Genomic DNA, 56818 nt, shown 5'->3' with positions numbered 1-56818 from the left:
TCTCGTGCTGGGTGCCACCGGAACCGTCGGCACCCATGTTGTCCGGAAGTTGTTGTCGCGCAACGAGACCGTGCGTGTCCTCAGTCGCGGGGAAACGGCGCGGCAGTCCTTCCCGGATGCGGTGGAATTCGCCGTGGGTGACCTGCTGGACCCAGCCGCGGCGGCAAGGGCATTCGACGGCGCACATGCGGTATTCCTGCTGAATGCCGTGAGCCCCACCGAGTCCCACGAAGCACTCGCTGCGCTGAACCACGCTCGCGACGCGGGCGTGAGCCGCATCGTGTACCTGTCGGTCCACAAGGTCGACAACGCACCGACCATCCCGCACTGGGGTGCCAAGGTCGGCGTCGAGGCAGCATTGGCACGCTCGCGAATCCCGTTCACGGTCCTGCGGGCGAACCATTTCTTCCAGAACGACCTCTGGGCCGAACAAGCGATGCTGACCCACGGTATCTACAACCAGCCGATCGGCGGTGTCGGACTGTCCCGCGTCGATGCGCACGATATCGCCGAGGCAGCGGCGATCACCCTCACCACCCCCGGACACGAGGGCAAGTTCTACGACCTCGTCGGTCCCGAAGTCCTCACCGGCGACTCGACCGCGGCGATCTGGAGCCGGGCATTCGGCCGGCCGATCCGCTACGCAGGCGATGACCTCATCGCCTGGCAGCGCGCCAACGCCGGCCACCTCCCACCATGGATGGTTTTCGACCTGGTCAAGATGCACGAATACTTCCAGCGCGACGGTCTCATCGCGTCCCCCGAGGCCATCGCCACCCTCACCCGGCTACTCGGCCGCCCACCCCGGTCACTGGCACAGTTCGCCGCCGAAACCACACGCGCACGGCAACCCTGACCCCACTCCGATCGGGCCGGTGCATCGAGAAAACTTCGCGGCGGTGATCTCACGTTCGGTCGCGTCCCGGCGTCTACGGGGTGTCACTGCGCCGGAAGGCGGACCGGTGGCATTCGATGAGAGAAGGACGAGAACATGTCGCTCGAGAAAAACAAGGAGATCGTCGGTCGCTGGTTCACCGAGTTCTGGGGCAATCCGTTCCATCCGGAGGTCATCGACGAGCTCGCCGCACCCGACATCCGGTTCGAGTATTCGCTGCACCAGCCGATGCGCGGGCGCGACGAGGTGCGCGCGTTCGCGACCCGGTTCCGTACCGCGTTCCCGGACCTGAATTTCTGGGGCACCGCGGATCTCATCGCCGAGGGTGACTATGTGGTGGGCCAGTGGGAGGGCGGTGGCACCCACACCGGCCCGATCGTGTTCGACGATCTGCCGATCGGCTCGGTTCCCGCGGCGTCGGGCAAGACGATGCGCTTCACCGGTACGACGGTGCTCGAGGTGGTCGACGGTCTGATCGTCGCGGAGATCGGGCTCGACGACGGCGTGAAGGTGCTGCAGCAGCTCGGGATCATCCCGGCCGCCTGACCGATCCCCGGAACCAGCCCATGATCGTCGGGGACCGGCCGGTCCCCGACGATTCGGGATCGGGATCTCACGTTCGGTGCCCGGCGGGCGTCTACCTGGTTGGAACGAGAGAGAGGGGAAGCAGATGAATACTCGGCACACCGTGATCGATACCGCGACACTCGGCCCCGTCACGATCGTGGCGACCGACGCAGCGGTCACCGGACTGTATTTCCGGCAGCACATCCGGCGACCGGCCCAGGAGCTGTTCGGGCCGTCGGTGTCGTTCGTCGGCGACACCGTCCTGGGAGAAGCCGTCGGCCAGTTGCTCGAGTATCTGCTCGGCCAGCGTCGCGACTTCGACCTGCCGTTGAACCCGGCCGGTGACGACTTCCGGCAACAGGTGTGGAGGGAGGTCGGTGCCGTCCCGTTCGGCGAGACCACCACCTACGGGCGGATCGCACAGCGGCTCGGTGACCGTTCCGCCGCCTATTCGGTCGGCCGGGCCATGGGAGCCAACCCGCTGTGTATCTTCATCCCGTGCCACCGGGTGATCGGCGCGAACGGATCACTGACCGGATACGCGGGCGGCCTGAAGCGCGAGCGCGTGCTGCTCGAACTCGAGGAGCCGGCCGCGGTCAGCGTGGGAAGGCTGTTCTGACCGTGAAACCACCCTTCGAGACGATCGTGGCCGAGCACGGGCCCACCGTGCTGCGGGTCTGTAGGGTCGTCCTCGGCGGCCACGACGCCGAGGACGCCTGGTCGGAGACATTCTTGGCCGCGATGCGCGCCTACCCGGAGCTACCGGAGACCGCGAATGTGGAGGCGTGGCTGGTGACCATCGCCCACCGCAAGGCCATCGACGTGGTCCGCGCTGCCGAACGCAATCCACTGCCCGTGCAGGATATGCCTGAGAAGTCCGCCGGCACCGGTGTCGTCGGCTCCGACGACACCGGTGTCTGGGCGGCCGTCGCGGCCCTGCCGGACAAACAGCGCCGATCCGTCGCGTACCACTATGTGGCCGGCCTGTCCTACGCCGAGATCGCGCAGATCCTCGGCGGCACCACCGACGCAGCGCGCCGCGCCGCCGCGGATGGTGTGAAGAATCTGCGCAGAACCTACTCGGGCGCGACACCGGAAGGAGCAACACGATGAACGAGATGCACCGCGACGATGATGTGATCGCCGCCCTGTCGGCGCCCGTGGACGAGACGACTCTGGCTCGGCTGCACCGAGTGCTGGAACGCAAGGCCGAACAGGCCGACCTGATCGACGTCGCCTACACCACCATGGACACCCCCGTCGGACGGCTGCTGCTGGCCGCCACGCCGAAGGGCCTGGTGCGGGTGGCCTACGCCCGCGAGGATCACGACCAGGTCCTCGTGACTCTGGCCGACAAGGTGAGTCCCCGGATCCTGCGGGCACCGCGCCGCCTCGACGAGGTGATGCGCGAGCTCGACGAGTACTTCGCTCGCCGGCGCACGTCCTTCGACCTACCGCTGGATCTGTCGCTGTCGCACGGCTTCCGGCAGATCGTGCAGCAACACCTGCCCGAGATCGGTTATGGGCAGACCCGGAGCTACGCCCAGGTCGCCGCACTGGTCGGAAACCCGAAGGCGGTGCGAGCGGTCGGTACCGCGTGTGCGACCAACCCGCTGCCGGTGATCGTGCCGTGCCACCGGGTGCTGCGCGCGGACGGCAGCCTCGGCGGATACGTCGGCGGCGCCGATGCCAAGCACGTGCTGCTGGACCTCGAGGCCGCCGCATGAGCACCGCCACGCACTCGGATCGCTGGTCCGAGCGCGCCGGCCGGGTGGATTGGGCGGCGGTCGGCGCCGATATCGACGCAGACGGCGGCGCACCCCTGCCCGGCCTGCTCACCAGCGAAGAAGCCGCCACGATCGCGGACCTCTACGACCGGCCGAAGCTGTTCCGCAGCACCGTCGACATGAACCGGCACCGATTCGGCTCCGGCGAATATCGCTACTTCGCCACCCCCTACCCCGAACCGATCGAACGGCTGAAGCAGGCGCTCTACCCACGGCTACTGCCGATCGCGCGCGACTGGTCTGCTCGATTGGGGCGGCCCGCGCCGTGGCCGGACACCCTCGACGAGTGGCTGGCCGTGTGTCACGCTGCCGGTCAGACGAAGTCGACGGCGATCCTGCTGCGCTACGGCCCGGGGGATTGGAACGCGCTCCATCGAGACCTGTACGGGGAGTTGGTGTTTCCGCTGCAGGTCGTGATCGGGCTCGACCGGCCGGGCATCGACCACACCGGTGGGGAGTTCCTGCTCGTCGAGCAACGCGCCCGAGCCCAATCACGCGGCACCGCAACCCAACTCGAGCAGGGCGACGGTTTCGTGTTCACCACCCGGGATCGGCCGGTCCGGACCGCGCGGGGCTGGTCGGCGGCCCCGGTCCGCCACGGCGTGTCCACGGTCCGCTCCGGCCACCGGCGCACCCTGGCACTGGTGTTCCACGATGCCGCCTGAGCACTCGGCCCGCACCTACCTGCTGCTCGACGCCGCGGGGCACCCGTACCGATCCGCGACCGCCGGTCGGTGGGGCGGGCACCGGCGCAGCAGGATCTACGGCCGCCTGGACTGCCGCTCGGCGCTGCGCGCGATCGAGGCCGGCCACTACGTGAAGTACCGGGTGTTCTTCGCCGACGAAGCCACCGCGGTCGCGGCCGGCTACCGCCCCTGCGCGGTCTGCTGCCCCGACCGCTATCACGCCTGGACGGAGTCCACCCGATGACCGCGTCGCCCGAAACCCCACTCCTGCACGACATATCGCGCTCCGGCGACGTTCCCGCTGCCACCGATGCCGAGATCGCCGGGATCGTCGCGGTGGCGCGCGCGAGGGGCGTCCGCGCCCTGACGCTGGGCTCCGGCCGTACCCCGGCCGCGATCGCTACCGTGGATGCGGTCGCGGTCGAGTGGGAACGCGGCGGCGGCCGGATCGCCGATCACGTCACCTGGCCCGAGACCGCGGCGTCGTGGCTGCGCCAGGCCCGCCGGTTCACCACCACCACACCGGATTTGTGGGTCATGACCGGGCCACGACCGGGCTGGGCCCAGATGACCCGGCGCCTGCTGTGGTCGACCCCGTGGTCGGCCGCCGACACGATCGTCACCTCGGTGATCGCCGATCCAGCCGCTCTCGCGCTGGTCGGGACGGCATATCTGGAAGGATTGACCGGTGTCGATGCCGAGGGATCGGCGTGGACCGTCACCGACGGCTTGCTCCGGCCCGGACAGCGGTCCCGTCTCGCTGCGGAGTAGCGAGTCGCAGCCGTATCCCGCTGTGTAACTGCCGATTCCGGACCCGCACGCGATCGGCGTCGCTGCACCGACATTCCGGCCGGTCTCCTCTGCCTCGCCGCGTCGGTGCTGGCCCCGTCGATCCGCGCTGGGGGTCGGCTGGACTCCCGGGAATTCGGCAGGCATTCTGTGATGTCGGGTACTGTCCAGGCAGCCGGCCGAAGGGCGTTTGCCGGGAGTCTCCGGGAGGAGCGCTGACCGCCACGGTCGCGACTCGGGACGGTATGGAGTGTAGTGGTGAGAGGGCGACGTCGGTGCCGGAGAAAAGCCTCGAGCTCGGGATTCGACATCGCTTGGCACGTATTATGCGACACCTGCGTGAGCGGGCCGGTCTGACTCGTCAGCAATTGGCGGCACTGCTGTGGATCAGTGAAAAATCCGTCGAAGCTCTCGAACGCGGGGATCGCGGGATCAAGATCGAAACGGTGTGGAAATACTTCGATACGCCCGAACTGGTCATGTCCGAACCGATGCTCGATCATGTGATCGAGGTGCTGACGGGGCGTGCGCGGCTGGTCGACAATTTGGAGAAGCCCACGGACCGTGAAATATCCTTCTGTGATCGGCAGCCCGGGCCGGCGATGATGTTTGCGCAGGGATCCTTCGATCTGGGATATTGCAACGAGCAATCCCGCCAATGGCTCGACGGCGTCGACGAATACAAGAATCTGATCATGTGGATGATGCTGGATGGTCGCGCCAAGGACGTATTCGGGGAACGAGGCTGGGAACCGTTCGCCTATCTGCTGATTCTGGCGCTGGAGCACCTGTCGATCGAACTGGTCGGCGAACCTCGCAGACGGGCGCTGATCGGGTCGGTCAGCCGGGCCGAGGAATACGAGGAACTGTCGCGCCGGCGAATACACTACGACGTCGCGGTACCGGAGATATTCACTCTGCGCAACCTCGGTACCGGTGAGACGGCAGACTTCTATTTCGGGTCCTGGCGATCGTTTTTTCCACAGAAACGGCCGGACTGGCAGCATATGATCTTCTGGCGCGTATAGCGCGCGCCGGTGCCTCCCGGCCGTGCTCCGCGCACGGCTCCGTGATGTCGGCCGAGTGCGCCGGTCCCCGGTCCTCGCTGTCAGCGAATTGAGCTCGGCTACAACCTGATCCGGTACCGCGCGTCCGAGCCGGGGGCACCGGCTCGGACGGCGTTCGGCCCCCGGCCACGAGCCCGGCCGATTGCCTCCGGAACGGCAGGATCGCCTGCGGTTTCCGGGGAATCGGTGAGCAAGTGGCCGAGATCCCCTCCTTGCCGGACCGGATTCGATTCATCCGATTCATTCTCCGGGAAAGTCCGGTCGGGAAATCGATGACTTCCCGGACATGTTCGAAATTTGTGTCGGTGAAACCTGCCTTTCGTTCGATACGTCCCGGCACCCCCCGGCGCCGAAACGTGTCACATATCAATGGATCGCACGCCGATCGGGCATGGTGCCGACGGCGTGTATCTCCGAGCGTATCGTGCGGCCACCGGACTCGCATCACCGCAGGTGCCTACATGTTGTAGGAATTCGAGCCCGGACTCCTACAAATCCGGGGTGCGCGGCCTTCGATGCCTACGAATCATAGGAGTTCGCGTGCGTACTCCTACAAAAAATGGGGCCGGAAAGGATTGCGTCGCAGTGAGATTTTCGCGATGCTTGGGATATTCACCCCGGCCGGTCACCTCGGGTATCGCCGCCTCCGTCACCACGCGAAAGAGGGCATGTGATGGTCATATCGTCCTTGTTGAATGCATTTCGGCGAGAGAAATATCGGGGTTTTGCCGAGGAAGTGCCCGAGATGGTCGGTGACCACGAGTGTGGTGTGGCGAGCGACGAATCGGAAGAGATATGGGGACATCGCATGGCCGGTCTGCTGCACGGATGGTTGCAGGTGCGCGCGAAGATCGAACAGACCGGTACGGGCGAACGGAGCGCATGATGACGCCGAACCTGTCGCACTTGCCGGACGATCGCCTTCTGCCGCCGGTGCCGGAGCCTCCGGAACAGAGACTCGCACGGTTGCTCGCCGAAGCGCTACGGACCCAGGCTGATTCGCGTCGTGACGCGACCTACGTCGGCCCGGACCTGCCCGACGAAATCCTGCTGCAGGGAGGGTTCGATCTCGAACAGGCCGTGCGGATCCTGGCGACCGCCTGGCCTCGCCCCCTGCCTTGGAGACGCCGGCAGATGCTCCTGCCACTACTCATGGAAGCGCTGAGAAGACAGGTCGAGTCGCGCGACAGCGGAGCATTCCTCGGCGCCTACCCAGACGGCGTCCTCCTCGACGGGTGGTGGGACCTGGAGGCGGCGTTGAGCTACGTCCTGGCCGCCATGCCACCCGATGCCGCCCCTCGTCGGACCGGCCTGAGGTTTCTGACCGGTTCACCGCGCCACACAGCCGGATGAGCGGGCGGTGTCGACGGGGGTGCCGCGCGGCGTGGGTGGCCAGCATGGACCCGTTGCCCGGCGGTGATTGGTCCGGTGAACTGGTGACGGTCATCGGGACCGCGCCGTCGTGCACGCGGCGAGCGCGGCCTCGGCGGCCGGACCCATGCCGCCGGTGGCCTGCATGTGCTCGATGCCGTTGCGAATGATGTTGTGCCACTGGTCATCAGCTGCCGGGCGACGGTCGCGGCGGCCGGGTGGTGGTCGACCGGTTGCCCGACGTTATCGGGCAATCTCTGTCGCACGCCGGTACCAGAGTTCGGCCTCGGCTGAATTACCTTGCTGCTGAAGCAGATCCGCGAGGTTGCGCATCGCGTACATGTCGCCGGCCTCGGAAGCCTGCCGGTACCAGGATTCCGCGGCCGACGCATCGCCTTGTCTCTTGATGAGGTGTCCGAGGTTGCGCATCGCGCTCGTGTTACCGGCCTTCGCGGCACGCCGGTACCAGGTGATGGCGTCGGCTGTGTCGCCCTTCCGTTTGAACAGGTGTCCCAGGGCGTAGGCCGCCTCGTTGCTGCCGGCCTCCGCGGCACGCCGGTACCAGTGTTCGGCTTCGGCCGGGTTTTTCCCACTGAATCCGACACCCAGGCTGTACATCGCGGCAGCGTTGCCGGCGTCGGCGGCGTGCCGCCACCAGGTTTCGGCTTCGGCGATGTTGCCCTGCCGCACCAGCCCTTCCGCCTTGGCGAGCATCGCGTTGCCGACGTCGGCCGCACGTCCACGCCAGATTTCGGCGTCGGCGGTTCTCCCTCGTCGGCCGAGCAGATCGCCGAGGCTGCGCATGGCGTTCAAATCCCCCGCTCGGGCAGCACGTTCCAAGCTTTCGATCTCGGCGTCCTCGTCGAGATCCTCGGTCACCGCGAGTACCGGGTCGCGCGGACGTCCGAACAGGCGCAGCTCGCCGGCGATATCGATACCACGGCGGTGCGGGCGGGGATGCCCGTCCCGGTGCAGGCACCGGTCGGTTTCCCGGTACAGCTCGTCGAGGGTGCCACCGGTGGTGGCAGCGGCGAGCAGCGCGGCGGTGAACGCGGTGTTGCGCCGACCGGCCGGAGCGAACGACGGTTCGTTCGCCGAGCACGACGCGATCGTGTAGGTCCCGCGGATATCGGTCTGCCCGGCGACCAGGCTGGGCAGGTCGGCCATGGCTTCGAAGGCGCGGCCGGCGAAGCAGCAGTCCAGGATCAGGATCCGGGCGCGGGCGCCGCTGTCGAGGATCTCCTCGCGCAGAACCTCGAACGGCACCGTGGTCCACCGGATCCGATCAGGGTCACTGCTGGTCACGGTGAGGTGCAGGCGCCCTCGGCGGTCGAGCAGCCCGTGACCGGTGTAGTACACCAACAGCACCTCGACCGCCTCCCGCGCGGCCCGACCGACGACATCGCCGACATCGACGGCCCGACCGGAATCGACCACCGTCGCGCACTGTTCGGTGGTGAATGCCGCTCCCGGCCTGGTGAGGATCTCGGCGAGGTCGGCGACGTTCGCCGCGGCGCCGGGGATCGAAGCCAGGCGGTGGTGGTCGTAGCGTGCGGTACCGATCAACACCGCACGAGAATCGCCCGGGCCCTCGGATCCGGTCATTGCGCGGCGCCGCCCGGTGGTTCGAGGAGGCTCCGCAATTCACGCAGCACCTCCTCGGGATCGACGCGGGCACCGTCGAACTCGACGGTGGTATCACCACGGGTGAAGGTGAGTTTCACGTCGGAGCGACGATGGGTCACCCAGGCCGTCAACGACCTCACCAGCGCCGACGCGACCCCGCCCGCGCCGAGCGCCACCCCGATCGCCTCGTACACACCGCCGGACATCTGCCCCGCCCCGGCTCCCGCAGCCACCGGCCGTACCCGGCCGCGCAGGACGTCATCGTGACCGAACCAGTCCAGCAGTGCGAGCACTTCGTCCGGGCCACCCTCGACCCCGATCGTCAACTCTGAATTCCCCTCCGACACAAGGGACATCCTGCCTCAGTGCCGCGCTCGGTTCACCTCGACGTCGGATACCAGCGGTTCTCGGGCGGCAGCGAGCATCGAGCCCCGGCGGATCGATGCCGCAGGCGGACACAGGGACTCCGCGTCAACCGGGAGCCCCGCGGCCGGCTTCGATGTCGTCGAGCAGCCGTTGCAGGAAGCGCCGGGGCGGCACGCCGGGGTCTTCGGGTGCGCTGTGGAGGGTTTCGGCGATGGCGGCGAGGGCCGGGCCGGCGCTGTCGACGGCGAATCGGACCAGTCCGGTGTCGGCGCAGCGGGCCAGCGCGGGGGTGAGTTGGGCCAGGGCGGCCACGGTCGCGCCGGCGGCGGCCAGGCAGCCTCCGTAGAGCAGTTGCGCCTGCAATATCGCGCGGGGGCGGTGTTGTTCGCTGATCTTGTGGAACAGGTTTTCGGCGGCGTCGACGGCCTGCTCGGTGGCGGTCGGTGATCGTTGTGCGAGCAGGATGCGGATCGCGGAGTCGTGATCGAGTTCGGCGGTGGTGGCGCGGATGTGGTCGGGCTGGCGCTGGTAGGGACCGAGACGGTCGAGGCGGCGGCGCTCGTCCTGGGTGACGGGCAGGCCCAGCCGGATGCGCTCGTTGAGCATGCGAGCGGACAGCCGTGGCAGTGCCAGCCGGTGCGCGACGCGATGACCCCTGTCCAGGCATTGCTGCGCGGCCGGCATGTCACCACGCAGGCCGGCGAGCCGGGCGGAGGTTCCGTACGCGGCCAGCATCACTTCGACGTTGGCGGCCTCGATGTCCTCACCGGCCGGGATCAGTTCGTCGGCTTCGGCGAATTGTCCTGTGTGATACAGCAGTTCGGCCAGGTGCGCGGCCGGCAGGATCCGGATCGGCCGGGCGCGGGGCCCGGCTTCGAAGGTCAGCGTCATCGAGTGCCGCAGAATCGCTTCGGCGGTTTCGATGTCGAGTTGCTCGAACGCGGCCATGGCGGCCATCGTGTCCATGACGTTGTCGAGTACCACGAGAAACGACCGGCTCTCGCCGCGGTGCGGGGCCGCCCATTCGTACCATCGGCGGGTCTCGTCGAAGTCGAAGCGGAAGAACGCCGTGGTGGCCGCCGCACGAGCCCCGATCTGTGCCAGGTACGAGTCGGCCGGTCGCACCAGCCGTTGCCGGGCCGCCGGCGACAGCTCGTCGAAGTGATCGGATTGGAGCATGTGGGCGAGTTTCAGGATCTCGGCTTCGAACGCCAGATCGTCGCTGCCCTCATCGGCCGGTCGCGCGGCGATGATCGCTTCGGCCCGGCCGCGGGCAGCACGGGCGGCGTCGAGGTGGAACAGCGACATCTGCGCCCACGCGAGGTCGATCTGCAGTCGTGCGTCGGCCTCGGCGAGGGATCGGGGCAGTTTGTCGGCCAGGGCGAGCAGCATCGCCATGCGTCCCTGGGCCAGCAGGTCGTCGGCGTGATCGGCCACCAGGGCCACAGCGCGCTCGGGTTCGCCGGCGGCGAGAGCGTGGTCGACGGCCTCGGCCGCCATCGCATGATCGGCGAACCAGGACGAGGCGACGGCATGCAGGCGTTGCGGCAGGTCCGGGTCAACCCTGGCCAGCCGTTGCCGGAGGAACCCGGCGAACAGGTTGTGGTAGCGGAACCACCGCCGTTCGTCGTCGATGCTGCGCAGGAACAGATCACGCTGGACGATCTGCTCGAGCACGTCCTGCGCCGGCGATGTCGCGGTGAGCGCCTCGGCGAGATCCGCGCAGACCTTGTCGGTGACGGCGGTACTCATCATGAATCCGAGCAGGTCCGGTTCGAGATGGTCGATGACGCTCTCCATCAGATACTCGCCGATGGTGTGATGGCCGGCGATACGGTCGATGTGCACGGCGGGGTCCCGTTGCGCGCGCAGCGACAGCGACGCCAGTTGCAGCGCCGCGGCCCAGCCCTCGGTCACCGCGCGCAGCTGATCCACCTGTGCCCGGGCCAGCGGCAGGCCGCCGATGTCGAGCAGCAGGCATTCCGCCTCGGAATTGTCGAAACGCAGTGCGTTCTCGTCGATTTCGACCAGTTCGTCGCGAACTCGCATATGGGCCAGCGGAAGTCCGGTCGATGAGCGACTCAGGACGATCAGGCGCAGGTGCGGGCAGGCGTTGTCGAGCAGGAATCGCATCGCCTCGCGTATCGCGCCACTGTGTATGCGATGCCAGCCGTCGAGGACGACCGCGACGGTCCGGCCACCCTCGTGGACTTCGTTGATGAGCCTGGTGAGGACCCGGTCGGCGCTGTCGTCGATCCCCTCATCCAGCGCCTGCGTGAGTTCACCGCTCAGATCGGGCCTGACCTGGACTACAGCCTCCACCAAGCGGGTGAGGAACCAGGCCGGACTGTTGTCGTCGGCCACCAGGGTCAACCAGGCCACCGGGATACCGTCGCCGGCCAATTCGGCGGCCCATTGGGCGGCCAGGGTGCTCTTGCCGTACCCGGGTGGAGCGTGGATCAACACCAGCCGCCGGGGCTGACCGTCACGCAGCATCCGCAACAGCCGCGGGCGGTCGACCAGCCGACCGGACGCGACCGGAGGCAGGAAACGCGTTATCGGCGTCACCGGTGGACGGAGTCGGCGGCGCACCACCGGCTCCGTGGCCCCGGCCGGCACGGTCGCCTCCACCGGATCGACCGGAAGTCCCAGGCAGAACTGGACGTTGTGCAGTCGCGCGACGAATTCGCGGGCGGTGGCGGGCCGATCCTCGGGCCGGTACTCGATCGCCGCTTCGACCACCGAGCACAGCGGCGCCGGCACACCGATGGCACGGAGATCCGGAACCGGTTCGATACCGACGCGGGTGAATTGCCCGACCAATGACCGCCCCTGTTTGCGGGTGCAGGCGGCATGCCCGGTGAGCGCGGTGAACAGGGTCGAACCGAGCCCGTAGACGTCCGAGACCGCAGTCGCCGAGCTGCCCTGAAGAACCTCCGGCGAGATATGCGCGGGCGGACCGGTGATGATGCCGTCCGGGGCCGTCAGACCGGCATACATCTCGCCCAGGCCGAAATGCGCCAATTGCGGCTCACCGAAGTCACTGATGAGGGTGGTGGTCGGATTGACATCACCGTGGACGACCCCCGTGGCATGCCCGGCAGCCAGGGCACCGGCGAGTTTGACCCCTATCGACAGCACGTCCGGCCACGGCAGCGCACCGTCGCGATGAATCCACTGCTCCAGCGAGCCTCGGCGATAGAACGGTGTGACCAGGAACGGAAACCCGGACTCCGTGACACCGACCCGCAGAACCGGCGCGATATTGGGATGCGTCGACAGCGTCGTCGTCATCCGCTGGTTCCGTAGGAAACGTCCTCGCCGCTGGTCATCGAGGGCCGCGACGATCACCTTGACCGCCACCGATCGGCGCAGCGGCTGTTCCAGGCACCGGTACACCGGCCCGAACCCATCGCGCCTGATCTGCTCAGGATCCTCGAATCCAGCAGCCAGCAACTCCGAGGCGATGCCGTCGCCGGATATCGGCCGAGGTCTCATGACGCGCTCCGATGGGCAACGTAATCGAGTCACACGGATTTGATCGGACGCACTTCGACGCACACTGCTGCCGACCGGCAGCAACGAACCCAACCAGTCTAACCAGCAAAATTTGCACCTGCCATCCGCGGCGAACGCATGCACCCAACTGCTCGACCCCGACCCGGATCCGCGGAGATCTGTTCACCGGCCGCACCTGGCGCAAGGCCCTGCTCACCATCGGCGACGATGCCGGCATCTCCGCGGTCGCGCTGGCGGACCACGCCGGGCACACCGAGGCCTCGATGACCCAGAACACCTACATGGGACGCAAGCGTGTCCGCTACCGAGTAGCAGCCGCCATCGACGCTGCCTACGCAGGTAGGGAAGCTGGTTCGATCCTCGGGGAGTCGCTGGAGATAGCGGTCCCTTTCCGACAACCTTGCCATGAAAACGGCTCAGGCCAGAAGGTTGATCAACCTTCTGGCCTGAGCCGGTAGTAGGGGTAACCGGACGGTACTTGAAACAGTGGGAACCGGACTGGCTGGCCAAGGTGATCAGCAAGATCGAGGCTACGACCACCCGCCGGCCTTCGCCGGTAGACAGCAGCACAGTCCAACCACGACGGCTGGATCGGCGGTTGTCACCTGCGACGATCGCTGAAGTAGCCGCAGCCTACGGAGCTGGAGATCGCGGCTTGAGCCCGTGTCCACCGAAACGGGGACACTCCAGGCCGCCGAAGGACTCGACGGATTACGGTCGTGACTGCGGCGGACAATCGGCTTCATGGCACGGTATTTGGTTGCATGGCTGCAGGGTTGTGGTGCCTGTGGCCGCGAGTTCCGCGAGGCTGAAGTCAAGATTCGAGTGCACAGCGACAGAGACGAGGCAGCAGCCGTCAACGCCGCCGGCGAGGCTCTTCGTGCTATGGCGGACGCTGAGGGTTGGTTCTTACCGACGAATATCGACCTGAGCGACGAAACTGAAACGCGGTGCCCTGACTGCAATCGCGCGCGACGGGCCAGCGAGCCGACTACGGTGTACCTGATGCAGTCGGAACGTCGTTGGGCGCTCAAAGTTGGTATCGCCGGCACGACGTCGACGCGACTGCAGTCCCACCGTCGCCGCGGGTGGCGATTGGCCGAAGTGAACGGCAGGCGCTGCCTCTGGGTGTTGCGGCGAACCGATGCTCGCGTCGTCGAGCGCGCCATCATCGAGCGCTGGCGGAGGGCAGGTGTGCCGATGGCCAATGCATGCATCGTCTCAGCCGAGAACGGGTACACGGAGACAGCAAGCCTCACCGTCGACGCGGATTTACTCAAGACCACAGTCGGATGGCTCGATGAACTCGCTCAAGGACGGCTGCTGGATCAGGCTTGACCGAGTGTGAAGCCTCGGTAGGTTTGCTCCCCGCACGTGCGGGGATGAGCCGAACTTCCGGAACGGCCAGGCGATCACGTAACTGTGTCCCCGCCCGCGTGGTGATGAGCCCGGAGAAATACGGCGTATTTGCGGTGTGGGTCCGGAGGGTGTTCCTCGTGTATGCGTGGATGTGTCTCGCGGGCCGGTACCCAGTGCGGTCAAGGTCGTACTCCCACAGCCATTCTCGCAGGGTCAGTACGTCACGGCAGCTGCGGTGGCCGAGATGAGGAGCATTGCGATGGCGAGCAGCAGAAGCCATGTGGCTGTCCGGAATCGGCGGTAGCGGTAGGAATGGAGCTGGGAGACACGCCACAACTCGTCGAGTGCTCCACGGAGTTGCTGTTCAGGGGAGAGATCCACCACTGCCGTCCGGAAGTCCTCGAAGGTCGTCCAGGTCCGGCTGATCCGGGACAGGCTGTAGACGGTCGAGGCTGGCGTGCGTGGCTGGGTGAACCGGCGTTCGGTGCTCCGCAGCATGACCAGCGCCTGCGCGGCGTAGACGACCGATCCGCCGACCAGGACGAGCGCGCCGATTGCAGGCAGGAACACCCAGAGGCTCAGTGGCTCCGTCTTTTTCAGGGAGAAAGCCAGTGCGGTCCCGGCGACGACGAGTGTGTTGGCGCTGAGCACCGTGCCGGCGCGGACGGAGATCGCAGTCCGCTGCGCGTCCTCTCGCATCAGGTGCCAGTGCACGATGTCCAGGCTCGGGCCGGGGCGCCGGGCTTCGTCTCTGCCTGTGGTCACGACTACGACTGTCACCGAACTCCGCGGATCCCTCGATGGTGTCGGCAAAACCAGCAGCGCCGGTCTGGTCCGCGGGTCGAGCGATCCCGACGAGTGTTCATGACGTGATGCTCGTTCACGGTTCGCCGACGATCTCGTCCAGTGCATCGCGAGCAGTGCTGACGAACTTTTTTTGGGTGGTCATGAAGGACTGGCCGGTCATGTCAACTGTATTGCTGTCCTCGGCCAGATCGGCAATGGCGGCCGATTGAGCCTCTGCGTACTGCCGGACCGCGGCGACCAAGGCGCCGAAGTGCTCAATCAGGTGCTGTGCGACCTCGGCGACATCGGCCGGGCCTTCGAGGGCGACCATGTAGAGGATCTGCTCGCAGTCCTTGAACAGGCGGCGGATCTCGGTCAGACGAGCGTCGTCCACTGGCATCGGCGGCGCGCCGGCGCGCAGTTCGCGGAAATACTGTTGGTTGGCTCGGTCCGCGGCACTCAGTGCGGTGAGTAGCTCGAGGTAGGCAGCCTGACGGCGTTCTCGGCGCCACCTCAGGTGTTCCAGCCGTAACTCGCGCAGCTGGGCATCCTTCTGCATGAGTTCCTGTCGCACCTGCTGACGCTCCAACACACCCTGACGGCGTCCTTCGGATCTGGCCGCGAAGAACGCCGACAGCGCAGCACCAAGGGCTGTTCCTAATACGCCCACAGCGGCGACGAAGACGCTGATCATTCCGCACATCCCCCGTTCGAGCGGTTCTCACATCGTAGGTTGGATGGTGCTACTTCGGATGCGAATCATGTTGTCGGCAAGAGGGATCCGAAGGGCGTGCATCGGCGAATTCTCAAGCATGGACACCTTGCCAGGATCGACGTGGCCGTCGAGCACCCCCGGGAACAATGTGCCGATGTAGGCACGGGCGGGGGCGATCCCGCCGGTGAGGGTGATGTTGCGGGTGAACAGACTGGCGAATCCGGCCGGTGCGTTCTCCTACTGCGGCGCGCCGACACGGCTGATCACCCCGCCGGTGCGGACCACGCCGACGGCCTGCTCGTAGGCGGGCTTGTGACCGTCGGCCTCCAGCACCACCGGGGTAGCGTCCCCGCCGGTCAGCTCGGTGCTGCGGCGATCCCTTCCTCGCCGCGTTCGGCGACCACCTCGGTGGCGCCGAACTCGCGGCCCAGATCGGTGCGGTCCTTGTGGCGGCCCATCACGATGATCCGCTCGGCGCCGAGCTGTGCAGCGGACAGCACCGCCAGCAGGCCCACCGCACCGTCACCGCCGTGCCCGCGGTCACACCGCCAGTCACCGCGGCGTGGTAGCCGGTGGCGTACACATCCGACAGGGTGAGCAGCGACGGCAGCAGGGAGAGTCTTCGGTGACCGGGACGGGGACCAGGGTGCCGTCGGCCTGCGGAACCCGCATCGCCTCGGCCTGGCCACCGCCGACACCGTCGGCGTCCCACATCCCGCCGTGCCGGCACGAGGTCTGCAATCCTTCGCGGCAGAAATCGCAGGTACCGTCCGACCAGACGAACGGCGCGATCACCACGTCACCCTTCTTCACGGTGGTCACCGCGGTGCTGATGTCCTCCACCACCCCGAGGAACTCGTGCCTCATCGACTTTCCGGCCTCGGTCGGCGCCATGGAGTGGTAGGGGTGCAGGTCCGAGCCGCAGATGCAGCCGGCGGCCACTCGCACCAGGGCATCGGCCGGTTGACGGATCACCGGGTCGGGAACGTCGATGACGCGGACATCTCCGGGTCCGTACATATAGGTCGCGCGCATGGAAAGTCCTTCCTGAACGAGGTCGGGTGGAATCGCATCGAGCCCCCTTCACATCACCGACCGTTTGCTGTCGCGGTGTCGAGTTCGAATACAGCGCGGATTCGGCGGCGGTGGGAGTGGTGGACGTTCCGAGTAATCGCGGTACCTCCCTGCCCTGCCGCGATCCAGCCTACGGTGGAGGACATGGATGACCAGCGTGCCCAGGTGCGGGAATTCCTCACCTCGGGGCAAGCCCGGCTTACCCTCGGACGCGCCGGACTTCCCGCCTACAGCGGTAACCGGCGTGTGAAAGGGCTCCGCCGGGAGGAAGTTGCCCTTCCCGCAGGGGTGAGATGTCGGTTACACACTCTTCGGAGGCTCCTCATGGTACGCGCACAAAGACGCCACCCTTGCCCTACATCTACCCCGAACTATGCGTTGTCTGTGACTTCGGTTCCGGCGTGGAGAGGTCTTCACGGAAACACTTCGCTGTACGATATTCATGCAGTCACAGCAATCTAAAAGTCAATTCAACACTGATCCGCGCATAGCAAAGGATCGTCCGACGAAGTAGGTATAGCATTGTTCGAAAAGGCTCTCGGCGCGAGTGAAATTCGATGTGCGCTCCAGCGATTGAACCTGAATTCGGCTGAACTATTCGGCGTTATGGAGCGCATCGAGAGTCGTACTTTAGGCTTGGTCCTTTATGGAAGTCGCGCTCGGCGCGACTACTTACCTTCGTCGGACTTCGACCTTCTTCGATACACCAACTCCTGCAGTTCACCGACCTTCAAGATTGGTCGTGCATCTGTTAGTCATATACTCGCCAACAGCTGGAAAGCGCCACTGCAACACTATTCGGCACTCACCTCCGGCGCGACGGTAAAGTGCTGGCCGAGCGCGATAACAATCTCACCAGAATACTGGAGGCATTGGAGCCCGCCGATCCAGATCAATTACTCGATCGCGTCAAAGGGTATTCAACAATACTCTCCCAGTCTACCGCTGAAAAAGAGTTGCATTGCTCGGGAATGGTGCGATTGGCGAGATACCTGCTCCGAACGGCCATCTATGCTCTGTCTATGAAGAGCGGTGATTCGTGCTTTTCTGTGCGTCAGCTTGCCGACCGTTTTAATGATCCACGATTGGCGACGCTACTGGCATCAGATCCCGTTGTAACCGGCAACCCGACAATGGATCTTCTTGCCGAGCTAATCGGCAGGATAGAGGCAATCTTTGGCCCACTTTCCGTACCTGAATATCCATCGCTAGAAGCGCTCTCGATCGCACGCTGGGAAGATGATCGAAATCTCGCAGCTCTTGCGATACGCGCCTCACAGGATGAGGATAGCGAGGACGAAAACATAGCCTACTCCGAACTGCCGAAGGTGCTACTGTGACTGAACGATTTGCGGTAATAGGTGACATTCACGGAAATAGCGCCGCACTGCGCGGAGTGCTGCGATTGTTAGAGGACTGGAGCGGCACTATTGTTTTTACTGGCGACTACGTGAACCGCGGGCCAGACAGTTCTGGAGTTATCGAGATGCTGATTTCGCTATCGCGTAATCGTCCGGATGCAATTTTTTTGGCTGGCAACCATGATACTGTGCTTCGGAGCGCTATTCAGTCAGGCTCTATATCGCAACTGTTGAACATTGGTGGTGCTCCAACGATTAAATCCTACGTCAAAGTCCCTGGGGCAGATGTTGCAGGCCAACTCCAAGAATCTGTTCCATTCGAGCATTTGGCCTTCTTGAACTCGCTTCGGCCGTGGTATGTGAGTGCTGATGGGCTTGCAGTAACTCATAGCCCTGGCGATAACTTGCCAGATCAAATCAATGTCCGATACCGAATCTTTGGCCATGTACCGAACAAGAACTTGTTGCCTAGAGTCGAAGTCGATTGGGCGGGGATCGACACAGGCTGCGGCACTATGGAGTCGGGCCGATTGACTTGCCTTTTTTGGCCATCGCTGAAAGTGACTCAGGTTGATGGATCTGGAAATCAAGTCATATCGCAAACTTCTGCTGTTCCTCGATTTTGGCCAGTAGAGTAGAATTCTCAATTGCCGTCGCAAGCTCCTTGGCTCTTCTGAGGCTGTCTCGTGCCTCATCTCTACGACCGGACTTTATCAAGGACTCGGCGAGGCTGATTCTCGCCCACGCTTCTGCGGTTACGTGTCCCGACGTGTTGCACTCTTCAGCACATTCAGTCAGAATCTCGATCGCTTGTTCAAAATCGCCACTCGCGGACACAATGCGCGCGATCAACTGTCGCGAACGGTTCTTTCCTTCGATATTCGACGCTGCGGTATTGTTCTCCAAAGATTGCTGGGCAAGAAGTCGAGCTTCGAACAGACTTCCCCGCTCCAGTACTACTCCTGCGAGTTGATGCTGTGCTAGCGCGATATTTGTCGGGCGACCCGTACTAAGATTGACTTCCAGTGCGTTCCGAAAACTCGCTTCAGCACTGCCCATATCTCGCATGGCTAACTGAATCTCTCCCAATGCGGAAAATACTGCCGCTGACTCAGAGCGATCTTCCGGAGTCAGCAACGTCCGAGCTTCGTTACACTTTTCAAGTGCCGAATTCAGATCACCCAGACGGGTTTCTAGCCGCGCGATGTTCAGAAGCGAATGCACTCGCTCAAGTCGGCTACCGACCTGCTCTCGGATACGAAAAGCGGCCTGGAACCGTTTTTTTGCGCCGTCGATATCACCAAGGCGATCAATAGTGTGCGCCAAGTTATCGAGCGCATATGCTCGCGCTTTGAGTTGCCCCTCTGAATCGCCACTGGCGGCCTCTACCGCTTCCCTCAAGGCGTAGCTGGAGTCACGGAACTTCCCCATCTTCCGCTGCGTGATTCCGATACTGGACATTACTCGAGATCGAGTGATTGCGTATTTGTCACAATCATCTCGATCTGCCAATAATTCTATTATCCGGTAGCCCACTTCTATTGATGCACTGGAATCGCCAATTCTCCTTAGGAATTTTGCATAGCTCTCCAGGGCGGCAATGTCGTTTGTAACGATTGCACTTTGAAAGGTGGCTTTAGCTTGAGCTATTAATCCTTGCGCCAGGTATCGTTCCGCCCGTTCCGTAAGATCGCTAACGTCGATGCTACGGTTAGAATCGGCATCTTCCGCCTGATTCTCGCGCCGGCTAGAGTTCGGGTCAACTGATGTGGGTGGCTTACAGCGTGCTTCGACGAGGTGTCGCCTCAGTGCTTTATAAACGTCATCTTGGCTAGAAGTCGGTTTTATGATAGAGAAATGATCACCAGGCAAGATGCCGGTATTTTCCGGTGGGAAGCCGTCGCGCGCAGATGAAGTGGAAACTATGCCGCCGCTAGCGCCAGCATACAGAAATATTGGGATGTGCAAAGATTTAGGATCACTCGAGTCGGCATAGATAATATTTCTTTGCACGATTGTACGTGCTTCTATAACTTCCCGGTTCAATGGGCGAAGTGAACGCTCATGCGGTTGTCTCCAGAATCTGGCCGACTTTCTAAAGGTGATGAAGAATTCCGAGCCAGCGTTCGGGCAGGCGAACATAATAATAGTCGCGATATTTTCGAGCTCGTGCCTCAGACCTCTCTGAATGCTTCTAGACAAGAATCTTTGCGTAATCAGCCCTCCTTGGCTATGGCAGACAATCGCGATCCTCGATGGCGACGAGACCTGATTCTTAATGAACGTTGCAAGCCCGTCGGCTGCATCATCGAAGGTGGGCACCGATCGAAATGGATTTATCGACACCTTGGGAGTCGGGTACTCGTAGCGAAGAACATCGATGTCGCGCATGCTTTCGTCCTCGTTGACCAACCGGACAAGGCTGTCCCATGTTGCGCCTGACGAGAACAGGCCATGTACAAAGATGACTGCGAGTCGAACACTCATTTGATGATCATAGATCCCACCTAACCGGGGCGTATCCGACCCCTTTGCTGAGACCGTTTCTCACATCGTGGATCTGGCTTGATCGACTTCTTGAAGCATCTGAGTGCTCCCGTGAGGCTCAAGAAGCCGTGGGCTCAAGCTGGGCGACCTCGTTGTTCGATGGCAAGTCCTGAAGGGGCGCGGCAGTCCGTGTGCCAACGGTATCGAATGCTTGGCTACCGATTCCTTGCCTGCTGGTGTCGGGTTGGTTCAGTAGGCTTCCTGACCGGTCTATGGGCCTGGCCTGACACGGCAGGCTGGGGGTTATCGGTCGCGGGAGTCCTCGACCCAGCTCGGAGTGAGCATCGACTACTACGTGCGCCTGGAACGCGGCAACCTCGCGGGCGTCTCCGAATCAGTACTGGACAACCTCGCCCGAGCCTTGCAACTCGACGATGCCGAACGGGTGCACCTGTCTCGAATACTGGCTCGCCCGCTCGGTCACAACGAGCCGAGGGGTGACCGTGCCTGGCTGGCCGAGGCACTTGCGTTGAGTTCACCCACAGCCTGACGGTGACATGCGGAAGAAAACCGTCGAGCGGGGCGGTTCGATTTGAAGACTGAATCCCGCGGCTCTGCTCAGCGTCGAAGCACGCTCGGCCACTCGGACACGGTCCTGTGCACATCCGCCGAGCACTCCGAACATCTGATGCCGGCAACTCGCAGTCGGTGGAGAAACCGGGCAGTCTGATGGTGCTGTACGAATCGACTTAGTTCTCGAAGAACCAGCCTCGATTGTTCCGCTCTTCGTAGTAGTTGTTGTCCTCGTCCTCTCGTGAACGCTGACGTCGCACTCGATCGGCTTCCAGACTTCCGCGGTTTGCTTCTGCGAAAGTGGAAATCGCTTCCAGGCGAGAATCGGAGCGAATCTCGTGGATCGCGGCCTCGATTTTGAGCTCTAGGTCTTTTACTGCGGCTTTGTATGCGGCGAGGATCAGTTCTTCGTCTTCGACGGTTACTGACAGCAACTGGTTCTGGGCGTCGATGGTCACCCGGACTCCTCTGACCATGCCTACACCGCGGGCTTGTTCGAGCGCGTATTGAGCGCGTTGTACCTTGAGACCGAGTTCCTCTGAATCGTTTCGTTGCGGAAACATCTCTGGTCCTTCCCTGGCCTGATGTGGATCGCGGTCAGGCTGGGCGTTGAATCTCGGTAGGCTGCGGTGCCGTCGTGCCCTTGGCGGATTCCGGGAAACAGGGCGACCCCGCCGACAGGCTCAATGAGCCGTCGCCCTTTCCTGCGTCCTGCACGGCCAGGCTGTATCCGTCAGGAGTGACGGTGGAGGCCCGCCTCGCATCCGATTGCGGGGCGAGGCGGTATCCCTTGCCGGTCCACGTATCGCGGATCAATCCGAAGTAACGGGAGGTCTGCCCGTTCGGGACACCGACAACCCAGTACGCGATTTGAGCTTGCACCGGTCCGCTGGTATCGCCACTTCTGTCGTTGCACGGGACGGTAATGCTGGGATCGAGAGCGGTCAGATCGGTGTTGGCCGGTGTCAATGACAATCGCACGCCGGCCGGCAGGGCTTGCAGCGTCTCCGTGAAGTAGGCGATGATCTGGTCCCTGGCGACGGCCTCGGTCAGCGCTGTGGTCACATGTTCTCCCTTGCTGTCGCTGCATCCGATCAGCGGGCCGAGCACTGCCGTCGCGATACCCATGGCGACGAGTACCGATCGGGTGCGTGATCCGATCATGTTCATCTACTGCCTCTCACCGCTTGGTCGTCGTGTCCGGCGATGAGCTCGCCGATGGCGATCAGTGACTTGCTGTCATGATCCCAGTACTGACTGTGTGCCTTACCGTCGTAGCCCAACTCGTACCAGCGGGAGCTTCCCGGATCCGACTGGAACACACGCGCACCGAAGTCGGGGCCGGTGGGATCCTGGTTGAAATCACCCATGCCCGGCACGTATCGAGCGACCTGGCTGTCGGGGTACAGTGCCGGGATCGGATCGTTGGCGGCCTTCGTCGCGAAGATGTGTTTCGCCACCTGGTCGTGCGGCACACCAGTCAGATTGGCGTCATCCGCGCCGTCCAGGGTCGTACCCGGACTCGCCACGAGAACCATGGAGTCGGCATTCAGACTGTGCCCGTGCCCAGCCGCGTCACCGACCACGGTGGTGCCGTAGCTGTGCCCGAGAACAATGTTGTGTGAGGCCGGGCCATCGTGGGTGACTCGCAGCCCGTCCTGGAAGCGATCCAGTGCGGGCGCCGCGGTGTCGGCGTAGTGCTGCTGAGTGGCGTTGGGGAGGCTCTCGGGAGCGTCGTAGCCGTACCACGCGATGACCGAGGGGTCCTTCGCCCCGCTCTGGCGCGCCTGTCGTCGCATCGCGTCGACCCGGCCCATGTCGCCGCCCATTTGTGAGGGCCGGGAACCGGTTCCCGGAACATAGGTGGTGACCGAACCGGCGGTGTCGGGGTTACCCGCAGCGATAATGACATGTGGCCGCGCTCCGCTTTGCGTGTCGAGTTGCAGCAGATACCGATCGGAACCCTGCAGCGCTGCGCTCACCGTGGCCAGGTCTCCATCTTTGCCTTGCAGAGTGGGGTCGGCTCGGAGGGCTCGGTCGGCTTCGTCGTAGAGCTTGAGCCGGTTGTAGTGGTCGCGATCCACTGCCGGGATACCGTCCCGGTTTCCGAGATATTGGTCGTGCTGCCACAGTGCGTCCTTTTCCGCAGGTGTCAGCGTGTTCCAGAAGTCGTGCAGTTGTTGCGGATCGGTCGGCAACGCAGTCTTACCGTCGAGAATTACCTGGATCTCCGGGCGGGCTGCCGGTGCGTCCGGGGTCTTCTGATAGGTGTCGAGCTCCTGTAAGACGATGTTGATCGCCTGTACCGCCTTACCTTCGATATCGCTGAACTGTGCAAGAAGGCCCTTGATACGTGCCTGGAAGCTCGCCGCTTGAGCATCGAGAATCTGCTGGGCCAGCGGAGCGACGGCCGGCGTGTTCTGGCCGCTGACCTGGATCGGTACCCTGGGCGCGGTCACGTTGCCATCATCGTCGACGGTCATGCCTGCCGCCGGAACATCGGTATCCACAATGGCGGTGAGCGCGCTGCGGCACCCCGCCAGCTGACTCCCATACGTATCGAAAGCATCGGCCAAATCCACAACAGTGGAGCTGAGGTGATTACTGGCCAGTTCGTGAGAAAGGGATCGAGCTGCTGCGGCGGTCGCCGCCTCTCCCTTCCATTTGTCCATGCTGGAATCCACGAAATGATTCATATTCTGAACCAGATTCGAAACGCGATTGGTTTTCGTCGTCAGATCGCCGGCGAAGGTGGTCATGGAGTGAGGGTCGCAGCCGCGAACATAGCTGATTGTTGTCACTGAAGCATATCCCCGTGAACATATCTGCGGAATTGGTCGGCGAGAGCTTGCTCGACTCCGTCGTAAGTCTTGGCCGCGGTCTTCGTAGCGTCACTCATCTGCCGATACTTGCCACCGATGAATGCGAACGCCTTCGTCACCGCATCGCTAGCTGTCGCTGATATCGCTTGTATCGGTGAATTGGGCATCACAACTGCGGCGGTGATTTTCGTCTCCATCACTCCACTCGACTCTTGATCGAGTATCCCTGCAAGTTGTTGCAAGACTTCGAGATCCGCCTTGAGTATGTCGCCCATGAACTTCCCCTTTGGCGAATGTGGCTGGTGCACATCCACTTTTCGTGACTCTAGCATGAATGTGCACTGCACCGCCCCGTGGCCGAGTGCCTGCGACGGGACCAAAGATCCACCCGCGCAACGAGACTCGGGCGATGAACTGATGATGCCTCGACGGACGAGTCGGCGGCGCCGACGTGGCCTTCCCTCTCGAACGAGCTGGCGATTGCCTGTTGCGCCGCAGTCTCCTGGCCCTGATCGTCGAATGGACGAGGGCATCAGGGGACGCAGCCTTGGTGGTCGGCATGGGGTGCCGGTGGTGGGCTGGCGTCACGCTACGCCGGTGGCGGGGGTGGTCAAGCCGCGAAGAGCGTGCGGCTTGACCACCCTGTCCGCTCGCCGGCGTTGCCGCGGTGACGCCCGCCACCGGCCACCCCGCTGCCGTACCCACTGGCAGCGGTCACTGTCCCTGACTTCCCGGGGCCGGGTCTGGTGTGGGTGTTCTGTTCCTGCGCAGCAGGTTTCGAAGCAGCGTGGCGCGGTTCGTTCCTGAACCCGGCTGGCTGTGTCTTTCAGTTCTCGTCGATCAGCCCGTCTCGTCCGAGGCGGGCTTTGTCGTTCCGTGAAGGACGTTCGGATGTCTGATTCCGGTGAGGACCGTTCGGCGTGGGTCAGGTTTCGGGGCGCGATGCAGGCGTTTCCGGAGGCCCGGTTGGCCCATGCTCGCGCGGAGGGTTATGGGCGGGCGTGGCAGGACGTTCTCGGTGCGCCCGACGACGCACAGGTGCGGAAATTCGCGCGTGCTTACGCGATCGAGGTTGCGGAATTCTATTCCAGCGCAGTCGATGTCATGCCGGAGGTGCCCGACGCATGGCATCGGTGGCGGGCGCAGGGCGCCATCGACTCTCCGGGCCCGGACGCCGGCTCGGTCGGGCCCGTGCCGGGGGACCGGCAATTGTCCAAGCCGGGGACGTGGGCGTATGCGTCGTGTCTCGAGGCGATCGGGTACGCGCGCGGCTGGTGCGATGCGGCGGGTGTGGGTTCCGGGGATGCGGTCGCGTTCGGCGAGCGTTATCGCGGGCTGGTCGCGGCGGGTGGTTCGCGGCCGGCGATCCACGACGCGTGGGAGCGGTGGTGCGCCGACCGCGCGGCCGGGATCTGTTCTCGGGCTTCAGTTTCCGATGCGGGGGAGGAGGTAGGTCGTGGCTGAACACTCGGTGGGTTTGCGGGGTTCGGCGGCGTTGCTGGCGGCGATTCCGGCGTTGCTGGGCTTTTATCCGGCGGACTCGATAGTGGTGGTGATGCTGGACCAGGAGGGTGACAGCATGACTGTTGGTGCAGTGGCTCGATGTGATCTGCCTGCCGATGCGGATCGGACCGAGGCGCTGTATGCCGCGATCGCCGCGATGTGCCGCCGGAAACGAGTCCGTGCCGTGGTTCTGGTCCTCATCGACAGCGCGGCGCAGCCGCCGACGATGCCCGCTGCCGGTGCCACTGGACGGCAGCATCGCCAGCTGGCGTCCGGGCTCGAGCGCGCGCTGGGCTCGGACGGTCCGGAAGTGTTGAATGTGTTCGTCATCAACGCGATCCGGCATCTGTCGCCGTGGTGGAGTCTGTCCGATCCTCGGCAGCGCGGGCTGCTCGACGATCCGGCTGCTGCGGAGATGACGGCGGTGCGTGTCTACACCGGCGAGCAGATATTCCTGTGTCGAGACCACGTCGCCACTCTGCTGATACCGGACCCTGCCCGGAGCGAGGAGATCCGGAATCTGTTGCCCGCCATCGAAACCGGTGTGCATGAGAAGTGGATTGCCGGCGGCGGGCCCGAGGATCCCACGGTCTACCGGCGGGCTGCGATTCGTGAGATCCTCGCGGCGATCGACACGCTGAACACCGGCAGGGAGATCACCTCACGGCAGATCGCGCGGGGCGCGATATTTCTGCGGGACAGGGCGATTCGGGATTGCCTGTTCACCTTCGGTGGTGGGGTGCGGGCGGAGGCGGCGCGCCGGTGGTGGATTCTTCTGACCCGGACCGTGCCGGGGGCGGATCGGGCCGAGGTTGCGGTGTAATTGGCCTACAGTACCTACCTCGCCGGCAACGGACCGCTCGTCGGCGAAGCGCTGCGCGCGGCCCTGTCCGCGGCCCCGGACCATGAGATGGTCGTTTGCTGGATACAGCACCGCGGTGCCGCCGAGCGATCTGCGTCGGCTCTGCGACAACGGCGCCCGCATTCTGCTGGCGCTCGACCTCGGCGAAGACCTCGACTAGCGCACCAGCCACAGCCGATTCGGCGGCTGTCCGGATCGCCCGTTCGATCGGGGCACCTGCAACCAATCCTGTTTTCGAGAAACGAGTTTCACCCATTCGAAGGAGATTTCTCATGTCCGTGTCCACGGCTGTCCGGCATGCCGATCTGCAGGATCTGGTGGGTCTGCTGCAGCGGCAGCAGACAGCGAAAGTCGATGTGGTGCTGCCCGCGACCGCGGTCACCGCGCACGACAGCCTGCTCACCGTGTCGGGTGCCCTGCCGATCCTCGGCGAGGGCGGGGTTACTGACGTCGACGGTGCCTACCGGTTGACCGGGCCGGCGGAGTCTCAGCTGGCGGCCCGGCTGGAGATCCCGGGTCGCTATCTGCGCCGGCTGCGGTCCGATGATCGTCTCGACCTGTGGGACACCAACGTCAACGGCCTGCTGCACGGCCGCCCCGGCGCTCGTATTGCGGTGGGGGAGCAGCAGTTGCTGCTGTTGCGGTTGTTCACCTCGCCGGAGCCCGGCTGGCCGGGGATCGTGCGGGCGGTGCTGTCGCAGCGGTACGGGATCATCAATCACCTCGACGTTCTGACCGCGCATCCAGTGAAAAAGACGATCAAGATCACAGGCAAGGTCATCCGGGTCAAGGGCCAGGGCATGGTTCGCATCACCGTCGAGAACACCAAGAATGTCCATCGTGAGATCGCGTTGCCGGATGTGCTCGCGGCCAGGCTGATACGTCGGCAGCAGACTCGGCCCGGCAACGAGTTGGGCCTGATCTTCCCGTCGGAGGCCGGAACGATCATGGATCCGACCAATTTCAACGACCAGTGGCGACGGGTTCGTAAGGCCCTCGGATTCGACTTCGAGTTCGACATCACCAGCCACACCTGGCGCAAGACCCTGCTCACCATCGGCGACGACGCCGGCATCTCCGCGGTCGCGCTGGCCGACCATGCCGGGCACACCGAGGCCTCGATGACCCAGAACACCTACATGGGACGCAAGCGCGTCCGCTACCAGGTAGCAGCCGCCATCGACGCTGCCTACGCGACCACCGGGCCCGATTCGGCGGCGTCGGACGTCTCCTGACATAGCGGCGACTTTCCGGCCACTTGGCCACAAAAATGGCCCAGGCCAGAAGGTCGATCAACCTTCCGGCCTGGGCCGATAGTAGCGGGGACAGGATTTGAACCTGCGACCTCTGGGTTATGAGCCCAGCGAGCTACCGAGCTGCTCCACCCCGCGTTGGGTGAACACAACATTACACACGTCTTATCCGGGGATCCAAATCGCCAGATCAGGGATGGTTTTCGGGGAGTCGGCGACGATCTTGGCGGGGGTCAGGGGTGGGCCTGGAAGGCGGTGGCGACCGTGGCTGCGACCTCGTCCATATCGGCTCGCCCGGCCTCGCGGAGGACCGAGGTCATGTCGACCTCGGGGAGGCCGCAGGCGACGGCCCACTGCCAGGGTTCCAGGTCGCCGTCGACGTTGAGGGCGAAGCCGTGGCTGGTGACGTTGCGGCTCGCGCGCATGCCGATGGAGACGATCTTGCGGGCCGTGGTGGTGGTCCAGACGCCGGTCAGGAGTTCGGCGCCGGGTGGGGTGTCGCGGCGTTCGGCGGGGACGCCGAGGTGGCCGAGGGCGTCGATCAGGCGGTGTTCGACCTCACGGATGTAGTCGACCACGCCTTCGCCGGGGGCCAATCGCACGATCAGGTAGCCGACGAGCTGGCCCGGGCCGTGGTAGGTGAGTTGGCCGCCGCGGGTGGTTTCCAGGACCGGGATGCCGTGGGTGGGGTCGGGGAGGTGTTCGGCGGGGGTGCGGCGGCCGATCGTGTACACCTGCGGGTGGCTGAGCAGCCAGAGGGTGTCGGGGCGGGTGCCTTCCTGCCGCTCGGTCACCATGTCGGCCATTCGCTCCATCGCCTTGTCGTAGTCGACGAGTTCGTCGCGGAGCAGGGTCAACGGCCTGGACTTCATGAGTCGAGCGTACTCAGCGGGGTGTCGGCGCGAGCCGAGCGTCGATCGTGGGTCGGGGGCGGAAGCAGGAAGCCCAGGATCACGGCGGCGACGGGGATGAGGCACAGCACCGTCAGGACCGATTGCGGGCCTCGATGATCGGCGAGGACGCCCAGGACCGGTACGAACAGGCCGCCCGCGCTGACCGCCAGGCCCAGGGTGACGCCGGAGGCGGTGCCGGGACGGCCGGGCAGGTAGTCCTGGCCGAGTTTGACCAGCACGGCGAACGGGATGTTCACCGCGAGACCCGCCAGGACGGCCGCGGCCAGCGCCAGATGCTGTTCGGGGACCGCGCGCAGCAGGATCAGGGCCGGTACCGCGGCGATGCTGCCGATCTGGATCGTGCGCAGCATGCCCGCGCGGTCGGCGATGCGGCCGCCGAGCAGGGTGCCGAGGACGCCACCGACCAGGAACGCGGTCAGCGCGACCCCGCCGAATCCGCGGGACGCGCCCAGATGGCCGATCCAGTACAGGGCGATGAACGTGTTCATGCCGAACGCGATCACCGAACGCACCACCGCGATCGCGGTGAGCAGCAGGAACGGGGCCCAGCGGTCGCGGCCGCCGGTCTGCGCGGCCGGGCGGTGGGTCGCCGCGCGGCGTTGCTGGTAGCGCCACAGCACCGCGCCCATCAGGACCGCGGGCGGTATGAAACACGCGGTCGCGCCGACGCCGAGAGTGACCAGTGCGGGGGTCGCGAGGGCCGGCGCCAGGAAGAAGCCGAGGTTGCCGCCCACAGCGAACAGGCTCATGGCAGTGGCGCTGTCGCCGGCGTCGCGGCGGGCGTCGCGGCCCGCGGCCGGATGGAACGCGGCCACGCCGATGCCGGAGAGCAGCAACAGGATCCACGCCGCGGCGTAGCCGGGGGCCGGCCCCGCGAGTCCGGCGCCGACGCCGGCGGCGGTCAGCCCGGCGGGGGCCAGCCACAGGAGTGGGCGGCGGTCGGCGAGCAGACCCAGAATCGGTTGCGGCAGTGCGCTTCCCAGTGTCGCGGCGAGGGCGAGGCCGGAGGCGGCGGTATAGCTGTAGTGCCGTTCCAGCACGAAGAACGGGATGGCCGCGGGGACCAGGCCCTGGTAGAAATCGTCCACCGCATGGGCGAACACCCAGTACCGCATCCGGTGCCAGGCCGAATCTGCTTGTGCCGCACTGTGTTCGTCGATCACGCTCATCGCCGCGCTCCGCTCCGCTCGAATGGTCCGCTCCGAGCGTAGGGGGATCGAGGGTGGGCGGGCTTCCGATAATCTGTCAAGATATGTCGATGACCCGCCACAGTTCGCCGACGCCGACGGTGACCTACGAGCTGGCCGGGGGCGCGCAGATCGATCGGCATCGGCATCCGGGACCGCAGCTGGTCTATTCCAGTTCCGGCGCGGTCGAGGTGCGCACCGACGCGGGCGACTGGATCGCTCCCGCCGATCGGGCCATCTGGATCCCGGCCGGCTGCCGGCACGAGCACCGGTTCTACGGGCCAACCCGATTCCATTGTGTCGCTTTCGATTCCGGTCTCACGCCGGACCGGGACACGCCGGTGGTGCTGACGGTGACGCCGTTGATCCGGGAGCTGATCGTCGCCTGTTCGGCGGCGGACGAGTTGCCCGCGGCCGAGGCCGGACGGTTGCGGCGGGTGCTGCTCGATCGGTTGCGCCGTAGTCCGGAGCAGCTGCTGCGGTTACCGGCCGCGCGGGATTCGCGGCTGCGCCGGGCGTGCGCGCTGGTCGAGGACGATCTGACCGTGGCGTGGACGCTGGTCGAGCTGGGGCATCGGGTCGGCGCGGCCGAGCGCACGCTCAGCAGGCTGTTCCGCACCGAGCTGGCCCTGAGCTATCCGCAGTGGCGCACCCGGCTGCGGCTGCATCGCGCGACCCAGCTGCTGGCCGAGGGGGTGCCGGTCACCGTGGTCGCGCATCGGTGCGGGTGGGCGTCGGCCAGCGCGTTCATCGATGTGTATCGGCGCGTCCTCGGGCACACGCCGGGGACGTATCGTGCCGGACCGATGTGAGGACGATCCGCGAGGGTGCACAATCGGGTCGGGTAAGGAGTTGCACATGGAAACGATCGTCTCCGTCACCGGCGGCAAGATTCGCGGCGTCACCGACCGCGGGGTGAGCGCATTCCTCGGTGTCCCGTACGCGGCCGCGCCGGTGGGACCGGCCAGATTCGACCTGCCGCGCCCGGTCACCGAATGGTCCGGGGTGCGCGACGCCGTCACCTTCGGTCCCGGCTGCCTGCAATCGCGGTATCCGGCGCCGATCGAGGCGCTGATCGGCCACGACCCGATCCTCGGCGACGAATATCTGAACGTGAACGTGTGGACCCCGGAGCCGGGCGGGTCGGGCCTGCCGGTGCTGGTCTGGATCCACGGCGGCGCGTACGTGCGGGGCTCGAACGCGCTGCCGATCTACGACGGCGGCACCTTCGCCCGCGACGGCGTGGTCACGGTCGCCGTCAACTACCGGCTCGGCCTGTCCGGTTTCGCCGCGCTACCGGGCGCGCCGCTGAACCGGGGTATCCACGACCAGATCGCGGCGCTGCGCTGGGTGCAGGAGAACATCGCCGCATTCGGCGGAGATCCCGGCAATGTCACCGTATTCGGTGAGTCGGCCGGCGGGATGAGCGTGGTGAACCTGATCGCCGCGCCGGCCGCGCGCGGACTGTTCCGGCGCGCGATCGTGCAGAGCGCCAACGGATCCGCCGTCGCCGCGGCCGACGATGCCCGCCTGGTGGCGCTGCGCCTCGCCGAGAAGCTCGACATCGAGCCCACCGCAACGGCTTTCGGTGAGGTGACCCCGGAACGGTTGCAGGCGGCCCAGGACGGCATCGCGCTCGACCTGATGGTGAAACCCGACCCGGCACGCTGGGGCGCCACCGTGGTCGCGGGTGGCCTGGGCATCATGAGCTTCTTCCCCGTGATCGATGGGGACCTGCTGACCGGCCGCCCGCTCGATCTGGTCACGTCCCGACCGGATCGGGCGCTCCCGCTGTTGATCGGCTGGAACCGCGACGAATTCCGTTTCTTCACCTTCCCGGCGGGCCTCGACGCCGGAATCACCGACACCACACTGCCTCTCATGCTCCCGCGCTACGGCCTGGACCCGAAGGTCGTCGACACCTACGCCGCCGACCGTCCCGGCGCCTCCGCCGCCGACCTGTTCGCGGCCGTTGCCTCCGACCTCATCTTCCGCGACGACGCCACCCGCATCGCCGATTACATTGCGGCGCAGGACGAACCGACCTTCGTCTACGAATTCGCCTGGGCCTCCGAGGTTGCCGCGCTCCGCGCGAGCCACGTCATGGAGATCCCCTTCGTCTTCGACCGCCTGGACGCCGCGCACCGCTTGACCGGCCCGACCCCACCCCAATCCCTCGCCGACGATATGCACGCCGCCTGGGTGCGTTTCGCCACCCACGGCGACCCGGGCTGGTCCCGCTACCGCGCCACGGACCGGAACACCCGCATCTTCGACGCCCCCGACGCAGGCGTGGTCGCCGATCCGCGCGGCGCGGAACTGGCCGCGCTACGGGCCGCCCGGCGCAGATGAGGTGGGGGCCGCCGATCGTCGGTCAGCTCGCTCCCGGCTCCCGATCCGGATGGCAGGACGCCAGGAAGGCGAACATCCCGGTGGCGTCCCGGGTCCGGTAGAAGTCGACCATGTTCGTGTTGAACTCGAGGCGCCGAGCGGCAGGGATACTGATCGCGTCGAATCCGTGCGTCATCAAATGGCCGTTCATCATCGCCCGGCCGGTGCGCTTGTTGCCGTCGAAGTAGAACTGCTGTAGCGCTGCGAACAGAAAGTAGGCCAGCGCCTGCTCGAAGGGGTCATCGAGTGTGGTCAGCAACGCCGCTATGCCTCGAGCATGCAGTTCACGGAGGTTGGCGCCACCAGGTTCGGTCTCGGGCGGCATGTACCGCCCGTACGCGCCGAGATTGACCCCTGGCGTGAGAGTGAGTGGCCCTTCGCCGCGGAAGTGGCCGATTTCCAGCGCCTCGCCGCGTGCAATGAGTCCTTGTAGGCCGTCCGACGTCGGTTTGTCGAGGGCGAATCCACCGTTGGTGACAAGGTCGGCCAGGGCCCGCGACGCTTCTGCCAGATTGACCACCTGCTGTTCGTCGCTCAGCTTGTGGCCACCGACCGTCACGCCCTCCATCAAGGTCTGGACCTCGGGATAGGTGAAGGGGTTTCCTTCGAGGACCGCAGCGTCCCAGACGAATTCGGGCAGAGAACGCCGGTACCGCCACACCGCTCGCTCTACGGAGTGCCGCTCGAAGGAATCGACCGCGGAACGGTCCCAACCAAACCCGAGCGCTGCGGTAAGCGTATCCACCATGCCGGAAAGTTTGCCAGTTCGAACCGCCGATCCCGGCACAGGGCAGCGCCGGGATTCGACTGTCGTCACTTGTGAGCTGGTTCAGCGGCGGCTGGGGAGGTAGGGGACCAGGTCGGGTTCGGGTTGCACGTCGAAGGCGCGCAGGGCCATGGCGACCATGGCGTAGGTGCCCACGGTGAAGACGACGTCCATCAGTTGGCGGTCGTCGAATTCGGCGGCGAGCAGGCTCCAGGTGTCGCGGGAGATCGTGCCGCGGGACAGCAGGTCGTCGGTGGCCTGCAGGAGGGCGCTTTCCAGGGGTTTCCACTCGGGGGCCTTGGGACCGGTCGAGACCCGGGCGATCTCGTCCTCGGTGATGCCGGCGTCGCCGGCCAGCAGGACGTGCTGGGCCCATTCGTACCGGCATTGGCGGCGGTGCGCGACGCGGAGGATGATCAGTTCGCGCTGGCGGTCGGTGAGCGAGCAGCCGTAGAGGAAGTGACCGTTGAAGGCCAGGAAGGACTTCGCCAGTTCGGGGTAGCCGGCGAGGGTGCCGAGCAGGTTCGCGCCGCCGGGGCGCGACTGGACCAGTTCCGCGCCGAGTACGGCGGTGCGGAACTCGGCGATGAACGTGGTCATCTCCTCGGACCAGTCCTCCGGGGCAACGGGTTCGATGCGAGCCATCGGGTTTCCTTCCGTCGGTGGGCGTTTCGATCAGTCGATGCCCAGGTAGCGTTCGTAGATCTCGGTCGGGTCGAGTTCGGCGGCGGGGCCGGTGTGCACGATGGCGCCGCGGCCGAGGATGTACACCGTCGTGGCCAGGTCGAGAGCCTTCTGCACATACTGTTCCACCAAAATCAGCGACATGCCCTGGGCCACGAGCTGTTCCAGGGCGGTGTAGATCTGGTCCACGATGCGCGGGGCGAGGCCGAAGGACGCCTCGTCGACCACGATCGCCTTCGGGGCGGTCAGATAGGCGCGGGTCAGGGCGAGCATCTGTTGTTCGCCGCCGGAGAGGCTGCCCGCGGTCTGGTGCAGCCGGGCGCCGAGGATCGGGAAGAGTTCCGTCGCCGCCGCGATCGCCTCGTCGCGGTCGCGGCCGCGCGCCTGGACGATCAGATTCTCCCGGACGGTGAGGGTGGCGAAGATGCCCCGCCCCTCCGGGAGGTGGCAGATGCCCCGGCGGGCGAAATGATGCGGCGGTTCGCCGGTCAGGTCGGCGCCGTCGAATTCGACACGGCCGGACCGGGGACGGACGAATCCGGTCGCGGTGCGCAGCAGGGTGGTCTTGCCGGCCCCGTTGGGGCCCAGCAGGGCGACCACCTCGCCGGGGCCGACGGTGAGGGTCACATCGTGCAGGACCGTGGCCGCGCCGTAGCCGGCGGTCACCGAGTGCAGGGTCAGCATCGTCGGCTACTCTCCGGCGGGGATCGGCTCGGGGACCGCGGCGGCGTCGCCGAGATAGGCGGCGCGGACCTTCGGCGAGGTGTGCATGTCGGCGGGGGAGCCCTCGAAGATCAGAGTGCCGAAGTCGAGGACGTACACGTGGTCGCAGATGTCCCGGATCAGCGTCATATCGTGCTCCACCAACAGGATTCCGGTGCCGCGGGTGCGGACCACCGTCCGCAGCACCCGGCCGAACTCCTCCGTCTCGTGCGCGTCCAGGCCGGACGACGGTTCGTCGAGCAGCAGCAGATCGAACGGGCCCGCGAGGACTCGGGCCAGTTCGACCAGGCGGCGCATACCGATCGGCAGCAGGCCCGCCTGGGTGTCGGCCAGATGGGTGATCCCGGTGAGTTCGAGGGCCTCGTCGGTGGCGGTGTCGCGCTGCCGGGCCGCGCGGCGTGAACCGGTCAGGTGCGCAAGGGGATTGCTGCCCGCGAAGGCGGCCTCGCGACCCATCGCGACGTTCTGGCGGACGGTCAGGCTGTCGAACAGTTCGGTGCGCTGGAAGGTGCGGCCGAGGCCGCGCCGGGCCCGGCGGGACGGACCCAGGCGGGCGATATCGCTGCCGTGCAACAGGATTCGGCCCGAGGTGAGCCGGTTCAGGCCGCTGCACGCGTTGAACGTCGTGGTCTTGCCCGCGCCGTTCGGCCCGATCAGGCCGGTGATCGCCGCGGGCCGGGCGGTCAGCGTGACGCCGTCGACCGCGGTGACCCCGCCGAACCGGACCGACAATTCGCGCACCGCCAGGCCCGCACGGGCCGGTGATCCGGCGGGGAGTGTCCCGGCCTGCTCCGGTGCGGATCTGCCCGGGGTCGGCGCGGTCGCGCCGGGTGACGGCGCAGCGGGCTCGTCGGTCGGCGAATCCGGCTGTGCCGGAACCGATTCGGCGACAGATGTCCGGCCGCCGAGCCGGTCCAGCAGCCGCCGCAGCGGCGCGGGCATGGCGGCGCTGCCGTACACCGCGCTCACCGCGCCGATGCCGAACAGCAGTTGCAGCACACTGTTGGTGGTCGAACCCTGGATGTAGTCGGGGACCACCGCGTAGAGCACGGCGGCGAGAATCCCGTACCACGGGCTGCCGACCGTCATGATCACCACGACCGCCACGATCACGATCGAGTTGAACCAGTCGAAATACGTTCCGACCCCGAACTGGTAGAGCATCCCGGTGAACGCGCCCGCCAGTGCCGCCAGTGCCGCCGAGAGGCAGAACACGATCACCTTCAGCACGGCCGAGTTCGCGCCGTGGGTCTCCAGTGCGCGGGGCGAATCCGACAGGGCCGCCAGCAATCTGCCCAGCCGGCCCTGACCGATCGCGGTCACCAGCGCCACCACCGCCACGGTGACGACGAGCAGCAGATAGTAGAAACCGGTGTCGCCGGACAGATCCAGCGAGCCGATGGTGAAGGACGGCCGCCGTTCGAGGACGCCCATCGTCGACGGCCCGAACATGAAATCGCGGGTGTAGAAGACCTGTTGGGCCAGGATGCCGAAGCCGAGGGTGGCCAGCGCCAGGAACACCCCGGACACCCGGACCGCGGGGATCGCGATGATCGCGCCGACCGGCACCGCCACCAGGGCCGCCAGCAGCAGCGCCACCAGCCAGGGCATACCCGCGATCGCGGAGAAGTGCGCGAACGCCGCCGCCCCCACGGCCGCGAAAGCCTGATGGCACAACGAGATCTGCCCCGACTGCCGCACCAGCAGGCCCAGCGAGAGGAACAGCATCACGTCGACCAGCGCCGCCGACCACACCGCCAGATGCCCGCCCTGCAGCGTCGGGACCAGCGCCAGGGCGACGATCGCCAGCGCACCGGCGACCAGCCGCACCCGCGGCGGCGCGTGGTACGAGCGTCGGACCGCGACGCGCGAAACCGCTTGCCGGGTAACCAATCTCCCGCGCGGTGTGACGATGAGCACCACGAACAACACCAGGAACGGCAGCGCGGGGGACAGGCCGCCGATCCAGGAGACGGTGGCGGCGTACTTGTCCACGAACGCCGCGGCGATACCGATCACGAGCCCACCGGCGAAGGTCAGCGGCAGATTCGTGAACCAGCCGACGGCCGCCGCGCCGAAGGCCGCGAAAACCACGGTGGACAGGGTGATTCCGTCCAGCGGCTGGCTGGGGGCCAGCAGCAGACCGGCGACCGAGGCGAAGACGGTGCCGAGGATCCACGCCCAGCGCCGCACCCGCACCGGATCGTCCCCGCTCATCGCGATCAGATCCGGATCGTCGACCACGCCGCGCATCACGATGCCCAGGCGCACCGACCGGAAGAACCAGAACAGCACCGCCGACGCGACCAGCGAGACCACGAACAGGATGATCTGCTCCCACGTGACGTTCACCCCGGCCAGCCGCACCGTGGACTGCGGCAGGAAATGCCCGAAGGTGGGCGGATTTCCGGGATGCCACAGCGCACCCGCCGCGGCCACGATGAGGATGAGCCCGACCGTGGCGACCACCCGCAACATCTCGCTCGCGCCGGACAGCGACCGGGCCAGCAGTTCCAGACCCCAGCCCATGGCGGGGGCGAGGATCAGCAGGCAGATCGCCGCCGAAATCGGCCACGGCAGACCGTGTTCGGTGTGCAGGAAGTAGAACAGGTAGGCGCTGAGCGCGGCCACCGCGCCGTAGCCGAAGTTGAAGATGCCCGACGTCTTGTAGGTGAGTACGACGCCGAGCCCGGCCAAACCGTAGACAGCACCGGTGGCCAGGCCCGCGACGAGGAAGGGGAGAAAGGCGTTCACGCGAATCCGTTCAGGCGCAGGTGGTCTTGCCGTCGTTCAGCACCTGCGGGGTACCGGCCTGCACGCGAGCGGTGAACCAGCAGTCGACGTGATGCGGCTGCCCGGCGGTGAAGGTCAATCCGGGGGCCAGACCGTCGGCGGTGAAGTCCCGCAACGATTCCAGGCCCTTCACCACGGCGTCCGCGGTCGCCGGGCTGCCCGCGGGCACCCCGTTGCGAACGGCCTGTTCCAGCACCTGTCCCGATACCCAGCCCATGATCGCGTTGTGGATGAAGACGCTCGAATCCTGGCGTACGCCCGGGAATTTCGCGTCGAACGCGGTATCGAACCGTTGCACCGCGGGGGTGTCGGCGAAGAACGGCAGCGAGGAGAACTGGATCCAGGTGTTGTCCGAAAGTCCCGGCGCCGTGGCCAGATTCGACGCGTACGCGGCGCCCTGGATGATGTAGATCGGACGATAACCCTGCCGCGAGCAGTCCTCGGCGACGTGGGCGATCACCGCGGGGGTGCTGCCGATGTACAGCGCGCTCACGCCCTGCTGCTGCGCGGCCACGCACTGCGCCGTGTAATTCGGTGCGGTGGCGGAGATCTTGGTGTTGTAGGTGACCGGCAGGCCGTGCTCCTTGCCGGCGTCGGTCAGTTTGGTGGCCGATTCGGCGCAGACCGGCGCCTCGGCGCAGTACAGGAAGCCGAGATTGGCGGCCCCGGCCTGTTTCGCGACCCCGATGATCGCCTGGTGGATCTTGTCGCCGGTCTGCCCCTCCGGGAAGAAGTACGGGCTGGTCTCGAAGGGCTTGTTGTTGCTCAGCACCCCGACCACCGGGATGTGTGCCGCCTCCATCGCGGTCGACCAGGACTGGTCGAGGATCGAGATGTCGATCACCGCGGCCACTTTCGCGGTGATCAGGCTCTTGGCGGCGGACAGCGCGCTGCCCGGGTTCATGCCGTCGTCCTTCAGCACCAGATCGACCTTGTGGCCGTTGATGCCGCCCGCGGCGTTGGCGGTGTCGGCCCAGGCGCGCACCGCGTCCTGGACGGGGGTGTTGAAGCCGGTCATGCTGCCGCCGGAGCAACTGCAGATCACGCCCACGCTGACGCTGTCGCCACCGGAGGCGTTCTTCGAGCCGCTCGAGGAGCAGCCCGCGACGACCGCCAGCGCCAGGGCGCAGGCGATCGTGGCGAACGTTCGTATTCTCGTCATCTCGTTGCCTGTGATCAGACCGTGCGCCCGCCGGCGACGTCGATCACCTGACCGGTGACGTACCCGGCCTCCTCGCTGACCAGGAAGGCACAGGTGGCGGCGACGTCCTCGGGCTGACCGACGCGGCCGACCGGGGTGGCATCGATCTGCTGCTGCAGATCGATGAACCCGCCCGCCACGTGATCGCGCATCATCTGGGTCTCGATGAAGCCCGGCGGAATCGTGTTCACGGTGACGCCGTGCTTCGCGAATTCCAGGGCCAGCACCTTGGTCAGGCCGACGACGCCCCATTTGGAGGACGTGTACGCGGCGAGTCCGGGATTGCAGGTGTGGATGCTCGACGACGAGATGGTGACGATGCGGCCCCAGCCCTGCTCGATCATGTCCGGCAGCACGGCCTGGCAGCTGTGGAACGTGCCGCCGAAGTTGATGTCCTGCACCTTGTTCCAGGTGTCTTCCGAGATCTCCAGGAACGGGGCGCTGATGGTGATTCCGGCGCTGGTGACCAGGATGCCCGGCCGGCCCAGCCGGGCGCGTACCTCGGTGACCGCCGCATCCAGGGCGGGACGGTCGGAGACGTCGACGGCCAGGCCGACGGCCTTACCGCCCGCTTCCTCGATGGATTCGGCGGCGGCCCGGGCCGCGTCGCCGTTGAGGTCGAAGATCGCGACCATGGCGCCGTCGGCGGCCAGACGGCGGCTGATGGCGCCGCCGATGCCGGCGGCTCCTCCGGTGACGATCGCGGTGCGGCTGATCATTTGATGGACTCCGTTCCCAGGACGGTCGAGCGATGCATACGGCGCGGCTGTGCGTGATCGAAATCGCAGGCCCGGTGGACCAATCCGGTGTTGTCCCACAGCACCAGATCGCCGACGGTCCAGGTGTGCGTCAGTACTCGGTCCGGCGCGGTGGCGCGGGCCTCGAGATCGTCGAGCAGTTCCCGGCCGCGCTCCTCGGCGCCGACCAGATGCGAGGCGCCGGCGCCGAAAACCAGCGACTTGCGGCCGGATTCGTGCGTCCAGACCAGCGGGTGCTCACGGTCGACCCAGCGCGCCCAGTCCGCGAGTTGTTCGGCGGTGGGCTCGGGGTAGGACAACCGCTGGACCCGCTCCATCCGATGCACCACCCGGACGTTCTCGAATTCCTTCTTCTCCGTCTCGGAGAGGTCGTCATAGGCGGCATACGTGCTGGCGAAGGCGGTCTCGCCGCCGACCGGCGTCACGACGTGCGCGCTCAGGATGGAGAACTTCGCCGGTACCTCGTCCATGAAGCCGTCGAGGTGCCAGTAGTCGTTGCTGGGGAAGTACTTCGCGTTCGGATTGTCCGGATCGAAGCTGATCTCCATGACATTCGGGTTCGGGTAGTTCGGGAACTGCACCAGCTCACCGAGTTTCCGGCAGAAAGCCACCTGTGCCTCGTCGCCGGCGTGCAACTCCCGGAACAACACCACGCCGTGTTGTTCCAGGAGATCCAGGATCGCGGCGGGGAGGTCGTCGTCCTCGACCAGCCGCGTCGCGTCGACATCGAGTACCTCGACACCGACCTGGTCGCTCAATTTCTTCGTGGTGATCGTGGGCATCGTGCTTCTGCCTTCCTGCCTCGGGAGTGGGATCTACGCTCAGCTCGGGATGTTCGGCGCTCGCTTGTTGAGCAGCGGCCGGGCGTACGAGGGGTCCTCGGTGCTGCGCGAGGGAGTGCCGTTGACATGGATGTCCGGCACGTCCGCGAACGGGATCGGCATGGTCGGCACCAGCCCGGACCATTCGATCGCATTGGTGCGCAACGCGATCCGCCACTGCCCGTCGCGCCGCTCCAGCCGGTCGATGTACCGGCCGCCGGCGATCCAGTTGCTGTCGTCGCGATTGCGGCCGACGAACAGGTAGTACAGCTCGCTGTGCGCGGTGTCGCCGTCGATGTCGACGGTCAGGTTCAGCAGGTTGTGGTGGGTGGCGTACTGACCGGCCTCGTGCATCGCCGACGCCCAGGTGAACAGGTCCACCGGGCTCCCGACGAAATCACCGGCGGCGATGGTGGCGTCGTCGTGGAAGGCGGACAGGAACAGGTCGCGGTCGAAGCGGTCCATACCGCGGCTGAACCGGGTCAGCGTGTCCTGGATTTCCTGACGGTCCAGCAGCCGGGTGAGTTTGGCGAGCTGATCGTCGGTGACCGAAGTTGTCATTGTGTCTCCGAGAAAAGAAGTATCGAAAAGTGCCGCGCCGGGCGCGAATTCAGATCGGCGCCCAGATGGGTTCGCCGCGGGTGGCCCGCAGCGAGGGGATCACCTTGCCGTCGATGTCGGTGATGCCGTAGTCGCGGCCGAGTTCGGCGGTGATGAAGGTGCCGCCGGAATGCCGCAGCACGTCCGGATCGGCGGCGAGCGCGGCGATCACGCGGCCGGGATATTCCGGCGAGCAGCCGTTCTCCGGCCGGGTGGAGGCCTGCTCCGACAGTCCGTCGATGGTGGCCAGATTGCGCTGTGCGCGTTCGGTCCAGGTGAGGCCCTGCCACAGCGAGATCGACGCCACCCCGAAGGGTTTGAGCTCGACCGCCATATCGCGGGCCATCCGGTCGGCGGCCGATTTCGCGGTGCCGAACACCACGCCGTAGGTGTAACTGACGCCGGTATAACCGGAGATCGCCACGATGAGGCCGGATTCGTTCGGCGTCATCAGTTTCGCCGCGTGCCAGGCCGCCACGAAATTCGAGCGCACCCCGACGTCGATCATCTCCCAGTTGGACAACGGCTTCGCCCAGAACGGTTCCGGATCGGTGAGATCCTCCGGCAGCGAGAAGGCGTTGTTGACGAGGATGTCCAGCCGGCCCTGTTCGCGGCCGACCCGATCGAACAGCGCGGCGACCTGTTCGTCATCGCCGTGATCGACCGCGACGGCAATTCCCTTGCCGCCGCGGCGATCACATTCGGCCGCCGTCTCGCCGACGGTGCCGGGCAGTGGATAGGAGCCCGGGGTGACCGTGCGGCCGGTGACGTACACCGTGGCGCCCTGTTCGGCCAGTACCAGCGCGATGCCCTTACCGATGCCCCGGCTGGCGCCGGTGACCACGGCGACCCTGCCCGACAGTGCAGCCATCGAATCGCTCACTGCCCGAAGAAGGTTTCGCTGTGGTCGCCGGCGGAGCGGCCGGTGAAGTGCGCACCGGAGAACGGCGCACCCATCAGACCCTGGGACCAGTCGGCCGAGACGCCGAAGTCCTGTGTCCAGTCGTACAGCATGGTGCGGTGCGCGATCCGCCATTCGCCGTCGCGCTCCTCGAGGCGGTCGAGGTAACGGCCGCCGAGCATCACATCGTGGTGCTCGGTGCCGTAGTCGACCCGGTGGTAGGCGTTGACATGCGTTTCCGCCAGCGCCACTTCGTCTTTCAGCTCGATCGCGGTCTGGCCGAGCACATGCTGGGTGACCGGAACCGCGGGCGAACCCGGCACCACCCAGTCGAGATACTCGTCGAAGGAACCGGCGAAGATGCCGAAATCGACCGCGGCGTCCGGCCAGAACGCGGCGCGGATCAGCGCCGCGTCCCGCCGGTCCTCGCCACGCGCGACGCGGGCGACGACCTGGCGGATCTGCTCGTTCGCGACGACCGCGCGGACATCGGTGACAGCGGTACCCGTATCGGAGGACATCGCTTATGCCTGGCCGTATCCGAGGATGCCCTTGATCTCCAGGTACTCCTGGAAACCGTATTCGCCCCACTCCCGGCCGTTTCCGCTCTTCTTGTACCCGCCGAACGGGGACGCGAAGTCGAAGGCGTCGTTGATGGAGACGTAGCCGGCCCGGATGCGCTTGGCGACCGCGCGCACCTCATCGAGGTCCGCCCCGGCCACATTCGCGGCCAGGCCGTACTCGGTGTCGTTGGCCAGCTCGACGGCGTGGTCGACGCTGTCGTAGCTGATGATCACCAGCACCGGCCCGAAGATCTCCTCGCGCGCGATGGTCATGTCGTTCTTCACGTCCGCGAAGACCGTGGGCTTCACGTAGTAGCCCTTGGTCAGCCCGTCCGGCCGGCCCGGACCGCCGGTGACCAGCGTGGCGCCGTCATCGATGCCCTGCTGGATCAGCGACTGGATCTTGTCGAACTGCGAGGCCGACACCACCGGGCCGATGGCGGCGTCACCGGTGGGATCGCCGACGGTGGTCGCCTCGGCGGCCCCGCGCGCGGCCTCGATCACATCGGCGATCCGGTTGGCGGGCACCAGCATTCGCGTGGTGGCGCTACAGGTCTGGCCCGAGTTCAGCATCACCGCGCCGACGCCCTTGACGACGTTCTCGGCGAGATCGGCATCGTCGAGGATCACGTTGGGGCTCTTGCCGCCGAGTTCCTGGGTGACCCGCTTCACCGAAGGCGCCGCGTTGCGGGCGATCTCGATACCGGCCCGGGTGGAGCCGGTGAACGAGACCATGTCGATGTCCGCGTGCGCGGACAGCGGCACGCCGACGCTCGGCCCGTCACCCTGGATCATGTTGTAGACACCGGCGGGAACGCCGGCGGACTCCAGCACCTCGGTGAACACCTGGCCGGTGAACGGCGAACGCTCGGAGGGCTTGAGCACCACCGTGCATCCGGTCGCCAGCGCCGGGAACAGTTTGACCGCAATGAGATCCAGCGGCCAGTTCCACGGGGTGATCAGGCCGCACACACCGATCGGCTCACGCACGACCAGGAGGTCACCGCGCTGCTCGGTGAACGGGAAGTCGGTGAGTACCTCGATCGCCTTGCCGAGATGCCCGACCACCAGATCCAGCTGGAAGCCGCCGGCCAGTGCGGCCGGGGCTCCCATCTCCTCGGTCAGCGCGGCGGCCATATCGTCGCGGCGCTTCCCGAAGGCGTCCTCGATGCTGCGCAGCAGATCCAGCCGCTCGCTGCGATCGGTCGCCGACCAGGCCGGAAATGCCTTGCGGGCGGCGGCGACCGCGCGGTCGACGTCGGCCGCCGAACCCTGTGCGACCCGGCCGGCGAGTTCCTCGGTCGCCGGGTTCACGACGTCGAAGGTGTCGGACTGCGCGGGATCGACCCATTCGCCGCCGATGTAGAACTTCAGATAATCGCGCATTACTGCTGTCCTTCTGCGTACCAGGTACGGAATTCGTCGTAGCTCGGCATCTCTTCCGAGTTCGCCTTCGGGTCGACGGCCACGTGGATGACGCCCGGTTTGCCGCTGGCGTAGGCGCGCTTGATCGCGGGGGCGATGTCCTCGTCGCGCTCGACGTATTCGCCGTAGCAGCCGAAGCCCTCGGCGACCTTGTCCAGCCGCACTTCCTTGCTCCAGTGCACGCCGGTCTCGAGCGAGCCCTGACCGAAAGTCCGCTTGTAGACGCCGACTTCGAGGCCCCACTGGTAGTCGACGCCGACGACGCAGACCAGCGGCAGGTTCAGCCGGGCCGCGGTCTCCAGTTCGGCGATCTGGAACTGGAACGACGAGTCGCCGGTGATCAGCATGACCGGCCGCTTGCCGCCGTCGGCGACCGAGGCGCCGATCGCGTACGGCAGGCCGGTGCCGAGGTGCCCGAAGTTCTGGTTCCAGACGACGTCGTGCGGCTTGGCCTGCGAGTAGGTCCAGCCGAAGATCGTGGTGGCGCCACCGTCGCGAGCCATGATGCCCTCGGCGGGAAAAGCCTTGGTGGCCTCCACGATCAGGCGCGCCGGATGCACCGGGCTCTGGCCCGACGGCGCGGTCTCGGCCAGGTCGGCCAGCCGCGCGGCATCCTCGTCGATCCAGCGCTGCAGGTCCGGGGTGGCGGTGCGCGGGGTGTCGCGCAGCGCCTCGACCAGCTGCGGCACGACCGCGCGCAGGTCGCCGACCAGCGGCACGTCGATCGGCCGGTTCACGCCGATCGCCGACGGATCCTGTTCCACCAGAATCCATTTGCGGATGTCCTCGTTGGCGACCCAGTGCCGCCAGCGGCCGAAGTGCACCGGCTCACCGAGTTCGGTGCCGATGGCCAGGCACAGATCCGAGTTCACGACCGCGTCGATCGACGACGGTGAGAAGCCGTAGGGGAAGGTGCGATCCTCGAGGCCCTCGATATACGAAGTGCCACCGGAGGTCTGGATGACCGGGACCGCCATGAGCTCCGCGAGCTCGCGGACCGAGGCGCCGGCCCGCGAGGTGTGCACGCCGTGGCCGATCAGCAGCACCGGCTGCTTCGCGGCCCGGATGTACTGCACCGCTTCGGCGATCTTGTCCGCTCCGGCGGTCTGGCCGACGAGCCGGTACCGGTGCGGCGGGAGCACGGGCGGGAGGTCGAGCTCCTCGTTGATCACGTGCTGGGGGTATTCGATGTACACCGGGCCGGGCCGGCCGGATACGGCCGTGCGGATGCCCTCGCGGATGATCTCGTCGACCTGATCCGCGTATTCGATGCTGGCGCTGTACTTCACGGAGTTCTCGATCAGTCCGGCCTGCTGCACGAACTGGATCCGGCCGCGGCGCACGCGCTGCTCGGTGATCCGGGCGCGCTGGCCGCCGAGGAAGATGATCGGCGAGTTCTCCACCTTGGCGCACATGATCGAACCCGCCAGGTTGGCGATACCCGGGCCGAGGGTGCCGATGGCGACGGCCGGCTTGCCGGTCAGCCGGGACAGGCCCTCCGCCATGAATCCGGCGGACTCCTCGTGGTGCGGCGCAACGACATTCCAACCGCGCTCCTCGGCGCGCAGGAACAGGTGCACGAAGTTCGGGTCGGGGATACCGAAGATCGTGTTGATCCCCTCGGCCTCGAACAGTTCCAGGATGCGTTCGTAAACCTTGATGGTCGCCATGCTCACTTTCCTTCCGCGGCTGCGTTGTTCGCTGCGATGGCCATCGCGAAGCTGCGGCCGATGTGGTCGGCCTGTCCCGAGGGCACCGGCGGCAGCTGCCACGAGTTGTCGGTGTTGCGGATTTCGTCGATGCGGGCGGCGACGTCGTCGACCGTCCACGAGGGCTGGTACACGCCCGGGGTCTCGGCGATATAGGCGCGGGCCACCCGGCCCGCGATGGCGATCAGCATTTCGCCGGTCAGAGTGCAGGATTCGTGCGCGAGATAGGCCACGGCGGGGGCGACCAACTCGGCGCGCATATCCGGATAGGCCGAGGTGTCGATGCCCTCGGCCATCCGGGTCAGCGCCGAGGGCAGGATCACGTTGGAGTTGACCCCCACCGCGGCGCCCTCCAGCGCGATGATGTTCGACAGCCCGATCGCGCCGGCCTTCGAGGACGCATAGTTGGCGCACGCCTGCGCGCCGTAGATGCCGCCGATCGAGGAGGTCAGCACGACCCGGCCGTACCCGGCCTTCGCCATGTGCGGGAACGCCGCTCGCGAGACGTGGAACGCGCCGCGCAGGTGCACGTCCAGTACGGCGTCGAAATCCTCGTAGCTGAGCTCGGTCAGCAATCCGTAGCGCACGTTGCCGGCGTTGTGGATCAGGATGTCGATGCGCCCGTACGTGTCCAGCGCGGTGTCGATGATCTCCTGTCCGCCGGCGGCGGTCGCCACCGACGCGGTGGAGGCGACCGCCGCACCGCCCGCCGCCTCGATCGCGTCGACAACCTCTGCGGCGACGTTCTTCTCGACGGTGTCACCGCGCATGGTGCCGCCGGCGTCGTTGACGACCACCTTGGCGCCACGGGAGGCGAGCAGTTCGGCGTACGAGCGCCCCAACCCTCGCCCGGCACCGGTGATCACGGCGACACGGTCGTCGAATCTGAGTTCGGACAACGAAAATTCCTCTCACACAATGGTTCCGGTCGGGGTGGCGATCACTCGCTGAGGGTCATGCCCTTGAGCTCGCCGGCGTCGCGCCATCCCTGGAGCAGTTCCTCGAGGACGTAGAAGCCGCCCCAGAACGGATCACCCAGGAACGAGCGGCCGTTCGGCTCACCCTCGCTGTTGTAGTAGCCGGGGGTGCACTCGGAAGTGAACTGGCTGTTGTCGATCGAGTACGTGCGTACCGTCTGGACCCAGCCCTCCTCGGCTTCCTCGGTGGGCTCCACCACTTTCGCGCCGCGGGCCACCGTCTGGCTGATGATGTACGCGATGTGATCGGCCTGCTGCTCGAACATCAGCGTGGTCGCCGCGGTGACGCCGCCCTGGATGAATCCGGTGGCGAAGTAGTTCGGGAAGCCGTGCGCCGTGACGCCGTGCAGGGTGCGGAAACCCTTGCCCCAGTGCTCGTACAGCGACTGCCCGCCGCGGCCGGCGATCGGCTTGATGTCGAGCTGACGCTCGAGCGCGGTGGTGATCTCGAAGCCGCTGGCGAACACGATCGCGTCGACCTCGTACTCGACACCGTTGGCGACGACACCCTTCTCGGTGATGCGCTCGACGCCCTTCTGCTCCGAGACGTCGACCAGGGTGACGTTCGGGAGGTTGAAGGTCGGCAGGTAGTCGTCGTTGAAGACGGGCCGCTTGCACATGTTGCGGTAGTACGGCTTCAGCGTCTCCGCGGTCTGCGGATCCTGCACCACCTCGGCGATGCGCTGCCGCAGCCGCTCCATCGACCGGTAGTCCTCGATCTCCTTGAGCTCGAGGAACTTCAGCGGATCCGCCAGCGCGGCCCAGCCGTTGGTGGCGTCCAGCTTGGCGGCCAGGTTGCGCGCGACCTCGGTCCAGCCGTCGCAGATCAGGTCCGGCTCACCGGGGGAGTAGAACGCGAACGCGGCGTTGTGGAAGTTGCGCTGCCGCGCGGCCCGCCAGCCCGGGGTCAGGGATTTCACCCATTCCGGATCGGTGTCGTAGTTGTCGCGCTCGAAGATGTAGGACGGCGTGCGCTGGAATACGGTGAGCTGCTTCGCGCCCCGCGCCAGATGCGGAACCACCTGCACGCCACTGGCGCCGGTGCCGATCACGGCGATCTTCTTGTCGGCGATCCGGTCCAGTCCGCCGTGCAGATCGCCGCCGGTGTACTCGTAGTCCCACCGCGCGGTGTGGAAGGTGTGACCCTTGAAATCCTTGATGCCGGGGATACCGGGCAGCTTCGGACGGTTGTACGGGCCCTGGCACATCACGACGAAACGCGCGCGGATCTCGTCGCCGCGGTTGGTGCCGATCCGCCAGCGCTTGATCTCCTCGTCCCAGGCCAGCGAGCGGACCAGGGTGTGGAAGATCGCGTGCTCGTACAGGCCGAAATGCTTGCCGATGCGCTGCGCGTGCTCGTAGCACTCGTCGCCGTGGGAGAACCGCTCCTTGGGCATGAAGCCGGTCTCTTCGAGCAGCGGGAGGTAGCAGTACGAGTCGGAGTCGACCTGGATGCCCGGGTAACGATTCCAGTACCAGACGCCACCGAAGTCACCGCCGAGTTCGACGATCTTGAAATCGGTGACCCCGGCCTGCTGCAACCGGTGCGCGGTGATGAGTCCGGAGAAACCGCCGCCGAGGATCACGACCTCGATCTCGTCGGTGATCGGATCGCGCGGGGTCACCGGGGTGTGCGGATCCGCCTCGTAGAAATCGGCGAATTCGTCCTCGGCCTCGAGGTACTGCTGCTGACCCTCCGGCCGCAGGCGCTTGTCCCGCTCGGCGAGGTACTTCGCGCGCAGGGCTTCCTGGTCGACGTCGGGGGTCTGCGTGGGTGCGCAGTTCTGCATTCGAAATCCTTTGTTGCTGAAGAAAAAGTCGGCGTTACACGAAGTCGCGTGGTTCGCCGGTGCCCATATAGGAGGCCAGGTTGTGGTGCAGGCTCACCACGGTGCGCTCGCGGTACGGATTGGGCTTGGGGCCGGAGAATCCGCGCGATTTCATGCCCTGCTGCACCGCGGCCATGTTGTCGAAATCCTGGGGCAGGACGGTGCGCCAGCCCGGATCACCGACCGGTGTGTAGATCCATTCCGTCTCCGGTTCCTCGCCGGGCGGGAACAATTCGAAGACCGCGGCCTCGAAGATGCACTTGTCCGGGTCGTAGCCGTAGGGCCGGAATCGGTAGCACAGCATGTTGTTGACCGCGTGGCCGATCTGGAAATTGGGGAAGATCTGCCAGGACGTGCCGCTCTTGGCGACCGTCTCCGGATCGACGGTCGGCCAGATGACGCCGCGCTCGGCGTCCTCCTTGCGGCAGGTGTCGAGCCAGTACCGCAGCACCTCGCCCGGCGGGGTGTCCGCCGGCAGTTCGTCGGCGAGCCGATTCGCCACCTCGACCATCGTCTCGGTGGTGTTGGTGTTGGCGTTCTCCCAGGTGAAATTCTGCAATTGCGCGGTCGACAGCCGGGCGTCCGCCCCGCTGCCGATACGCAGCTTGCCCTGGTTCTCCTCCATACCCTTCGGCGCGTCGTAGCCGATATTGCTGTGCAGGCCCTGGTTACGTCCCCAGCCGAGGAAATTGCCGAAATTCATGAATTCCGGATGGGTGTAGGGGACGTGGTAGGTCTCCATGAACGCCTCGAAGGCGACCTTCCAGTTGCAGTCGAAGGTCAGCCAGCGCCGCCACCGGTACCGCATGTTCTCGAGCTGGAACGGGTCCAGCAGCGAGGCCGCCGGCTCCAGATATTCGCGCAGCGGAACGCAGTCGGGATCCATGTTCAGCCAGACCCAGCCACCCCAGGTGTCGACCTGGACGGGATTGAGCCGATCGTTGCGGTCGTTCAGACCGCAGGTCCAATCCTCGCGTTCGGGGACGAAGGTGTTCTGGCCCTCCAGGTTGTAGCGCCAGCCGTGGAATCCGCAGACGAATTGCTTGCGCTGCCCGCGGGCGTCGTGCGCGCCCGGAGGAGTGTCGACCAGCCGCCGGCCCCGGTGCGCGCAGACGTTGTAATACGCGCGGATGGTGTCGTCGGCGGTCCGCACCAGCAGGAACGACTCGTTCTGGATCTCGTAGGTGAGGAAATCCCCGATTCGCGGCAATTCCTCCACCCGGCAGACCTGCTGCCACACCTTGGACCAGAGTTTGTCGGCTTCGGCGCGGGCGTACTCCTCGGAGACGTACGCTTCCACGCCGATCGTCATCGGGCTCGACAGCGGCTCGGCTGCTGCGGAAACGTTTTCGATGGTTTCGGTCATGGCTTCTCCCGGTGGATTCAGCGCGTGGTGGCGGCGCGGCAGCCCGCGCCGTGCTGGGTCGGTTTCGTAAGTTGTTCGCAGGCAGAGGATTTCGCGTACCTCGCGAAACTCTGCGCCGGGCGGCCGACGCCGGTGCCGATGCGATCACCGGAATCGGAGCAGTCGGCCGCCACGACCTCAGGCCTCCGCCCGCAGCGCCAGCACGCTGCCCTCGGCGTCGGCGGACACGTACACGGTGCCGTCCGGCCCGGCGGTGATGCCGGTGAACGGACCCTGCGGACCGGAGAACGGCTGCACGCCCAGCAGCGGCTTGGCCGTGACCCCGGGAGGCGCGCCCACCGGCAGGTTCGACGCCAGCGTCTGCCGGGTCTTGGTGCCGAGATCCACGCTGATCAGATCCTTGGAACCGGCGTCGACGACGAGCAGCTGCCCGCCGCGCACCAGCAGCCCGTGCGGGGTCTGCAGGCCGTCGACGAGCGTGTCGACCTTGCCGTTGACGATGGACACCACCCGGCCGGCGCCCGACTCGGCCACCAGGACCGCGTCGTCGGGTCCGAAGGCCACGCCGACGGGCTGGTTCAGCCCACTGGCGAGCGTCTCGACCTGTCCCGCGCGCAACGCCAGAACCCGTCCGGCGGCGCCGAATTCGGTGACCACGATGCGGCCGTCCGATCCGGTCGCGATGCCGTAGGGCTGGTCGATGCCGTCGGCGAGGACCTCGGTCTCCTCCTTGGCGGGCCGGTAGACGGCGACCGTGCCGGCGGCGGTGGAGACGAGGAATTCGTCCGTGCCGGTGGCGATCACGCCACGGATCGGGCCGGGGTAGTTGGGCGTGAACAACATTCCCAGCGCCTCGGGGGTACCGGAGCGCAGCGCGTACAGGTGGGTGCCGTCGGCGATGTACAGCACGCCGTCGGGCCCGACGGTCAGATCCAGCGGCCAGCTCAGGCCACCCGGCAGGGTGGTGCTGGTCTCGCCGGAGGCGAGGATCTCGGTGATCTCGCCGGTGAAGTTCGAGACGTACAGCCGGTCACCGATGAACGTGCAGTTGTCCAGGCCCGGAGCGAGATTCGCGAGCACCCGGCGGTCGCCGGTGCGCGGATCGATCCGCAGGACCTGTCCGGACCCCGCCTGGGTGGAGACGATGTTTCCGTTGGGATCGAATTTCACCGAGTCGGGGCCGGCGAGGTCGCCGACGACCCGTTCCGGTTCGCCCCCTTCGGGATCGATGCGCCAGATGTCGTTGGTGCCCATCACCGGGTAGTAGAGGTAGCCGTCCGGGCCGACCTCCATGGCGTTGGGCAACGGCAGGTTGTCCACCAGGATGCGCGGCGCGCCGCCGTCGAGCGGCAGCTCCATCAGGCGACCGCCCACCCGGCATTCGTTGACGAACAACCGGCCCTGGTACACGGTGATGCCGTTGGCGCCGGGCAGGTCGTCGCGCAGCAGCCGGGTGCTGCCGTCGGGGCCGCGCACGCTGACGCGGCCGTCGTAGTACTCGGTGGCGTAGAGGTTGCCGGCCGGGTCGAATGCGATGTCGTCCGGGGCGACGATATCGCCGCCCTTGGCGCTGATGGTCTCGATCTCGCCGGTGGCGGTGTCGAGTGCGCTGATCGTGCTGCCGCTGACCTGGGCCACGTAGATGCGGCCGTCCGGACCTGTTCTCAGTCCGTTGGCGCCGAAGAGCCGACTGGGCGGGGTGAGCCGCTCCACGCTCCAGCCCTCGGCAAGGGCGATCGAAGTTGTGCTGGCGTAACGCGCCCCTGGTGCCAAAGCGGGGCCTCCCATGCTGAAGAAGAACGTCGGTGTCCACGATGTGGCGACAGGGATTGATCCATGCGTTTCGTGACCCAGGCCACTATCGATGGGTCAGGCTACTTCAATCCTCACAAGGATAGCAATACTTGAAAAGGTGGCTGGTCGATGTCTAGACTGCGGCCCGGAACGGCGACACCCCGCCACCGGACGGCGACGGGGTGTCCAAAGCTGTTGCGGCAGTACTAGATTCGGGTACGTGGCCCGGTCCGGACCGCCTGCCGCGCCATCGCGGCGGAGGCATTGACAACACCGTCGTCGAAACGTTCGAGCACGATCGCCTGGGTGGCGATCAGGTGGGCGCGCGCCAGCCGCGACGCCTCGGCGGCATCTCCGTTCGCGATGGCCCCGGTGATTCGGCGATGCGCGTGCACCGCCTCGTCCGCCTCCGTGGTCGAGGGATATTCGCCGCGCCGGGTCAGCACCTCGGCCCACGCCTCTTCCTGCGCCGACCACAGCCGGGCCAGGCTCGACACCACGTAGCGCGTCGTGGCATTCGGCACGAACGAGATGATCAGATCGTGGTAGTCACGCGCGGAGTGGGTGAATTGTGCTCCCTCGCCGACGAATTCGACCGAGGAGTCGACGGCGGCCTCCAGGGCCGGCACCACCACCTCCAGCCGATCCGCGCGGCGCGCGCATTCGGCGGCGCACATCGGTTCCAGCATCTGCAGGCCGGCGGCCAGGTCGCCGAGCGTGACGCGGGCGCCCTGCAGGGCCAGGCCCAGGTGGTAGGCCGCCGACGATTCGTCGGGCCGGTGCACCTCGGCGCCGCCGACATTGCCGCGCCGCACCGTGACCAGGCCCTCGGTCTCCAGGATGCGCAATGCCTCCCGGATCGAGGGGTAGCTGACGCCGAACTCCTTGACCAGCTGGTCCTGGGTGGGCAGCCGATAGTCGTCGTCGCCGGCGAGGATCCGCGTGCGCAATTCCGCCGCGACCGTCTCCGCGATGCGGCGCTGCGGAATGCGGCCGCGACGGGCCGTCGTCACGCAGTCCGCCTGTCGGTCATGTGTCGGAGTCTAACCATCACCGAACGAGCGTTACAAATATTGCCATCCTTACAATGATTAACGTAATGTGCGGCCCATGGACTTCACAATGGGTGAGGCCGCCACCGTCCTCCGCGGTGAGCTGCGCCGTCTGGTGAAGGAGCAGATTCCCCCCGGCTATCTCGGCGCCTTCACCGATGACCCGGCGGATCTGGAAGTGGCCCAAAGCTTTTCGCGGCTGCTCGCCGAACACGGACTGCTCTGCGCGGCCTGGCCCGAGGAGTTCGGCGGCCGCGGCACGTCGATCTGGGAGCAGACGGCCGTGCGCGAGGAGATGTGGGCGCATCACGAGCCGCGCGGCGCGCAGTACATGGGTGTGAACTGGGTCGGGCCGACGATCATGCGGCACGGTTCCGAGGAGCAGCAGCGTAAGCATCTGCCGCCGATCGCGCGTGGTGAGGTGATCTGGTGTCAGGGCTTCAGTGAGCCGGACGCGGGTTCGGATCTGGCGTCGCTGCGGACCTCGGCGCGTCGTGACGGTGACGGCTGGCTGGTGTCCGGGCAGAAGATCTGGACCTCCTACGCCACCATGGCCCAGTGGTGCTTCCTGCTCGTCCGCACCTCGCGCGAGGAGCGGAAACAACAGGGGCTCACCGTCTTTCTGCTGCCCATGTCCGATCCCGGCATCGAGGTGCGGCCGATCCGCGCGATGCTCGGGCCGCACCACCTCAACGAGGTGTTCTTCGACGGGGTCCGGGCGACCGAGGCCGACGTCCTCGGCACGGTCGGCGACGGCTGGCGGGTCGTGCAGGAGGTGCTGGCGTTCGAACGGGTCGGCATCGCCCGGTACGCGCGCTGCGAGCGACTGCTGACCGCCGCCCCCGAGGTGCTCGGCGACCGCTGGGAGACCCTGCCCGACGAACTGCGCGGCCGCTGGGCGCGGATGCTGACCCACTGCCGCCGCGCGCGACTGCTGGCCTATCAGGTGCTGTCGTTGCAGAGCTCCGGCCGGGTCGCCCCCGCCGATGCCGCCGTCTACCGGATCGCGGTGACCAAGCTCGATCAGGACAGCGCGGCCGTGCTGTCGGAGATCGCCACCTTCGCGGCCGCGGGCGACGAGCCGGACCGGCAGTTCCGCCGCGCGGTGGAGGACCACTGGAAATACGCGCACGCCGCCACCGTCGCCTCCGGCAGTATCGAGATGCAACGGATCCTGCTCGCCCGATCCCTGTTGGCGCCGACGTGAACCGCGAATTCCCGCAACGACTTTCGCGATCCGGCGACCCGAGCGTGCCCCGCCCGAAGGGGGAGAACCAGTGAACATCGAACTGTCCCAGGAAGCAACGGAATTCGGCCTGCAGGCGCGGCGCGCACTCGAGTCCGCCGGCGGCGACGAACTGGTGCAGCGGGCCGAGCGGGATCCGGCCGGCCGTGCCGGACTCGTGGATCCGGTGCTGCGACGACTCGGCGCCTGGGAGCTCGCGCCGCGCGAGGATGCCACGGAACTGGAAGCCGCTGCCGCGCTGTGCCGTTCGGCCGGTTACTGGGCCCTCCCGTATCCCGTGGCCGAACGTCTCGCGCGACCCGCCGATGCCGACGGGCTGATCGTGATCTCCACCCGCGAACCCGTCGGCGTGGTGGCCGGACTCGACTCGGGTTGGGCCACGATCACTCTGGCGGAGGAACCCGGATCCGCGACCGCCCGGCCCGCCGAGACCGCACCGCGTGATTCGGCGTTCGTGACCGCGCTCGACGTGCGACCCGCCCGGCGTGATCCGGCGGGCGATCTGGCGCTGGGCCTGCTGCTGCCGTGCTGGACCCTGCTCGGCATGCTGGACCGCGCCATCGATCTCGCTCGCTCGCACGTGACGGTGCGTGAGCAGTTCGGCCGTACCCTCGCGGAGTTCCAGGGGGTGCAGTTCCAATTGACCGATGCCGCAGTGGAACACCGCGGCGTGGAGATGCTGGCGCGGTACGCGCTGTGGAGTTTCCAGACCGGGAGTGCGGACGCCGTCGACGATGCCCTGTCGCTACGGCTGGCCGCGATCGAGGCCGCCGACATCGTCTTCCGGGTCTCCCATCAATTGCACGGCGCCCTGGGCTTCTGCGACGAGTCGCCCCTGTCGTGGCTGTCCCGGTACAGCCGGCCGCTGCGCCGCCTGCCCACCGGCCTGTCCGAGACGCGCGACGAACTGACCCGGCGTCTGGGGCGGCACGGGCTCACGGGGTTGTTCAGCGACTCCGTGCAGAGTAAGAGCGCATGAATTCCGTTGTCCGAGCAGTAGGGGTGACCGCGTGAAGTATGACCTTCCCGATGAGTTGATCGTGGAGTGTGAGGGTCCGGTGCGGACGGTGGTTTTGAATCGTCCGGGTGAGTTGAATGCGGTGAACGAGCGGCTGCATTGGGGTTTGGCGAATGTGTGGCGGCAGTTGGCGATGGACGCCGAGGCGAAGGTGGTGATCGTCACCGGTGCCGGTCGGGCGTTCTCGGCTGGTGGTGATCTGGATTGGATCACTTCGTTTCTGGAGGATCCGATCGCGCGGGATGAGAGTGTGCGTGAGGGTGCGCAGATTGTGGAGGAGATGTTGCGGTTTCCGTTGCCGGTGATCGCGGCGGTGAATGGTGCGGCGGTGGGGTTGGGGTGCAGTGTGGCGGTGTTGAGTGATGTGGTGTTGATGTCGGAGCGGGGGTCGTTGGCGGATCCGCATGTGGCGGTGGGTTTGGTGGCTGGTGATGGTGGTGCGGCGTTGTGGCCGTTGCTGACGCCGATCATGCGGTCGCGGGAGTTCCTGTTCACCGGTGATCGGATCGATGCGGTGACGGCGGTGCAGCTGGGGCTGGCGTCGCGGGTGGTTCCTGCGGATGAGTTGTTGGGGGAGGCGCGGGTGTTGGCTGGTCGGTTGGCGGGGCAGCCGGTGGAGGCGTTGCGGGGGACGAAGCGGGTGGTGAACATGTATTTGTCGCAGGCGTTGGCGGGTCCGTTGCAGGCGGGGTTCGCTGCGGAGGTGGTGTCGATGCAGTCTGCCGAGCATCGGGAACGACTGCTGGCGTTGCGGCAGCGGACGAGCAACCGATGAGGGCCGGGCAGCGGGCCGTGGCGGTGGAGGCCGGTGGCGGGAGGAAGTGCCGCGATGAGTAGCACGGTGACCGGGGATTTCCGTGCGGGGGTGCGGGAGTGGTGCCGATCGAATGTGCCGTCGCAGTGGCGGTCGGCGCAGACCGGTGTCTCCGATACGGAGTTCGTGGCGTTCCAGCAGGAGTGGTTCCGGACGTTGCGGTCGGGTGGGTTCGCGGTTCCGCACTGGCCGAAGGAGTTCGGTGGGGGGATGACCGTCCCGGAGCAGGTTGTGCTGTATCAGGAGTTGGCTGCGGCGGATGCGCCGCGGTTGGTGCTGGCGTTCGTGGCGATTCATCATGCGGCGTCGACGTTGCTGGCCGCGGGGACCGAAGCGCAACGGCGGCGGCATCTTCCGGCGATCCTCGATGGTGAGATCTGGTGTCAGGGTTTCTCGGAGCCGGGTGCCGGATCGGATCTGGCGTCGCTGCGGACCAGTGCGCGCCGCGAGGGTGACGAGTTCGTGGTCACTGGGCAGAAGTTGTGGGCCAGTGGTGCGCAGCATGCGGATTGGTGTCTGCTGCTGGCGCGGACGGACCCGGATGCGCCGAAGCGGAAGGGGATCTCGTATTTCCTGATGGATATGCGGTCTCCGGGGATCGATGTGCGGCCGATCAAGCAGGCGACGGGGGAGTCGCATTTCTGTGAGTTGTTTCTCGATCAGGTGCGGATTCCGGTGTCGCAGTTGATCGGTGCGGAGAACACGGGGTGGCAGGTGGCGCAGTCCACGTTGGGTGCGGAGCGTGGTTTGACCATGCTGGAGTTGGCCGAACGGCTCGGCAATGCCGGGTTCCGGTGGCTGGTCGAGGAATGCGGCCGGCCGCGACGTGATGGTGGTCGTCCGATCGATGATGCGGTGGTGGCCGATCGGCTCGCGGTGTTCGAGACGGAGATCGCGGGTCTGCGGTTGTTGTGCCGGGATGTGGTGGAGCGGCACGAGGCGGGGACCGCGGGTGCGGCGGACGCGTCGGTGGTGAAGCTGTTCTACAGCGAGTTGTTGCAGCGACTCACCGGTTTCGGTGCGGAGATCGGTGGGCTGGCCGCGCAGTCGGTGGTGGGTAAACCGTCCTCGGGCGGGTGGGAGTCCGGTGCGTGGGTGCTGGATTTCGTGGGGTCGTGGGAGTGGACCATTCCCGGTGGGAGCAGCGAGATCCAGCGGACCATCATCGGCGAACGCGGACTCGGCCTCCCCAGAGAACCGGCAGGTAACTGATGTCCGAAGATCTTTCCGAATTCCACGACGAACTGCGCACCGTCGCACGGGAACTGCTCACGGCCGATTCGGGGGCCGCGCTCGACCGGCGGCAACTGGCCCGCACCGGCTGGCTCGGCCTGGAGGCCGCGGACGAATACGACGGCGCGGAAGCCACTTTCGCCGAGGTCGCCGTGATCCTGCACGAATTCGGCCGCGCCGCCGCGCCCGGCCCGTACCCGACCGTGGCCGCCCTCGCCATCACCACCCTGGAACAACTGCAACCCAGCCCCGAACGCGATCGTCTGCTGCGCGACACCGTGGCGGGAGCCGCGACGCCGGTGCCGGTGTTCGACGCCGAACTGTTCGGCGCCCGGGACATCCCGGCGGAATCGGCACCGCGGTCATCCGGCGGGCCCGCCGGCGCCCCGGACATCCCGAGCGTCACGCCTTTTCGGCTCGTCCAGGCGGCCGGTGGCACGATCGTCCGTGGCACAGCGGATTTCGTGCTCGACGCGCCGGCGGCCGACCGCCTGCTGGTACTCGCCCTCGACGAGGGCGGAACTCCCGTGGTGGTACCCGTCGATCCGTCGGCCCCGGGTCTCACCGTGACCACCCGGCCGGTGG

Annotated in this window: 54 protein-coding genes, 1 tRNA gene and 3 pseudogenes (2 of these 58 running past the window's edge); 27 read left to right on the top strand and 31 right to left on the bottom strand. The window is 66.3% G+C overall.

What is annotated here, in order from left to right:
* The 11 genes from G361_RS0129460 to G361_RS0129410 form a co-directional block, all read left to right on the top strand.
* Positions 1 to 856: the 3' portion of an SDR family oxidoreductase gene (locus G361_RS0129460; protein ID WP_026343651.1), read on the top strand. 8 nt of this gene lie to the left of the window's left edge; the window shows 856 of its 864 coding nt (coding positions 9-864); its start codon lies beyond the left edge, outside the window; it ends in the stop codon at positions 854 to 856.
* 135 nt (positions 857 to 991) lie between these two features.
* The gene (locus G361_RS0129455) at positions 992 to 1441 is read left to right on the top strand and encodes an ester cyclase (protein WP_019930730.1); all 450 of its coding nucleotides are present in this window, start codon (positions 992 to 994) and stop codon (positions 1439 to 1441) included.
* A gap of 124 nt (positions 1442 to 1565) precedes the next feature.
* Positions 1566 to 2081 carry a methylated-DNA--[protein]-cysteine S-methyltransferase gene (locus G361_RS0129450; RefSeq protein ID WP_019930729.1) on the top strand — a complete coding sequence of 172 codons (516 nt, stop codon included), beginning with the start codon at positions 1566 to 1568 and terminating at the stop codon, positions 2079 to 2081.
* On the top strand, positions 2078 to 2575 hold the full coding sequence (locus tag G361_RS0129445) for an RNA polymerase sigma factor (RefSeq protein WP_196814690.1): 498 nt from the start codon (positions 2078 to 2080) through the stop codon (positions 2573 to 2575). Before G361_RS0129450 ends, G361_RS0129445 begins: the two co-directional genes overlap by 4 nt.
* A gap of 5 nt (positions 2576 to 2580) precedes the next feature.
* Positions 2581 to 3189 (top strand): methylated-DNA--[protein]-cysteine S-methyltransferase, encoded by a 609-nt coding sequence (locus G361_RS0129440; protein WP_231387158.1) that lies wholly within the window; start codon positions 2581 to 2583, stop codon positions 3187 to 3189.
* Positions 3186 to 3914: a 2OG-Fe(II) oxygenase gene (locus G361_RS0129435; RefSeq protein WP_019930726.1), complete on the top strand. Its 729-nt coding sequence runs from the start codon at positions 3186 to 3188 to the stop codon at positions 3912 to 3914. Before G361_RS0129440 ends, G361_RS0129435 begins: the two co-directional genes overlap by 4 nt.
* Positions 3904 to 4179 (top strand): Ada metal-binding domain-containing protein, encoded by a 276-nt coding sequence (locus G361_RS0129430; RefSeq protein ID WP_019930725.1) that lies wholly within the window; start codon positions 3904 to 3906, stop codon positions 4177 to 4179. The genes G361_RS0129435 and G361_RS0129430 overlap by 11 nt, the downstream gene beginning before the upstream one ends.
* A complete protein-coding gene (locus G361_RS0129425) occupies positions 4176 to 4706 on the top strand; it encodes a hypothetical protein (protein ID WP_019930724.1) in 531 nt (176 codons plus the stop codon). Before G361_RS0129430 ends, G361_RS0129425 begins: the two co-directional genes overlap by 4 nt.
* Positions 4707 to 4999: 293 nt before the next feature.
* The gene (locus G361_RS0129420; RefSeq protein WP_231387120.1) at positions 5000 to 5752 is read left to right on the top strand and encodes a helix-turn-helix transcriptional regulator; all 753 of its coding nucleotides are present in this window, start codon (positions 5000 to 5002) and stop codon (positions 5750 to 5752) included.
* Between the two features lie 709 nt (positions 5753 to 6461).
* A complete protein-coding gene (locus G361_RS49815) occupies positions 6462 to 6677 on the top strand; it encodes a hypothetical protein (RefSeq protein ID WP_155981837.1) in 216 nt (71 codons plus the stop codon).
* Positions 6674 to 7144 (top strand): hypothetical protein, encoded by a 471-nt coding sequence (locus G361_RS0129410; protein ID WP_019930721.1) that lies wholly within the window; start codon positions 6674 to 6676, stop codon positions 7142 to 7144. Before G361_RS49815 ends, G361_RS0129410 begins: the two co-directional genes overlap by 4 nt.
* 261 nt (positions 7145 to 7405) lie before the next feature.
* On the opposite strand, the gene G361_RS47385 is transcribed toward G361_RS0129410, so the two are convergent.
* From G361_RS47385 to G361_RS45340, 3 genes are all read right to left on the bottom strand, one after another.
* Complete coding sequence (locus G361_RS47385; RefSeq protein WP_155981836.1) at positions 7406 to 8731, bottom strand: tetratricopeptide repeat protein; 1326 nt, start codon at positions 8729 to 8731, stop codon at positions 7406 to 7408.
* Between the two features lie 32 nt (positions 8732 to 8763).
* Positions 8764 to 9114 (bottom strand): effector-associated constant component EACC1, encoded by a 351-nt coding sequence (locus G361_RS47380; protein WP_019930719.1) that lies wholly within the window; start codon positions 9112 to 9114, stop codon positions 8764 to 8766.
* Between the two features lie 145 nt (positions 9115 to 9259).
* Entirely contained in the window at positions 9260 to 12652 is a 3393-nt protein-coding gene (locus G361_RS45340; RefSeq protein ID WP_019930718.1) for a serine/threonine-protein kinase, read from the bottom strand.
* Between the two features lie 11 nt (positions 12653 to 12663).
* Between G361_RS45340 and G361_RS49810 the strand changes: the two genes are divergently transcribed.
* Both G361_RS49810 and G361_RS49805 read left to right on the top strand, forming a co-directional pair.
* Positions 12664 to 13131: a hypothetical protein gene (locus tag G361_RS49810; RefSeq protein WP_155981835.1), complete on the top strand. Its 468-nt coding sequence runs from the start codon at positions 12664 to 12666 to the stop codon at positions 13129 to 13131.
* A 286-nt stretch (positions 13132 to 13417) separates the two neighbouring features.
* Complete coding sequence (locus G361_RS49805) at positions 13418 to 14011, top strand: hypothetical protein (RefSeq protein WP_155981834.1); 594 nt, start codon at positions 13418 to 13420, stop codon at positions 14009 to 14011.
* Positions 14012 to 14245: 234 nt separating this feature from the next.
* Here the strand turns inward: G361_RS49805 and G361_RS0129390 are convergent, their stop codons facing one another.
* From G361_RS0129390 to G361_RS45335, 3 genes and pseudogenes are all read right to left on the bottom strand, one after another.
* Positions 14246 to 14797 carry a hypothetical protein gene (locus G361_RS0129390; protein ID WP_019930717.1) on the bottom strand — a complete coding sequence of 184 codons (552 nt, stop codon included), beginning with the start codon at positions 14795 to 14797 and terminating at the stop codon, positions 14246 to 14248.
* Between the two features lie 115 nt (positions 14798 to 14912).
* The gene (locus G361_RS0129385; protein WP_026343649.1) at positions 14913 to 15512 is read right to left on the bottom strand and encodes a hypothetical protein; all 600 of its coding nucleotides are present in this window, start codon (positions 15510 to 15512) and stop codon (positions 14913 to 14915) included.
* 123 nt (positions 15513 to 15635) lie between these two features.
* Positions 15636 to 16568, bottom strand: a pseudogene (locus G361_RS45335) (alcohol dehydrogenase catalytic domain-containing protein); the annotation flags it as partial.
* 183 nt (positions 16569 to 16751) lie between these two features.
* Here G361_RS45335 and G361_RS51225 point away from each other — a divergent pair.
* The 3 genes and pseudogenes from G361_RS51225 to G361_RS48690 form a co-directional block, all read left to right on the top strand.
* Positions 16752 to 16898, top strand: a pseudogene (locus tag G361_RS51225) (transcriptional regulator); the annotation flags it as partial.
* 536 nt (positions 16899 to 17434) lie between these two features.
* Positions 17435 to 17947: a hypothetical protein gene (locus tag G361_RS49800; protein ID WP_155981833.1), complete on the top strand. Its 513-nt coding sequence runs from the start codon at positions 17435 to 17437 to the stop codon at positions 17945 to 17947.
* Complete coding sequence (locus G361_RS48690; protein ID WP_081635634.1) at positions 17944 to 18606, top strand: metallophosphoesterase; 663 nt, start codon at positions 17944 to 17946, stop codon at positions 18604 to 18606. Before G361_RS49800 ends, G361_RS48690 begins: the two co-directional genes overlap by 4 nt.
* Here G361_RS48690 and G361_RS49795 read toward each other — a convergent pair.
* Positions 18560 to 20455 carry an alpha/beta fold hydrolase gene (locus tag G361_RS49795; RefSeq protein ID WP_155981832.1) on the bottom strand — a complete coding sequence of 632 codons (1896 nt, stop codon included), beginning with the start codon at positions 20453 to 20455 and terminating at the stop codon, positions 18560 to 18562. The two genes, G361_RS48690 and G361_RS49795, sit on opposite strands and share 47 nt — an antisense overlap.
* Positions 20456 to 20720: 265 nt before the next feature.
* Between G361_RS49795 and G361_RS49790 the strand changes: the two are divergent.
* Positions 20721 to 20909: pseudogene (locus tag G361_RS49790) on the top strand (helix-turn-helix domain-containing protein); the annotation flags it as partial.
* A gap of 295 nt (positions 20910 to 21204) precedes the next feature.
* Here G361_RS49790 and G361_RS47375 read toward each other — a convergent pair.
* The 4 genes from G361_RS47375 to G361_RS49785 form a co-directional block, all read right to left on the bottom strand.
* Positions 21205 to 21486: a hypothetical protein gene (locus G361_RS47375; protein WP_155981831.1), complete on the bottom strand. Its 282-nt coding sequence runs from the start codon at positions 21484 to 21486 to the stop codon at positions 21205 to 21207.
* A gap of 139 nt (positions 21487 to 21625) precedes the next feature.
* Positions 21626 to 22198, bottom strand: a complete 573-nt coding sequence (locus G361_RS0129365; RefSeq protein ID WP_019930710.1) for a hypothetical protein — start codon at positions 22196 to 22198, stop codon at positions 21626 to 21628.
* Positions 22195 to 23787 carry an alpha/beta hydrolase gene (locus G361_RS45325; protein WP_081635632.1) on the bottom strand — a complete coding sequence of 531 codons (1593 nt, stop codon included), beginning with the start codon at positions 23785 to 23787 and terminating at the stop codon, positions 22195 to 22197. Before G361_RS45325 ends, G361_RS0129365 begins: the two co-directional genes overlap by 4 nt.
* Positions 23788 to 23825: 38 nt before the next feature.
* Positions 23826 to 24125 carry a hypothetical protein gene (locus G361_RS49785; protein WP_155981830.1) on the bottom strand — a complete coding sequence of 100 codons (300 nt, stop codon included), beginning with the start codon at positions 24123 to 24125 and terminating at the stop codon, positions 23826 to 23828.
* 616 nt (positions 24126 to 24741) lie between these two features.
* Here G361_RS49785 and G361_RS0129350 point away from each other — a divergent pair.
* The 3 genes from G361_RS0129350 (at position 24742) to G361_RS47370 (ending at position 27450) form a co-directional block, all read left to right on the top strand.
* Positions 24742 to 25314 carry a hypothetical protein gene (locus tag G361_RS0129350; RefSeq protein ID WP_155981829.1) on the top strand — a complete coding sequence of 191 codons (573 nt, stop codon included), beginning with the start codon at positions 24742 to 24744 and terminating at the stop codon, positions 25312 to 25314.
* A complete protein-coding gene (locus G361_RS0129345) occupies positions 25307 to 26176 on the top strand; it encodes a DUF4192 domain-containing protein (protein ID WP_019930706.1) in 870 nt (289 codons plus the stop codon). Before G361_RS0129350 ends, G361_RS0129345 begins: the two co-directional genes overlap by 8 nt.
* Before the next feature lie 311 nt (positions 26177 to 26487).
* Complete coding sequence (locus G361_RS47370) at positions 26488 to 27450, top strand: tyrosine-type recombinase/integrase (protein WP_019930705.1); 963 nt, start codon at positions 26488 to 26490, stop codon at positions 27448 to 27450.
* Between the two features lie 82 nt (positions 27451 to 27532).
* Here G361_RS47370 and G361_RS0129330 read toward each other — a convergent pair.
* The 3 genes from G361_RS0129330 to G361_RS45310 all read right to left on the bottom strand — a co-directional run bounded on the left by G361_RS0129330 (position 27533) and on the right by G361_RS45310 (position 29551).
* Positions 27533 to 27606: transfer RNA gene (locus G361_RS0129330), tRNA-Met, on the bottom strand.
* A 95-nt stretch (positions 27607 to 27701) separates the two neighbouring features.
* Positions 27702 to 28340, bottom strand: a complete 639-nt coding sequence (gene lipB, locus G361_RS0129325) for a lipoyl(octanoyl) transferase LipB (protein ID WP_036495585.1) — start codon at positions 28338 to 28340, stop codon at positions 27702 to 27704.
* Positions 28337 to 29551, bottom strand: coding sequence for an MFS transporter (locus G361_RS45310; protein ID WP_019930703.1), 1215 nt, complete (start codon positions 29549 to 29551; stop codon positions 28337 to 28339). The genes lipB and G361_RS45310 overlap by 4 nt, the downstream gene beginning before the upstream one ends.
* Positions 29552 to 29634: 83 nt before the next feature.
* On the opposite strand from G361_RS45310, the gene G361_RS0129315 reads away from it, so the two are divergent.
* Together G361_RS0129315 and G361_RS0129310 are read left to right on the top strand one after the other, a co-directional pair.
* Positions 29635 to 30381, top strand: a complete 747-nt coding sequence (locus G361_RS0129315) for a helix-turn-helix domain-containing protein (protein WP_019930702.1) — start codon at positions 29635 to 29637, stop codon at positions 30379 to 30381.
* A gap of 46 nt (positions 30382 to 30427) precedes the next feature.
* On the top strand, positions 30428 to 31921 hold the full coding sequence (locus tag G361_RS0129310; RefSeq protein WP_019930701.1) for a carboxylesterase/lipase family protein: 1494 nt from the start codon (positions 30428 to 30430) through the stop codon (positions 31919 to 31921).
* A gap of 22 nt (positions 31922 to 31943) precedes the next feature.
* Here the strand turns inward: G361_RS0129310 and G361_RS0129305 are convergent, their stop codons facing one another.
* The 17 genes from G361_RS0129305 to G361_RS0129225 form a co-directional block, all read right to left on the bottom strand.
* Positions 31944 to 32708, bottom strand: a complete 765-nt coding sequence (locus G361_RS0129305; protein ID WP_036495584.1) for a Fic family protein — start codon at positions 32706 to 32708, stop codon at positions 31944 to 31946.
* 81 nt (positions 32709 to 32789) lie between these two features.
* Positions 32790 to 33371 (bottom strand): carboxymuconolactone decarboxylase family protein, encoded by a 582-nt coding sequence (locus G361_RS0129300; protein WP_019930699.1) that lies wholly within the window; start codon positions 33369 to 33371, stop codon positions 32790 to 32792.
* Positions 33372 to 33401: 30 nt separating this feature from the next.
* Complete coding sequence (locus G361_RS0129295) at positions 33402 to 34094, bottom strand: ABC transporter ATP-binding protein (protein WP_019930698.1); 693 nt, start codon at positions 34092 to 34094, stop codon at positions 33402 to 33404.
* A gap of 6 nt (positions 34095 to 34100) precedes the next feature.
* Positions 34101 to 36887, bottom strand: a complete 2787-nt coding sequence (locus tag G361_RS0129290; protein ID WP_019930697.1) for an ABC transporter permease subunit — start codon at positions 36885 to 36887, stop codon at positions 34101 to 34103.
* 10 nt (positions 36888 to 36897) lie between these two features.
* Complete coding sequence (locus G361_RS0129285) at positions 36898 to 38088, bottom strand: ABC transporter substrate-binding protein (protein ID WP_019930696.1); 1191 nt, start codon at positions 38086 to 38088, stop codon at positions 36898 to 36900.
* A 14-nt stretch (positions 38089 to 38102) separates the two neighbouring features.
* The gene (locus G361_RS0129280) at positions 38103 to 38846 is read right to left on the bottom strand and encodes an SDR family NAD(P)-dependent oxidoreductase (protein WP_019930695.1); all 744 of its coding nucleotides are present in this window, start codon (positions 38844 to 38846) and stop codon (positions 38103 to 38105) included.
* Positions 38843 to 39667: a TauD/TfdA family dioxygenase gene (locus G361_RS0129275; RefSeq protein ID WP_019930694.1), complete on the bottom strand. Its 825-nt coding sequence runs from the start codon at positions 39665 to 39667 to the stop codon at positions 38843 to 38845. Before G361_RS0129275 ends, G361_RS0129280 begins: the two co-directional genes overlap by 4 nt.
* Positions 39668 to 39706: 39 nt before the next feature.
* The gene (locus tag G361_RS0129270; RefSeq protein ID WP_019930693.1) at positions 39707 to 40267 is read right to left on the bottom strand and encodes a nuclear transport factor 2 family protein; all 561 of its coding nucleotides are present in this window, start codon (positions 40265 to 40267) and stop codon (positions 39707 to 39709) included.
* A gap of 49 nt (positions 40268 to 40316) precedes the next feature.
* Positions 40317 to 41177 carry an SDR family NAD(P)-dependent oxidoreductase gene (locus G361_RS0129265; protein WP_026343646.1) on the bottom strand — a complete coding sequence of 287 codons (861 nt, stop codon included), beginning with the start codon at positions 41175 to 41177 and terminating at the stop codon, positions 40317 to 40319.
* An 8-nt stretch (positions 41178 to 41185) separates the two neighbouring features.
* A complete protein-coding gene (locus G361_RS0129260) occupies positions 41186 to 41728 on the bottom strand; it encodes a nuclear transport factor 2 family protein (RefSeq protein WP_019930691.1) in 543 nt (180 codons plus the stop codon).
* Positions 41729 to 41731: 3 nt separating this feature from the next.
* Positions 41732 to 43156, bottom strand: coding sequence for an aldehyde dehydrogenase family protein (locus G361_RS0129255; RefSeq protein ID WP_019930690.1), 1425 nt, complete (start codon positions 43154 to 43156; stop codon positions 41732 to 41734).
* Positions 43156 to 44865: a thiamine pyrophosphate-binding protein gene (locus tag G361_RS0129250; RefSeq protein ID WP_036495583.1), complete on the bottom strand. Its 1710-nt coding sequence runs from the start codon at positions 44863 to 44865 to the stop codon at positions 43156 to 43158. Before G361_RS0129250 ends, G361_RS0129255 begins: the two co-directional genes overlap by 1 nt.
* Before the next feature lie 2 nt (positions 44866 to 44867).
* Positions 44868 to 45803, bottom strand: coding sequence for an SDR family NAD(P)-dependent oxidoreductase (locus tag G361_RS0129245; RefSeq protein ID WP_019930688.1), 936 nt, complete (start codon positions 45801 to 45803; stop codon positions 44868 to 44870).
* 41 nt (positions 45804 to 45844) lie between these two features.
* A complete protein-coding gene (locus G361_RS0129240; RefSeq protein WP_019930687.1) occupies positions 45845 to 47671 on the bottom strand; it encodes an NAD(P)/FAD-dependent oxidoreductase in 1827 nt (608 codons plus the stop codon).
* A gap of 34 nt (positions 47672 to 47705) precedes the next feature.
* On the bottom strand, positions 47706 to 49076 hold the full coding sequence (locus G361_RS0129235; protein ID WP_019930686.1) for an SRPBCC family protein: 1371 nt from the start codon (positions 49074 to 49076) through the stop codon (positions 47706 to 47708).
* Positions 49077 to 49253: 177 nt separating this feature from the next.
* The gene (locus tag G361_RS0129230) at positions 49254 to 50864 is read right to left on the bottom strand and encodes an SMP-30/gluconolactonase/LRE family protein (RefSeq protein ID WP_026343645.1); all 1611 of its coding nucleotides are present in this window, start codon (positions 50862 to 50864) and stop codon (positions 49254 to 49256) included.
* Positions 50865 to 51076: 212 nt separating this feature from the next.
* Complete coding sequence (locus G361_RS0129225; RefSeq protein WP_019930684.1) at positions 51077 to 51883, bottom strand: FadR/GntR family transcriptional regulator; 807 nt, start codon at positions 51881 to 51883, stop codon at positions 51077 to 51079.
* 97 nt (positions 51884 to 51980) lie between these two features.
* Between G361_RS0129225 and G361_RS0129220 the strand changes: the two genes are divergently transcribed.
* From G361_RS0129220 to G361_RS0129200, 5 genes are all read left to right on the top strand, one after another.
* On the top strand, positions 51981 to 53129 hold the full coding sequence (locus G361_RS0129220) for an acyl-CoA dehydrogenase family protein (RefSeq protein WP_036495582.1): 1149 nt from the start codon (positions 51981 to 51983) through the stop codon (positions 53127 to 53129).
* Positions 53130 to 53199: 70 nt separating this feature from the next.
* Positions 53200 to 54147, top strand: a complete 948-nt coding sequence (locus G361_RS0129215; RefSeq protein WP_019930682.1) for an acyl-CoA dehydrogenase family protein — start codon at positions 53200 to 53202, stop codon at positions 54145 to 54147.
* Positions 54148 to 54178: 31 nt separating this feature from the next.
* Positions 54179 to 54961, top strand: coding sequence for an enoyl-CoA hydratase/isomerase family protein (locus G361_RS0129210; RefSeq protein ID WP_019930681.1), 783 nt, complete (start codon positions 54179 to 54181; stop codon positions 54959 to 54961).
* A 54-nt stretch (positions 54962 to 55015) separates the two neighbouring features.
* Positions 55016 to 56212: an acyl-CoA dehydrogenase family protein gene (locus G361_RS0129205; RefSeq protein WP_036495580.1), complete on the top strand. Its 1197-nt coding sequence runs from the start codon at positions 55016 to 55018 to the stop codon at positions 56210 to 56212.
* Positions 56212 to 56818: the 5' portion of an acyl-CoA dehydrogenase family protein gene (locus tag G361_RS0129200; RefSeq protein WP_019930679.1), read on the top strand. The gene runs 524 nt beyond the window's last position; only the first 607 of its 1131 coding nucleotides appear in the window; the start codon lies at positions 56212 to 56214; its stop codon lies beyond the right edge, outside the window. Before G361_RS0129205 ends, G361_RS0129200 begins: the two co-directional genes overlap by 1 nt.

Source organism: Nocardia sp. BMG111209, from assembly GCF_000381925.1.
In the GTDB taxonomy this organism is placed as follows: domain Bacteria; phylum Actinomycetota; class Actinomycetes; order Mycobacteriales; family Mycobacteriaceae; genus Nocardia.
The sequence above is the reverse complement of the archived record's forward strand: the minus strand, read 5'-3'. Positions and strand labels throughout refer to the sequence as shown.

What these genes read in the sequence shown, in the direction of transcription:
- G361_RS0129455 (WP_019930730.1), top strand. Translation starts at nt 992, where the DNA reads ATGTCGCTCGAGAAAAACAAGGAGATCGTCGGTCGCTGGTTCACCGAG.
- G361_RS0129450 (WP_019930729.1), top strand. Translation starts at nt 1,566, where the DNA reads ATGAATACTCGGCACACCGTGATCGATACCGCGACACTCGGCCCCGTC.
- G361_RS0129440 (WP_231387158.1), top strand. Translation starts at nt 2,581, where the DNA reads ATGCACCGCGACGATGATGTGATCGCCGCCCTGTCGGCGCCCGTGGAC.
- G361_RS0129435 (WP_019930726.1), top strand. Translation starts at nt 3,186, where the DNA reads ATGAGCACCGCCACGCACTCGGATCGCTGGTCCGAGCGCGCCGGCCGG.
- G361_RS0129430 (WP_019930725.1), top strand. Translation starts at nt 3,904, where the DNA reads ATGCCGCCTGAGCACTCGGCCCGCACCTACCTGCTGCTCGACGCCGCG.
- G361_RS0129425 (WP_019930724.1), top strand. Translation starts at nt 4,176, where the DNA reads ATGACCGCGTCGCCCGAAACCCCACTCCTGCACGACATATCGCGCTCC.
- G361_RS0129410 (WP_019930721.1), top strand. Translation starts at nt 6,674, where the DNA reads ATGATGACGCCGAACCTGTCGCACTTGCCGGACGATCGCCTTCTGCCG.
- G361_RS45340 (WP_019930718.1), bottom strand. Translation starts at nt 12,652, where the DNA reads ATGAGACCTCGGCCGATATCCGGCGACGGCATCGCCTCGGAGTTGCTG.
- G361_RS49810 (WP_155981835.1), top strand. Translation starts at nt 12,664, where the DNA reads ATGGGCAACGTAATCGAGTCACACGGATTTGATCGGACGCACTTCGAC.
- G361_RS49805 (WP_155981834.1), top strand. Translation starts at nt 13,418, where the DNA reads ATGGCACGGTATTTGGTTGCATGGCTGCAGGGTTGTGGTGCCTGTGGC.
- G361_RS0129385 (WP_026343649.1), bottom strand. Translation starts at nt 15,512, where the DNA reads ATGATCAGCGTCTTCGTCGCCGCTGTGGGCGTATTAGGAACAGCCCTT.
- G361_RS49795 (WP_155981832.1), bottom strand. Translation starts at nt 20,455, where the DNA reads ATGAGTGTTCGACTCGCAGTCATCTTTGTACATGGCCTGTTCTCGTCA.
- G361_RS0129365 (WP_019930710.1), bottom strand. Translation starts at nt 22,198, where the DNA reads ATGAACATGATCGGATCACGCACCCGATCGGTACTCGTCGCCATGGGT.
- G361_RS45325 (WP_081635632.1), bottom strand. Translation starts at nt 23,787, where the DNA reads ATGACCACCTTCGCCGGCGATCTGACGACGAAAACCAATCGCGTTTCG.
- G361_RS49785 (WP_155981830.1), bottom strand. Translation starts at nt 24,125, where the DNA reads ATGGGCGACATACTCAAGGCGGATCTCGAAGTCTTGCAACAACTTGCA.
- G361_RS0129350 (WP_155981829.1), top strand. Translation starts at nt 24,742, where the DNA reads ATGTCTGATTCCGGTGAGGACCGTTCGGCGTGGGTCAGGTTTCGGGGC.
- G361_RS47370 (WP_019930705.1), top strand. Translation starts at nt 26,488, where the DNA reads ATGTCCGTGTCCACGGCTGTCCGGCATGCCGATCTGCAGGATCTGGTG.
- lipB (WP_036495585.1), bottom strand. Translation starts at nt 28,340, where the DNA reads ATGAAGTCCAGGCCGTTGACCCTGCTCCGCGACGAACTCGTCGACTAC.
- G361_RS45310 (WP_019930703.1), bottom strand. Translation starts at nt 29,551, where the DNA reads ATGAGCGTGATCGACGAACACAGTGCGGCACAAGCAGATTCGGCCTGG.
- G361_RS0129315 (WP_019930702.1), top strand. Translation starts at nt 29,635, where the DNA reads ATGTCGATGACCCGCCACAGTTCGCCGACGCCGACGGTGACCTACGAG.
- G361_RS0129310 (WP_019930701.1), top strand. Translation starts at nt 30,428, where the DNA reads ATGGAAACGATCGTCTCCGTCACCGGCGGCAAGATTCGCGGCGTCACC.
- G361_RS0129305 (WP_036495584.1), bottom strand. Translation starts at nt 32,708, where the DNA reads ATGGTGGATACGCTTACCGCAGCGCTCGGGTTTGGTTGGGACCGTTCC.
- G361_RS0129300 (WP_019930699.1), bottom strand. Translation starts at nt 33,371, where the DNA reads ATGGCTCGCATCGAACCCGTTGCCCCGGAGGACTGGTCCGAGGAGATG.
- G361_RS0129295 (WP_019930698.1), bottom strand. Translation starts at nt 34,094, where the DNA reads ATGCTGACCCTGCACTCGGTGACCGCCGGCTACGGCGCGGCCACGGTC.
- G361_RS0129285 (WP_019930696.1), bottom strand. Translation starts at nt 38,088, where the DNA reads ATGACGAGAATACGAACGTTCGCCACGATCGCCTGCGCCCTGGCGCTG.
- G361_RS0129280 (WP_019930695.1), bottom strand. Translation starts at nt 38,846, where the DNA reads ATGATCAGCCGCACCGCGATCGTCACCGGAGGAGCCGCCGGCATCGGC.
- G361_RS0129275 (WP_019930694.1), bottom strand. Translation starts at nt 39,667, where the DNA reads ATGCCCACGATCACCACGAAGAAATTGAGCGACCAGGTCGGTGTCGAG.
- G361_RS0129270 (WP_019930693.1), bottom strand. Translation starts at nt 40,267, where the DNA reads ATGACAACTTCGGTCACCGACGATCAGCTCGCCAAACTCACCCGGCTG.
- G361_RS0129265 (WP_026343646.1), bottom strand. Translation starts at nt 41,177, where the DNA reads ATGGCTGCACTGTCGGGCAGGGTCGCCGTGGTCACCGGCGCCAGCCGG.
- G361_RS0129260 (WP_019930691.1), bottom strand. Translation starts at nt 41,728, where the DNA reads ATGTCCTCCGATACGGGTACCGCTGTCACCGATGTCCGCGCGGTCGTC.
- G361_RS0129255 (WP_019930690.1), bottom strand. Translation starts at nt 43,156, where the DNA reads ATGCGCGATTATCTGAAGTTCTACATCGGCGGCGAATGGGTCGATCCC.
- G361_RS0129250 (WP_036495583.1), bottom strand. Translation starts at nt 44,865, where the DNA reads ATGGCGACCATCAAGGTTTACGAACGCATCCTGGAACTGTTCGAGGCC.
- G361_RS0129240 (WP_019930687.1), bottom strand. Translation starts at nt 47,671, where the DNA reads ATGCAGAACTGCGCACCCACGCAGACCCCCGACGTCGACCAGGAAGCC.
- G361_RS0129235 (WP_019930686.1), bottom strand. Translation starts at nt 49,076, where the DNA reads ATGACCGAAACCATCGAAAACGTTTCCGCAGCAGCCGAGCCGCTGTCG.
- G361_RS0129230 (WP_026343645.1), bottom strand. Translation starts at nt 50,864, where the DNA reads ATGGGAGGCCCCGCTTTGGCACCAGGGGCGCGTTACGCCAGCACAACT.
- G361_RS0129220 (WP_036495582.1), top strand. Translation starts at nt 51,981, where the DNA reads ATGGACTTCACAATGGGTGAGGCCGCCACCGTCCTCCGCGGTGAGCTG.
- G361_RS0129205 (WP_036495580.1), top strand. Translation starts at nt 55,016, where the DNA reads ATGAGTAGCACGGTGACCGGGGATTTCCGTGCGGGGGTGCGGGAGTGG.